General features: G+C 57.8%; 44 protein-coding genes and 1 pseudogene (1 of these 45 running past the window's edge). 14 read left to right on the top strand and 31 right to left on the bottom strand.

Features of this window, described 5'->3' with window-relative positions:
* A protein-coding gene (locus tag GYN08_RS22305) for an alpha-mannosidase (RefSeq protein WP_166279565.1) crosses the window boundary here: on the top strand, positions 1–2,996 show its 3' portion. 370 nt of this gene lie to the left of the window's left edge; the window shows 2,996 of its 3,366 coding nt (coding positions 371–3,366); the start codon falls outside the window, past its left edge; its stop codon occupies positions 2,994–2,996.
* 496 nt (positions 2,997–3,492) lie between these two features.
* Here the strand turns inward: GYN08_RS22305 and GYN08_RS22300 are convergent, their stop codons facing one another.
* A complete protein-coding gene (locus GYN08_RS22300) occupies positions 3,493–4,074 on the bottom strand; it encodes a hypothetical protein (protein WP_166279562.1) in 582 nt (193 codons plus the stop codon).
* The gene (locus GYN08_RS22295) at positions 4,071–4,958 is read right to left on the bottom strand and encodes a hypothetical protein (RefSeq protein ID WP_166279559.1); all 888 of its coding nucleotides are present in this window, start codon (positions 4,956–4,958) and stop codon (positions 4,071–4,073) included. Before GYN08_RS22295 ends, GYN08_RS22300 begins: the two co-directional genes overlap by 4 nt.
* Before the next feature lie 247 nt (positions 4,959–5,205).
* On the opposite strand from GYN08_RS22295, the gene GYN08_RS22290 reads away from it, so the two are divergent.
* On the top strand, positions 5,206–5,355 hold the full coding sequence (locus tag GYN08_RS22290; RefSeq protein WP_166279556.1) for a hypothetical protein: 150 nt from the start codon (positions 5,206–5,208) through the stop codon (positions 5,353–5,355).
* A 111-nt stretch (positions 5,356–5,466) separates the two neighbouring features.
* On the opposite strand, the gene GYN08_RS22285 is transcribed toward GYN08_RS22290, so the two are convergent.
* The 4 genes from GYN08_RS22285 to GYN08_RS22270 all read right to left on the bottom strand — a co-directional run bounded on the left by GYN08_RS22285 (position 5,467) and on the right by GYN08_RS22270 (position 8,257).
* Positions 5,467–5,643, bottom strand: a complete 177-nt coding sequence (locus GYN08_RS22285; RefSeq protein WP_166279553.1) for a hypothetical protein — start codon at positions 5,641–5,643, stop codon at positions 5,467–5,469.
* A 53-nt stretch (positions 5,644–5,696) separates the two neighbouring features.
* Positions 5,697–6,221 (bottom strand): hypothetical protein, encoded by a 525-nt coding sequence (locus GYN08_RS22280; RefSeq protein WP_166279550.1) that lies wholly within the window; start codon positions 6,219–6,221, stop codon positions 5,697–5,699.
* 118 nt (positions 6,222–6,339) lie between these two features.
* A complete protein-coding gene (add, locus tag GYN08_RS22275) occupies positions 6,340–7,425 on the bottom strand; it encodes an adenosine deaminase (RefSeq protein ID WP_166279547.1) in 1,086 nt (361 codons plus the stop codon).
* 268 nt (positions 7,426–7,693) lie between these two features.
* Positions 7,694–8,257 carry a DUF420 domain-containing protein gene (locus tag GYN08_RS22270; protein WP_166279544.1) on the bottom strand — a complete coding sequence of 188 codons (564 nt, stop codon included), beginning with the start codon at positions 8,255–8,257 and terminating at the stop codon, positions 7,694–7,696.
* A 171-nt stretch (positions 8,258–8,428) separates the two neighbouring features.
* Here GYN08_RS22270 and GYN08_RS22265 point away from each other — a divergent pair, with 171 nt between their 5' ends.
* On the top strand, positions 8,429–9,367 hold the full coding sequence (locus tag GYN08_RS22265; protein WP_166279541.1) for a DUF6612 family protein: 939 nt from the start codon (positions 8,429–8,431) through the stop codon (positions 9,365–9,367).
* Positions 9,368–9,421: 54 nt separating this feature from the next.
* On the opposite strand, the gene GYN08_RS22260 is transcribed toward GYN08_RS22265, so the two are convergent.
* From GYN08_RS22260 to GYN08_RS22230, 7 genes are all read right to left on the bottom strand, one after another.
* Positions 9,422–10,036: a C39 family peptidase gene (locus tag GYN08_RS22260; RefSeq protein ID WP_166279538.1), complete on the bottom strand. Its 615-nt coding sequence runs from the start codon at positions 10,034–10,036 to the stop codon at positions 9,422–9,424.
* Positions 10,037–10,163: 127 nt separating this feature from the next.
* A complete protein-coding gene (locus GYN08_RS22255; protein ID WP_166279535.1) occupies positions 10,164–10,586 on the bottom strand; it encodes an organic hydroperoxide resistance protein in 423 nt (140 codons plus the stop codon).
* A 237-nt stretch (positions 10,587–10,823) separates the two neighbouring features.
* Positions 10,824–11,102, bottom strand: coding sequence for a GNAT family N-acetyltransferase (locus GYN08_RS22250; protein WP_166279532.1), 279 nt, complete (start codon positions 11,100–11,102; stop codon positions 10,824–10,826).
* Positions 11,103–11,174: 72 nt separating this feature from the next.
* Positions 11,175–12,506 (bottom strand): S1C family serine protease, encoded by a 1,332-nt coding sequence (locus GYN08_RS22245; RefSeq protein ID WP_166279529.1) that lies wholly within the window; start codon positions 12,504–12,506, stop codon positions 11,175–11,177.
* Positions 12,507–12,517: 11 nt separating this feature from the next.
* Positions 12,518–14,029, bottom strand: coding sequence for an FxLYD domain-containing protein (locus GYN08_RS22240; RefSeq protein ID WP_166279526.1), 1,512 nt, complete (start codon positions 14,027–14,029; stop codon positions 12,518–12,520).
* Between the two features lie 24 nt (positions 14,030–14,053).
* Positions 14,054–14,836, bottom strand: a complete 783-nt coding sequence (locus tag GYN08_RS22235; RefSeq protein ID WP_166279523.1) for an NAD-dependent epimerase/dehydratase family protein — start codon at positions 14,834–14,836, stop codon at positions 14,054–14,056.
* 181 nt (positions 14,837–15,017) lie between these two features.
* Positions 15,018–18,131 (bottom strand): PAS domain S-box protein, encoded by a 3,114-nt coding sequence (locus GYN08_RS22230; RefSeq protein ID WP_166279520.1) that lies wholly within the window; start codon positions 18,129–18,131, stop codon positions 15,018–15,020.
* Positions 18,132–18,402: 271 nt separating this feature from the next.
* On the opposite strand from GYN08_RS22230, the gene GYN08_RS22225 reads away from it, so the two are divergent.
* Entirely contained in the window at positions 18,403–20,799 is a 2,397-nt protein-coding gene (locus GYN08_RS22225; protein ID WP_166279517.1) for a putative bifunctional diguanylate cyclase/phosphodiesterase, read from the top strand.
* A 189-nt stretch (positions 20,800–20,988) separates the two neighbouring features.
* On the opposite strand, the gene GYN08_RS22220 is transcribed toward GYN08_RS22225, so the two are convergent.
* The 5 genes from GYN08_RS22220 to arfA form a co-directional block, all read right to left on the bottom strand.
* On the bottom strand, positions 20,989–21,747 hold the full coding sequence (locus GYN08_RS22220) for a DeoR/GlpR family DNA-binding transcription regulator (protein WP_166279514.1): 759 nt from the start codon (positions 21,745–21,747) through the stop codon (positions 20,989–20,991).
* Positions 21,748–21,978: 231 nt separating this feature from the next.
* Positions 21,979–22,911 (bottom strand): manganese-dependent inorganic pyrophosphatase, encoded by a 933-nt coding sequence (locus GYN08_RS22215; protein ID WP_166279511.1) that lies wholly within the window; start codon positions 22,909–22,911, stop codon positions 21,979–21,981.
* Positions 22,912–23,087: 176 nt separating this feature from the next.
* Positions 23,088–24,791 carry a glycoside hydrolase family 13 protein gene (locus GYN08_RS22210; protein WP_166279508.1) on the bottom strand — a complete coding sequence of 568 codons (1,704 nt, stop codon included), beginning with the start codon at positions 24,789–24,791 and terminating at the stop codon, positions 23,088–23,090.
* Between the two features lie 182 nt (positions 24,792–24,973).
* A complete protein-coding gene (locus GYN08_RS22205; protein ID WP_166279505.1) occupies positions 24,974–26,461 on the bottom strand; it encodes an alpha-N-arabinofuranosidase in 1,488 nt (495 codons plus the stop codon).
* Positions 26,462–26,486: 25 nt separating this feature from the next.
* Positions 26,487–28,010, bottom strand: a complete 1,524-nt coding sequence (gene arfA / locus GYN08_RS22200) for an arabinosylfuranosidase ArfA (protein ID WP_166279502.1) — start codon at positions 28,008–28,010, stop codon at positions 26,487–26,489.
* Between the two features lie 429 nt (positions 28,011–28,439).
* On the opposite strand from arfA, the gene GYN08_RS22195 reads away from it, so the two are divergent.
* Both GYN08_RS22195 and GYN08_RS22190 read left to right on the top strand, forming a co-directional pair.
* Positions 28,440–30,128: a methyl-accepting chemotaxis protein gene (locus GYN08_RS22195; protein WP_166279499.1), complete on the top strand. Its 1,689-nt coding sequence runs from the start codon at positions 28,440–28,442 to the stop codon at positions 30,126–30,128.
* 55 nt (positions 30,129–30,183) lie between these two features.
* Positions 30,184–31,419 carry an extracellular solute-binding protein gene (locus GYN08_RS22190; protein ID WP_166279496.1) on the top strand — a complete coding sequence of 412 codons (1,236 nt, stop codon included), beginning with the start codon at positions 30,184–30,186 and terminating at the stop codon, positions 31,417–31,419.
* An 85-nt stretch (positions 31,420–31,504) separates the two neighbouring features.
* Here the strand turns inward: GYN08_RS22190 and GYN08_RS22185 are convergent, their stop codons facing one another.
* Together GYN08_RS22185 and GYN08_RS22180 are read right to left on the bottom strand one after the other, a co-directional pair.
* Entirely contained in the window at positions 31,505–33,199 is a 1,695-nt protein-coding gene (locus GYN08_RS22185) for a glycoside hydrolase family 13 protein (protein ID WP_166279493.1), read from the bottom strand.
* Positions 33,200–33,295: 96 nt separating this feature from the next.
* On the bottom strand, positions 33,296–34,081 hold the full coding sequence (locus tag GYN08_RS22180) for a glucose-1-dehydrogenase (RefSeq protein ID WP_166279490.1): 786 nt from the start codon (positions 34,079–34,081) through the stop codon (positions 33,296–33,298).
* A 293-nt stretch (positions 34,082–34,374) separates the two neighbouring features.
* Here GYN08_RS22180 and GYN08_RS22175 point away from each other — a divergent pair, with 293 nt between their 5' ends.
* The gene (locus tag GYN08_RS22175; RefSeq protein WP_166279487.1) at positions 34,375–34,878 is read left to right on the top strand and encodes a hypothetical protein; all 504 of its coding nucleotides are present in this window, start codon (positions 34,375–34,377) and stop codon (positions 34,876–34,878) included.
* A gap of 127 nt (positions 34,879–35,005) precedes the next feature.
* On the opposite strand, the gene GYN08_RS22170 is transcribed toward GYN08_RS22175, so the two are convergent.
* Positions 35,006–35,485, bottom strand: coding sequence for an SRPBCC family protein (locus GYN08_RS22170; protein ID WP_166279484.1), 480 nt, complete (start codon positions 35,483–35,485; stop codon positions 35,006–35,008).
* Between the two features lie 522 nt (positions 35,486–36,007).
* Positions 36,008–37,228 carry a GTP-binding protein gene (locus tag GYN08_RS22165; RefSeq protein WP_166279481.1) on the bottom strand — a complete coding sequence of 407 codons (1,221 nt, stop codon included), beginning with the start codon at positions 37,226–37,228 and terminating at the stop codon, positions 36,008–36,010.
* A gap of 193 nt (positions 37,229–37,421) precedes the next feature.
* Between GYN08_RS22165 and GYN08_RS22160 the strand changes: the two genes are divergently transcribed.
* Together GYN08_RS22160 and GYN08_RS22155 are read left to right on the top strand one after the other, a co-directional pair.
* Entirely contained in the window at positions 37,422–37,946 is a 525-nt protein-coding gene (locus GYN08_RS22160; protein WP_166279478.1) for a ClbS/DfsB family four-helix bundle protein, read from the top strand.
* A 146-nt stretch (positions 37,947–38,092) separates the two neighbouring features.
* Positions 38,093–38,608, top strand: a complete 516-nt coding sequence (locus GYN08_RS22155) for a hypothetical protein (protein ID WP_166279475.1) — start codon at positions 38,093–38,095, stop codon at positions 38,606–38,608.
* Positions 38,609–38,650: 42 nt separating this feature from the next.
* Here GYN08_RS22155 and GYN08_RS22150 read toward each other — a convergent pair whose 3' ends face one another.
* Both GYN08_RS22150 and GYN08_RS22145 read right to left on the bottom strand, forming a co-directional pair.
* Positions 38,651–39,355 carry a Crp/Fnr family transcriptional regulator gene (locus GYN08_RS22150; protein WP_166279472.1) on the bottom strand — a complete coding sequence of 235 codons (705 nt, stop codon included), beginning with the start codon at positions 39,353–39,355 and terminating at the stop codon, positions 38,651–38,653.
* 71 nt (positions 39,356–39,426) lie between these two features.
* Positions 39,427–41,328: a heavy metal translocating P-type ATPase gene (locus tag GYN08_RS22145; protein ID WP_166279469.1), complete on the bottom strand. Its 1,902-nt coding sequence runs from the start codon at positions 41,326–41,328 to the stop codon at positions 39,427–39,429.
* Between the two features lie 146 nt (positions 41,329–41,474).
* On the opposite strand from GYN08_RS22145, the gene GYN08_RS22140 reads away from it, so the two are divergent.
* Positions 41,475–41,684, top strand: coding sequence for a heavy-metal-associated domain-containing protein (locus GYN08_RS22140; RefSeq protein WP_166279466.1), 210 nt, complete (start codon positions 41,475–41,477; stop codon positions 41,682–41,684).
* Positions 41,685–41,785: 101 nt separating this feature from the next.
* Here GYN08_RS22140 and nadS read toward each other — a convergent pair whose 3' ends face one another.
* The 5 genes from nadS to GYN08_RS22115 all read right to left on the bottom strand — a co-directional run bounded on the left by nadS (position 41,786) and on the right by GYN08_RS22115 (position 45,905).
* A complete protein-coding gene (gene nadS / locus GYN08_RS22135; protein WP_166279463.1) occupies positions 41,786–42,100 on the bottom strand; it encodes a NadS family protein in 315 nt (104 codons plus the stop codon).
* 1 nt (position 42,101) lies between these two features.
* Entirely contained in the window at positions 42,102–42,470 is a 369-nt protein-coding gene (locus GYN08_RS22130) for an addiction module toxin RelE (protein ID WP_166279460.1), read from the bottom strand.
* Between the two features lie 229 nt (positions 42,471–42,699).
* The gene (locus tag GYN08_RS22125; protein WP_166279457.1) at positions 42,700–44,046 is read right to left on the bottom strand and encodes an ABC transporter substrate-binding protein; all 1,347 of its coding nucleotides are present in this window, start codon (positions 44,044–44,046) and stop codon (positions 42,700–42,702) included.
* Positions 44,047–44,204: 158 nt separating this feature from the next.
* Positions 44,205–45,044: a carbohydrate ABC transporter permease gene (locus GYN08_RS22120; RefSeq protein WP_166279454.1), complete on the bottom strand. Its 840-nt coding sequence runs from the start codon at positions 45,042–45,044 to the stop codon at positions 44,205–44,207.
* Positions 45,045–45,905, bottom strand: a complete 861-nt coding sequence (locus tag GYN08_RS22115) for a carbohydrate ABC transporter permease (RefSeq protein ID WP_166279615.1) — start codon at positions 45,903–45,905, stop codon at positions 45,045–45,047. It abuts the gene before it with no gap.
* Positions 45,906–46,059: 154 nt separating this feature from the next.
* Between GYN08_RS22115 and GYN08_RS22110 the strand changes: the two genes are divergently transcribed.
* Complete coding sequence (locus GYN08_RS22110) at positions 46,060–48,063, top strand: cache domain-containing sensor histidine kinase (RefSeq protein WP_166279451.1); 2,004 nt, start codon at positions 46,060–46,062, stop codon at positions 48,061–48,063.
* A gap of 42 nt (positions 48,064–48,105) precedes the next feature.
* The gene (locus GYN08_RS22105) at positions 48,106–49,368 is read left to right on the top strand and encodes a response regulator (RefSeq protein WP_166279448.1); all 1,263 of its coding nucleotides are present in this window, start codon (positions 48,106–48,108) and stop codon (positions 49,366–49,368) included.
* A gap of 204 nt (positions 49,369–49,572) precedes the next feature.
* On the opposite strand, the gene GYN08_RS22100 is transcribed toward GYN08_RS22105, so the two are convergent.
* A complete protein-coding gene (locus tag GYN08_RS22100) occupies positions 49,573–51,525 on the bottom strand; it encodes an InlB B-repeat-containing protein (RefSeq protein ID WP_166279445.1) in 1,953 nt (650 codons plus the stop codon).
* A 1,290-nt stretch (positions 51,526–52,815) separates the two neighbouring features.
* Here GYN08_RS22100 and GYN08_RS22095 point away from each other — a divergent pair.
* A complete protein-coding gene (locus tag GYN08_RS22095; RefSeq protein WP_166279442.1) occupies positions 52,816–53,334 on the top strand; it encodes an antibiotic biosynthesis monooxygenase family protein in 519 nt (172 codons plus the stop codon).
* 327 nt (positions 53,335–53,661) lie between these two features.
* Positions 53,662–56,049, top strand: coding sequence for a UvrD-helicase domain-containing protein (locus GYN08_RS22090; protein ID WP_328802998.1), 2,388 nt, complete (start codon positions 53,662–53,664; stop codon positions 56,047–56,049).
* Positions 56,050–56,213: 164 nt separating this feature from the next.
* On the opposite strand, the pseudogene GYN08_RS22085 reads toward GYN08_RS22090, so the two are convergent.
* A pseudogene (locus GYN08_RS22085) lies at positions 56,214–57,671 on the bottom strand (DUF5704 domain-containing protein); the annotation flags it as partial.

Genomic DNA, 57,671 nt, shown 5'->3' with positions numbered 1-57,671 from the left:
ACGAAGAAACGGCCGGCACTTCCCTTCCGCTGACGCTCAGGTTGTGGTCGGGCCTCGAAGGCGGCGGGGAGCGGCGGGATCAGACCCACGGCATCCGCCTCGCGGAAGTGTGCTGGCTCGACGAAGCGGCGGACGACTATTACTACACGCTGCTGGCGGTGTCCGAGACGGTCGAAGTGCTCGACGAGAATCTGCCGGAACGCTCGCAGCTGCTCAAAGCGGCGGACCGTTCGCTGCTGCTGATCGACTGGGCCTCGCCGGGCTCGGAACGCTTCTACGAATCGCTGCGCGAAGCGCGCGACTCCCTGTCGGACGCGATCGACGGCATGGAGAAGCATTCGGCGGTGGAGATCACGGCGATCGGACACACCCATATCGACGTCGCATGGCTGTGGCGGCTCAAGCATACCCGGGAAAAGGCGGCCCGCTCGTTCTCGACGGTCATGCGATTGATGGAGCTGTTCCCCGAGTACACGTTTCTGCAGACGCAGCCCCAGCTTTACGATTACGTCAAAACCGACTACCCGGAGCTGTACGAGGACATCAAAGCGCGGGCGGCGGAAGGACGCTGGGAAGCGGGCGGCGCCATGTGGCTCGAAGCCGACTGCAATTTGACGTCCGGCGAGTCGCTGGTGCGGCAGATTTTGGTCGGAACGCGTTTTTACCGGGAAGAATTCGGCGCGGAGTGCGATTATCTGTGGCTCCCCGACGTGTTCGGCTACAGCTGGGCGCTGCCGCAGATTTTGAAAAAATCCGGTATCCATACGTTCATGACGACCAAGATCAGCTGGAACCAATACAACCGGATGCCGCACGACACGTTCATGTGGCGCGGGATGGACGGCACGGAGATTCTGACCCATTTCATCACGACGACGGAACCTTGGTCTCGTCCCGGCTCTTGGTTCTACACTTATAACGGCAATATCATGCCCAAGACGGTCAAAGGCAGCTGGGACGCCTACCGCGACAAGGAAATGAACCGGAAGCTGCTGTTCTCCTACGGTTACGGCGACGGAGGCGGCGGCGTCAACCGGAACATGCTGGAAATGCGGCGCCGGATCGACCGGATGCCGGGACTGCCGAAGATGAAGACCGGTACGGCCGGCGATTATTTCAGGGAGCTGCGCGAGACGGTGGCGAACACCGACAGCTACGTGCATACGTGGGACGGCGAGCTGTATCTGGAGTATCACCGCGGCACGTACACGAGTCAGGCTTACAACAAACGCATGAACCGCAAGCTCGAGCTGCTGTACCGGGAGACCGAATGGCTGAACGCGCTGAACGCGGCGGCAGCCGGCGATTGGGACCGATACGCGAAAAAGGAATTGGACGAAGGCTGGAAGATCATTCTGCGCAATCAGTTCCACGACATCATTCCCGGATCGTCGATCCGCGAAGTATACGAAGACAGCACGATCGAATACGCGGAAGCGGAGCGGCTGGGGCTTGAAGCGCGGAGCGGGGCGGAAAAAAGCCTGCTGGCCACAGCGGCGAACGGGGACGCCGCAAGCGGCGTGCGCCGCTATACGGTCTGGAACGCTTCGCCGTGGGCGGAAAACGGAATCGTGGAAATTCCGGCGGCCGGCGGCCGGACGAGCGGCATCTGGACCAACCATCTCGGCGAGACGCTGAGCGCCCAGTACGCGGACGGCGTCTGGCTGGTCGAAGCGACGGACGTGCCCGCGATGGGATACGGGGGGCTGACGTTCGAACCGGGCAACGAAGCGGCGCAGAGCCCGGAACTGCCGGCGGATACCGGAACGTCCGGTTCGGCGGTGGCGCAGGCCGCGGAAGAAGCCGGAGCCGCAGCGGGAATCGGAGCGCAGGCGTCTCCGTTCACCCTGCGCGAGAACGGCGTCTCGACGCCGTTCTACGAGCTGGAGTGGAACGAACGCGGCCAACTGACGCGGCTGTATGACCGTTCGGCCGACCGCGAGGTGCTGGCGGCCGGGCAGCGCGGCAACGTGCTTCAGCTGTTCGAGGACAAGCCGCTGGCGCACGAAGCATGGGACGTCGATATCTTTTACCGGCAGAAGTCGCGGGAGCTGGACAACCTGACAAGCATATCCGTCGAGGAAAACGGATCCCTGCGCTGCGTCTTCCTCTTCGTCTGGGAAACGGAAGCTTCGCGCGTCGAACAGCGGCTGACCGTTTATGCGCGCGACCGCCGCATCGACTTCAAGACGAAGGCCGATTGGCACGAGCGCCGCGTGCTGCTTAAAGCCGCCTTCCCGGTCCATGTCCGCGCCACGGAAGCGACGTACGACGTCCAGTACGGCAACGTCAAGCGTCCGACCCACTGGAACACCAGCTGGGACATGGCAAGGTTCGAAACCGTCGGCCACCAATGGGCCGACCTGTCGGACAGAGGCTACGGCGTCAGCCTGCTGAACGACTGCAAATACGGTTATGACATCAAGGATAACGTCATGCGGCTGTCGCTGATCAAATGCGCGCAGCATCCCGATACGGAAGCCGATCAGGGGGCGCACGAATTCACGTATGCGCTGCTGCCGCATGAGGGAGATTGGCTGTCAGGCGGCACGGTGCCGAGCGCCTGGGCGCTGAACAATCCGCTCCGCGCCTCGGAAGGATCGCCCGATCGGGCAGCGCTGTCGATGTTCCGCCTGACCGTCGGCGGCGCCCAAGGAGATACGCTCGGCAGCGGCGATGCTTCGGCCGCGGACACCGCGCTCCCCGCTGCCGAGAACGGCGCTTCGCGGCGGCGCGGACCCGGAGGCACGATTCGGCCGACGGCGATGATCTCCGCCGTCAAGCGCTCCGAAGACGGCGGCTTCGTCATCGTGCGCGTGCACGATTTCTCCGGCAGCCGGCAGCGGCTTCTGCTGGAGAGCGACCTGCATATCTCGTCCTGGCAGGAATGCGACTTGATGGAGCGGCCGGAAGGCGAACGCGGAGAGGGTTCCGCGATCTCGTTCACGCTGGAACCGTACGAAATTCGTACGTTCGCGGTCGAGCTGCGCGCTTAGGTTCGCGGTCAGCTGCGCGCTTAGAACCGGCCCTTCCGATTTAAGGGCGTTAAACGGTGCAGGCCGGAAGACCGGGTGATCGGAAGGCCGAGCGGCCTGGAAGGCGAATAACCGGAAGACCGAGCGATCAGAAAGCTCGATGATTGGAAGGCCCGACGTTCTGGAGGGCAAATAACCGGAAGATCAAGCGATTGCTGCTTCGATTCCGAACGCAGGCCCTCCTCGCCGCACGGAAAGCAGGTGGGCCGAAACCTCAATAAACCCGACTTTCCATTTGGAAAGCCGGGTTTATTCGCGTTTTTTCCATATTAACGAAACCTCGGCGCCAACGAATCCTGATCACGCTATTTGCTTCGTAATCAGCTTCTGCGCAAACTAACGAATCCTAATCACCTTATTTGAGTTTTATCGGCTTTAAACGGGCTTTGTCCCGGTATATAGCGACAGGAAGATTCGTTAGAGTTTCAAAAAGGCCCCAAACCGGAAAATAGCGATCTCACGATTCGTTAAGACCCGCCGAGTCGAAGCGAAGATCCCGGCCCGCCCTGCGAAGCCCGACGATGATCGAAATCATCGCGACCAGGGACAGCAGAGCGGCGGCGAGCCACATCAAGGTCAGTCCGAGCTGCTCGCCGAAATTCAGCGCAAAAGGCGTGATCGCCGCTGCCAGCGCGGACGGAACGATATAGAGCTGCCAGCCGATTTTCATTTTGCGCTCCAATTCCTGTTCCCCTTCCTTCTCCGCTTCGCGTCTCGTCCCTTCGCAGACCGCGTAGACCAAGGCAAAGCCGACAAACATACCGAGCAGATCGAACCCCCACGCCCATGCCGGCATTTCGGCAAGTAAAGCTTCCGGGTCGCCTGGGAGAAAAGCATTGATTACCGACAGCAAGATCACGGTCAGGGCCAGGCCTCCGGCCTGTCGAAAGAGCGGGTTGACTCCCTTCATGCGCGACGCTCCCACGTATACCATGAGATAGGCGGCGACATCGATCAGTGTTCCGATCCACAGGCTTCCGACCAGATTGATCAGCGTCAAGATCAGTCCCCAACTGATCAAATTCACGTTTTTTCTCAAGACTTCTCCCTCCCCGATCGAACGAACTGCCGAATTTGGCTCTCGCTGGGCGAAGGGTTATCCTCGATAGAAGCAGGTCTCAGATCCAGCGTGCGTTCTCCGCTTTGCACCGTCATGACCGGAAGAAGCCGATATACGGTGCTCCAATCCCGCGAATCCCGGTCGACGAAGCGATACCCGAGCGAAGTTTTGTGTTTTTTGCCGACTTGCTTGGGCAGCGTCAGGTTGGCCAGCGGATTATCGCCGGCCGGCTGTTCCATGTCGAACGGCTCGTATGCGGTGCCGCTGTCGGCCCAGAACAGCGAGAGCTTGCCCGCCGCTTCCTCCAGATAAGGAGACTGAAGGGAAAGGATCTTCACGGGCGCGCCCGCCTCCAGCGTGGCGTGACCCGTATTGCGATTCGAAGAACCTCCGCCGATCGCATATAAGAGATCCGAAGGGGCGGCGCTCGGCGGGTAGAACCGGACTTCTCCGATGTCCGCCGTTTCCCGACTCCCGTCGTCGTACCGGACGTCCGCCTTTCGAACGACGATAGGCTGTTCATCGGAAACCTTCGCCGCGGGCGATTCCGTATCGGCAATCTCCAGCATGTATCCGTCCAACGTCTGCTGCCGGTATTCGATATGCCGAATCCTTGTCGTGCCGCGGACTTCGATACCGGGCAGCTCAATAGCCTCCACCCGGCGCTCGTCCGTGCGGTTTTGAAGACGGTACAGAATAAAGCTGCTCCCGGCTCCGTTTTCCGCTTCGATTCGATGCTGCAAAAAAACCGGCTTTTCCAATTGTCCCCGGTTGAAATAAACGCCGTTCAGCCCCCACGAAGCCGCCACCGCAAGCAGGATCGCCGTCAAAATCGCATACACCTTTTTGTCTTTTCCCGTCATTCCGTCGGCTTCCTCCTTTTCCTTGCAGGCTTTGGTTGATAAACGTCGTTCAAGTCCTTTCCGTTATGATTTAAAAGCATTATTGTCTGAAATTTGAATAAAGCGGCTCGAAATTGCGGTTCCTGTGTGCTTTTTCGGGTTTGCTCGTTGCATTCTGTTCGAAAATATGGATAATAGGAGTTAGAGAAGCATGATAATGATTATCATTCCTGCATGGTGACTTTACATCAAAGGAGAACAAAATCGTATGCAACCATCGACTTCCAGAGTAAACCTTACCCTCGACGATTATCTGGTTCTGCTGAATGTGGCCGTTCAGGTCGGCGACAAGAAATGGCAGAAGGAAATTAAGCGCAAACTTGAACGCATCTCGCGTTTTGAATCGGCGAAAGCCTGATAAAAAGCCGGTTCCCGCTCGACGGGAAACCCCCGGCACGACCAAAAGACCGGAATCCTCCGTTTGGAGAGTTCCGGTTTTTTGTCGTTTCGCAGAGCCGGGTTTTCCTGTTTATCCATGTGTCCTGAAATAAGCGATTCCGTAAAAAATCAGAAAAAATACGACGGCAAGCACGAGTCCTACGATTACCGTCTCCTTGATCGAGGAACGCCCCGTTTCTTTCCAGGCGTGCTGCGCTTTTTGCCTTGCGGCTTCTTCTTCCGAATTGTTCAGATTGCCGGGAAGCATAAAACCCCCTCCTTTCATCTGAATGATAACATCTATCCGATGCCCGGTCACGCTCACTCCGACAGCGTCAGCTTTCCGTCCGCCGTACTGATTCGTGCCGTTCCCGAGTCGCCGAACTCCGCTTTGAGGCTGCCGTACGCTTTTTTGCCTACCAACTTGATGACGTTCTCGCCTTCCGGCAGATCAAGGGTAAGCGTTCCGCCCGCAGCGGAAGAATCGGCCAGCTTGACTACCTCGCCGTCGGGCCGCACGTGAACAAGCTTGCATTTGCCGTTATCGATGCCCATTTCTAGGTCGAGCGTCACCCGCGATGCTTCTGCCGCATTTACCGTCCATAGCGTCTGTTTGCCCGAGAACTGCCTGAAATCGAGCACGGCTCCTTCCGGATCCGCCGCTCCTTCTCTCGAGCGGTAACTGTAGCTGTCGCCGTCCTGCGCGATCAGTTCGTTGCTGCCGTAAATCTGCAGCTGCGCCATCGTTTCCCGCACCGTCGAACAACCCGACAGCATTATCATCCCGACCAGCCCCAGCAGAATCGTCTTCCGTTTCGCCCGCTTGCGCCATTTCCGTCTGACCATGACAAAGCGCCTCCTTATTGATGTGTAAAGCTTGTTCAAGCCGACTGTCGTCACCTTCAGTCTACACCAATAAGAAAGCGCTTCAATGTGATTTTTCTCCGCTTGTGACTCCTTTTTATCAGCCGGCCGCGGAAGCGGATCGGGAAGCGGGCATGTCGGAAGGCGTCAAGCCCGCCGCGGCAAAACCGCTCATGAATTCCGCGCGCAAACGCGCTTTTTCCTCGGGCCGCAAAAACGCCGCTTCGACGCCGTTCAGAATCAGCGTGCCGATCTCCGGCAGCGTGAAACCGAACTTGTCCGTCAGCACCCTGTATTCGTCGACCAGCGAAGTATCGGATACGGTCAAGTTGTCGGTGTTGATCGTCAGCCGCAGACCCGCATCGAAATATTCGCGAATCGGGTACGTCTCCCAGCTGTCCATCGCTTTCGTCTGATAATTGCTGATCGGGCACATCTCCAGTACGATGTTCCGGGCGCGCACCAGTTCCATCACCTTCGGATCTTCCCGCAGCCGGACGCCGTGTCCGATTCGCGTCGCTCCCAGCCGGGTCACCGCTTCGTGGATATTTTCGGCTCCTCCCGCTTCGCCCGCATGGATCGTCACCGGCATGTCCAGCAGCTGCGCGTATTCGAATACGGCGCGATGCAGGTAAGCCGGGAAAGCCGCTTCGGGACCGGCCAGGTCGACCGCGACCATTCCGCTGTCTTTAAAAGCGGCCGCCGCCGCGATCACTTCCATGTTTTTGTGCGGAGAGTGGTGACGCAGGCACGCGGCGATGCCGCGGGCCATTACGCCGAATTCTTCTTCCCCCCGCCGCAGCCCGCGCAGCACGGCGTCGATCACTTCTTCGCAGGTCAGGCCCTCCGAGCGGTGGAGCTGCGGTCCGAAACGGACTTCGATATACCGGCAGTTCTGCTCGGACGCCTGCTCCACCACTTCGTAGGCGATCCGCTCCAGCACGTCCGTTTTATGAAGGAAACCTGCCACAAAATCGAATTTCCCCAAATATTCCAGCAAACTTCCGCATTCTCCCGTCACCTTCATGAAAGGAACGAGTTCTTCGGCGCGGGCGGCAGGGAGCTTCACACCCTGCTGCGCCGCGATCTCCCACAGCGTCGATGCCCGAATGCTCCCATCCAAGTGCAGATGCAGGTCGACTTTCGGCAGCATGCGGAGCAGTTCCGGCAAACGGTTATCCAGCATAAAACTTCCTCCTCTTCGCGCGGCTTTTTTTTGGCTTTCGAATTTGCGTGTATGGATATTGTCACGTTTTATACCATAACGAACCTGACACCGGCCAATAAAAAATATTTATTCGATCCGCAAAAACGATAACCCCCTGTAAAATACGGCGGCAGCCGTACCGGCAGGATATGTAACGCCCCGCAAAGCCCGCTTCGGTTCCGTCTGCAGCAAAAAGGCGCACCCGCTCTATGCGGATGCGCCTTCTTCTTTTCGGAAACAGCCGAACTCAATAATACGGAGCCATGAACAGATACACGATGACGCCCGTCAAGCTGACGTACAGCCAGATCGGCATCGTCCAGCGGGCGATCTTGCGGTGCTTCGGCACCTGCATCGTCCAGCCGAACACCAGCGTGAACAGCGCCAGCGGAACGATCAGCGCGGCCAGAATGCTGTGCGAGATCAGGATGAAGAAGTAAATCGGACGCAGGATGCCTTCCCCGCCGTACTTCGCCGTCTCCGGCGAGACATAGTGGAACGTCAGGTAGGACACAAGGAACAGCAAGGTGGAAGCAAAAGCAGCCAGAATAAACGCTTTGTGCACCGGTACGTTTTTCCGAATGATGGCGATCAGGGCACAGACGAGAAAAATAAACGTAAAGCTGTTGAAGATGGCATTCAGACGCGGAAAAATAGTCAGATTGAAGTCCACGCTGCCCTGGTAGCCGATCGGCGAGAAGAACAGCAGCAGGATAATGATATTCGCAACGACGGAAACGGTAATGATCAGTCCGGCGAAGCTTCGGTTCGTGGTCGGACGGTAATTCTCGTTTTCCTTGGGTGAGCTCATAAGGGCGTATTCTCCTTAAAATTTGTCGTTAACTATTATATCGCGCCAAAGCTTTGATGTTAAGTGACAACAATTTGAAATATTTTCGAAACCGGAAAGACATCAACTTTTTACTTCACAAGACTAAAATGGTAAGGTAATAAGTATCGCACAAGTCGAAAGGGGATCATCATGTACTCGGCAAAAGGAAACCGCAATCGGCATTACCTGATCAACACGTTAAAAATGAGCGCCCTGTCGCTGCTGCTGCTTTCGGCTGCCTGCACGTCGGACAGCGGGACGCAGGAAACCGGCAAAGACGCCAAGCCTTCGGGCGAAACGACGCAATCGGCCGCTTCGGTCTATGACACGGCACTCGAGCAGGCCAAGGCGCTGGAAAGCTACAACATCGAATCGAAAACGAATTACACCGTCGAACAGCCCGCCGCGGAAGAGGGCGCGAAAGCTCCCGACCCGGTGCAAACGGCGATCGACATCTCCGGCGGCGTCATCGCCAAACCGGAAGTCCAGTACGGCTTGAAGATCGATACGCTCGCGCAGGGCCAACAAGGCTCGATCGAAATTTACGCGGCGGGCGACGAACTGTACACCAAAGACGCTTCCGGCGTCTGGACGACGCAAAGCCTCGCGAACGCCGACGAGAGTCCGGCGATCGAGACGGACATGCTCGATCCGGCTCCGCTGCTTGAAAAGCTGAGCGCCTATAAGGACAGTCTTAAGCTTGCCGAGGACGACAACGGCTACACGCTGACGTTCGAAGCGAGCGGCGAACAGGCCGCGGCTTTGATCGAAGACGCCCTGACCCGCCAGCTCGGCGATTCGGCGCAATCCGCGCAGCTCTCTTCGCTGGTCAAAACCGGTTCCGAAGGCAAGGTGAACTACAGCCTGGTCATCGACAAGAAAACGCACCAGCTGACCTCTTCCAGCATGAAGCTCGACACGACGCTGGACGTAAACGAGCAGCAGATTCATATCACCGGCAGTTCGGACGACGTCTACTCCGAACAGAACGCGGTCAGCGAGATCGCCGTTCCCGCCGAAGCGACAGCCGATGCCTCCGCCAAAAGCGAAGACGCGGCCGAAAGCACCGCCGGCACTTCCGGCAAGTAACATTCGGACATGACGCGAAAGCCCCTCCCGGCTCGGGAGGGGCTTTTCGTCCATCTATTCATAAAGCCTGTCCGCACAGGCGCGAAGGGCCACCAGGGTCAGTACGGCCCGATGCGGCGCGTATTCGATTCGCCGTTCGCGGCTCTCGGTATACGTTCCGTCCTTGAAGCGGGTACCCGCATCGTGGACGATCAGCAGCTGCGTTCCGTCGTCCTCGATCCGGTAGCCGCATCCGACCGTCCAATGATAGTCGAACGCCGGGCGTTCGAGCCAGCGGAGCGAGAACCATTTGTCGAATTTGACCGCGACCGGACGGCCTTCGTCGATCTCGCGTCGATAAGCTTCGAAGCTTTTTAGACGCGGCGTCGATGCCCGTGCCGTCAGCCCGAGCCCGCGCAGCCTCGCGTTCAGCTGCCGGCGCAGCCCCAGCGCGAGCACGGGGGCGCTCATCCCGAGCGGCGTTCCGCCGCAGGCCCTATACATCTCGTTGACCGCTTGGGCCGGGTCGGCCGGCAGAGGAGCGAAAGAAGAGCCTTCCCTTTTCGGCAGACGTTCTTCCCAGTAGCGTACTAGTCCGGCAATGGCCGCAGGACCGCATGCGGAAGCGGGAGACCGGATGCCGGTCTCCCACTGGGTGTATGCTTGATAAGAAAGAATGTTCTGTCTCATGCGTCGCCCTCCCGCGGGGCCGGAACGATAGGGTCCCCCGCTTCCTGTGTCCGGCGGCGGCCGGCTCCGTACAGCTCGGAGCTCCGCCGTTCGGCTTCGGCGCGCGAGCGCCTGGTATGAAATAAGCTTAGACGATATTCAAAGTCACATCAATGTTGCCGCGGGTCGCTTTGGAGTAAGGGCATACTTGGTGAGCCGCTTCCACCAGCTTATGGGCCGTTTCCGCGTCTACCCCTTGGATGCTGACGTTCAGCGTCACTTCAAGCTTGAAGCCGTTGTCGGCCGTATCTTTAAGAATCGACACGTCGCCCGTAACGCTGGTGCCCGTGACTTCTTTCATGCGCTGCATGCGGATTACCATGTTCAGCGCGCTGTCGAAGCAGGCCGAGTAGCCGGCCGCGAAGAGCTGTTCCGGGTTCGTTCCGTCGCCGCCGGGACCGCCAAGACCCTTCGGCGTTTTCAGGCTGATATCGATGATCCCGTCCGAAGAAGTGACCTTGCCGTCGCGTCCCCCTACTGCCGTTGCTGTTGCGGTGTACAATGCGCTCATTTGAATACTCTCCTTTTCGCTTTTGAATGTAGGCGGTTAAAACCGCATTTCAATTGCTTACAATATAATTGTATTCTATTAAAAATACAATGTCAACATTGTTCGCAATTTAAATTGTGAACATTTCGTCACTGCCTGGCGCATGCGCAAAAAAAGTCCCGAAGCACCGCAGGGACGCGGCTTCGGGACTTGCTTCGGCTTTCCTTCGAACGCGGATACCGCCGGATCTCGACCGACTTAATCTTTCTGCCACACATCCGCATACGCTTCCTTGCGTTCGAACAAGGCGGCGGCAAACGGACAGACCGGATCGATTTTCGCTCCCTTTTCCCGCGCCAGCTCCACCACGCGTTCCACCAGCTGCTCGCCGGCTTTGCGCCCGCGCATGGACTCCGCCACAAAGGTATGGTCGATCATCAGGACGCCATCCTCGCTGGGCATGTACGTGACTTTCCCGACCTCCTGTCCGTCTTCGATCATGACGAAGCCGTTTTCTTTCTGCTCGATATTTGCCATGGTTACGCCTCCTCGGTTGTCGCTTTTCTTCGCACCCTTGTTTTTCGCCAAAAAGGCCCGGACGATTCGTTCTTACTCGTACTGCGATTTGCCGCTTAGAATTTTGAGCGTGTCCGAAGCTGCTCCTTCTTCGTACCCGACCTGATACACCAGATCGTACACCTCGGCCGCGGCTCCTTCTTCGCTGCGCTCGTCGGCCGTAATCGACACGTACACGCTGACGGTGCCGTCCGCGTTCTCGACGCCGACGCAGTAATCGAGGTAGACGCCCAGCGTGTCCTTATAACCGCCCGCGAATTTCTCATAGGCCTGCCTGTTCTTCCACTTTTCGCCCAGCAGCCCGTAAGCGCTCCGGTAGTCTTTCAAGGACACCGCATCGTAAAAGGCGTACAGTACGTCCTCTGCCGCATATTCCAGCTCGGTCGCACCGCCGTAGTCGTCGTCGCCGTACGCGTAGTCGTCGCCGTACGCTTCCGCATCGCCGCCTTCCGGATTGCCGAACGCATCATAGCCGTAATCCGGATCCGGCAGCACGTCCATCGGCTTCTTCGACCACTCCCGCGCCGCGTCGACGATGCTGACGACCGGGATGCTGAACCCGATGCCCCCTTCGTCCGTTACGGCCGAGTTGATCCCCAGCACCCGTCCCGTCGCGCGATCGACGAGCGGTCCTCCGCTGTTGCCGGGCGCGATCGGGGCCGAAATCTGGTACAACCCTTCATAATAATAAGGCGCGATGTCGAAAGTCCGATCGACGCCGCTGACGATACCCGTCGTTACCGTATTTTGCAGACCGAGCGGACTGCCCAGCGCCAGCACTTCGTCGCCGATCTCCGCTTCCGCATCGAGTTTCATTTCCAGCGGTTCTACTCCCTCCAGGCCGGCCACCCGGACGACGGCCACGTCGGTCTCTTCGCCGATGCCGATCACCGTGCCCTCCATGTCTTCGGACCCGGACGTCGTGACGGTCACATCCTTGAAGCCGGACACGACGTGGGCGTTGGTCAGAATGTCGCCGCGGTCGTTGTACAAAAAGCCCGAGCCGATCGACCCGTCGGACGTCTCGATCATCACGACCTTCTCGCCGACGGAGGAAATGATGTCTTTTAGCGTCCGCTCTTCGGAGGACGGTTCGCCGCCCGTACTTTCTCCGTTCGGCGCGGCTTTTTCGGGAGAGCTGCCGGAAGCGTCTTTCCCCGTGCCGCCCGCCCCGCTTCCGCCCGATACGGGCAAGCTTCCGGGCTCCCTCGAAGCGGTCTTGGCGCCGCCGGTGGAAACTTCCGCCAGCAGCGGGCCTTCGCCGCCGTGTACGGAATAACTTCGATGGATGGCATAAGAGCCGGCGGAGCCGGCGAGCAGCACGGCGGCGCTGACGATTACGCTGATTAACGTTTGCTTTTTCAACGCGTCCCCCCCTACTCCCTGTACCAACTGACGGAGTCGATAATGACGATTGCTCCTTCTTCCGCGGACGCCACCTTGTCCGTGAACGAAGCTTGGCCGCCCGGCTTCAGATCGGTCGGCTGAAGTTCCGTCCACTCTTCGCCCAGGAAAGAACCGTTCGCGTCGTAAGCCCGAAACTCGATCAGCAGATCGTACATCGGTGCCGAAGACGCGTTTGTAAGACGGCCCGAGAAGACAAGCCCTTCGTCCTCAAGCTGCCGCTCGAAGCCTTCCATACGCAGTTCGCCCGTTCCCGCCGCCAGTTCGGCGCCCGAGAGATAGACCAGGCCGGAAGAATCGGATCCTCCTTCGGAAGCGAGCGACGAGATCCGCTTCTCCAGCTCAATCAACCGCTCCGCCTCCGGCACATAGCTTCGGGCTTCGTCGACGACGGCGGCCGCCTCGTAATAGCTTCCGCTGGCGATGGCTTGTTCCGCCTCGTCGCCGCCCACCTTCACGATGCGGTCGCTGATCAGTTCCACGACCGGTCCCTTGTCCGGGGCGGGGGAAGCGGAAGCGGTCTTCATCAGACCGGCAAGTTCGTCCAGCGTCTGCGCCCCTTCCGCTTCGGTACGAAGACCGGCAAGCTCTAATTGTTCGCGCAGACGGTCCAGACGATCGCGCAGACGATCGTAAGCCCGGCCCTGCAGGCCGGTCAGTTGCCCCTGAACCTCGTCCAGAACGACCGCCGCGCCGGAAGCATCCGCTCCGCTCAACAGCCGCTGCGCCTCGGCAAGCCGGTCTTCAAGGCGGCGAATGGTCCGCACCGCCTGCAGGTCGCTCCGGATGCCGGGATCGCCCGGACGCTTCTCCAGCGCCTCGCCGAGCTTCGCCTCGGCAATTTCGTAGTTGCCGCCGAGCGCCGCGTCGGCCGCCGTGCGCTGGATGCCCGAGGCTTCGGCGCTGATGCCCCGCTCGACATTCACCTGCCAGAGAAGCGCTCCGGCCGTGAAGAGAGCCAGCAGCGGCGGAACGAGCCACACGCTCGCGCCGCGGCCGCCCGAAGACGTCCGGCGGTCGGGGCGCTCTTCCCCGCGCAGGACACGGCGATCGCCGTGCGGCTCCGGCGGCGGGGGAGCAAAACGGGCTTCCCGGCTCCCGGCGGCGACGGGCCGCATCCGAGGCGGCGATTCTTCCTCCGGGCTTTGCCTTTCCCCGCCCGGCGCTTCGGAGGCCGCTTCGCCGCCGGCCTTCGTCAGCCGCACGGCGATCGGTTCGACGACGGGCGGAAGTTCGGATGCCGGCACGCTTCGCGTATCCGGCCGCATGCCGCCGGCGGACGCGTCGCCGGAAGCGCCGTCCGTTCCGGCCGTGAACGGTTCGGCCGCCGGAACCGCCGATCCCGGTTCTCCGGATCGACACGGCGGTTCCGGCGAGTGTTCGGCGGCTTTTTCGGCCGCCGCTTCGGGCTGCCTTACGCCGCAGCTGATGCAAAAACGGCTGCCCTCCGGCAGTTCCGTACCGCATTGTACGCAATGCATCATCCTGCTCTCCCCCTTGTCTCGCCGTTAGCGGCTCGCATATCCGCCGCCCTGAAGCGGCGTATCGTCGTTCTTCAATCCGCCGTACAGCCTCTCCGCCTCTTCGCGGAGTTCGGCCGCGTCGTCCTGCGGCACGTAGCCGATCAATTCTTTCAAATAGCCGATATCGTAATAATTTTCCAAATTGGCGGAAGTGCCGTATAAGCTCAGAAAGTCGATGGAAGGGTCCGCTTCGATGCAGCAGACGAACAGGGAAGCCAGATCCCGCTCCGAGATCCAGATTTTCATCGCTCTCTCGGAAGCGGGCGGTCGGTCGCCCGGGTAGTTGCCGATCCGGACGTTGAACGAGGAGAGACCGTGCTTGTCGGCGTATAACCGACCCAGCAGCTCGATATAGCACTTGCTCAGTCCGTAGAAGCTGTCCGGCCGGTAAGGGTCTTCCGGTCCTACCGATTCTTCGGACGAATAGAAGCCGGTCGCGTGATTGGAGCTCGCGAACACGACCCGGCGCACGCCGGCTTCCCTCGCCGCCTCGTAAATATGATAAGCGCCCGTCACGTTGACGGGCAGCACTTTGCCCAAAAAGTCCTCTTCGTCCTCGGCCCAACCGATATGCAGAACGGTATCGACGCCCCGCGCCGCTCTGCGGACCTGCTCCGCATCCGTCATGTCCAGCGCGGCGATTTCTTTCGCCTCGTCCGCCTCCAGATCGGTCGCGGCAATCTCGTACCGGCCGGTCTCCCGCAGCCTTTTGGTGAGACTCCAGCCGACCTTGCCGGACGCCCCGGTAATCAGCAGCTTTTTCTTCAACGGGCCTTCCTCCTCTTACAGGTTATGGATTAAGCATTATTACCCACAATCAAGGAAGACGGCGACGCCGACGCAAAAGTTTATTCTTGCTTCTTCCCGTAAAAGCGCAAGGGCCGCCCCGATCCTCGAAAGGCTTATCGGAGCGGCCCGGCCGCACGGTGTCTATATGCGTTATCTATACTCAGATGCCGAGCCGGGCGATTCTCCGCTTCCATTTCTCGACCAGCGATTCGACCTCCGACGCAAACAGCGGTTTGCTGATAAAGTCCTGTATTCCCGCCTCCCGGTACTGCTCCCGGTTTTCGCGGTCCGCGAAAGCCGTCACCGCCACGATGACCGGCTCTTCGCCTCCCGGCAGTTCGCGGATGCGCGCGGCGGCCTCCAGTCCGTCCATTTCCGGCATTCGCGCGTCGAGGAAGATCAGATCGTAACGGCGGCTTGCGGCCGCCTCGACCGCTTCCTGCCCGCTTTTCACCACATCGCAGACGCAGCCGAATCTGACCAGCATCTCCGCCAGCAAGCGGCGATTCACCGAATGATCTTCGGCGACTAGCACGCTCAGCGTTCCTTCGGGCGCGACGAACGAGTACCCCTCGCGCGCTTCGCGTACGGAAGCGGCCGGATTCGGAATAAGCTCTCCGCTTCCTCCGAGCACTCCCGGCAGTTCTTCCTCCGGAACGTTCAGCGGGAGCGTGAAGTGAAAGCTCGATCCTTCGCCCTCCCGGCTCTGGACGCCGATGAAGCCGTTCATCAGTTCGACCAGCTTTTTGCAGATGGCCAGACCCAGCCCGGTGCCGCCGTACTTGCGGTTGATCGACGGGTCGATCTGGGAAAAGGACTGGAACAGCAGCCCCAGCTTGTCCGGCGCGATGCCGATTCCCGTATCCCGCACCGACACCTCCAGCGTCAGCGCGTTCGGCTGGTGGAAAAAGCCCGGCTCGATCGTGACCGCCACGCCGCCTTCCTCGGTAAACTTGATCGCGTTGCTGATCAGGTTGACCAGCACTTGTCGGAACTTGGCGGGATCGCCGATCAGCACTTCGGGCACGGACGGCGCGACTTCGACCGTCAGCTCCAGCCCTTTTTCCGCCGCCCGGGACGAAAACAGGTCGACCGCCTGGTCCAACACGCGGCGAACCTGCATCGGCTCTTCGTTCAGCGTCATTTTCCCGGCTTCGATCTTGCTGAAATCCAAAATTTCGTTCAGGATATGCATCAGCCCTTCGCTGCTCTGGGCGATGATGTCCACGTACGAGCGCTGCGACTCGTCCAACTCCGTCTCCGACAGCAGCGTCGTCATCCCGATCACGCCGTTCATCGGCGTACGCAGTTCGTGGCTCATGATCGCCAGGAACTCGGACTTGGCTTGATCGGCGCGCTCCGCCGATTCTTTGGCGCGGATAATTTCCTTTTCTCCGGTTATGTCCGTAAAGACCACAACCGCCCCTTTGCGCTCGCCCTGATCGTACAGCGGCGTCACCCGGTAGGAAACGAGAAAGCTCGAACCGTCTTCGCGCCAGAACACGGACTCGTTGGCCTGATGCGGCTCCCCGGTCCGCAGCGCCCGCATGAGCGGCGAATCGTCGGGGTCGTACTGAAGGCCGTCCGGGCTCGCCTGCTGAATCCCGTACAGGTTGAGCTTGTTCACGGCGTCGTTCGGCCGGCAGCCCAACATTTCCGCGCCCGCCGGATTGATGAAGACGAGCCCGCCTTCGAGATCGGTTCCGAAGATGCCTTCGGACACGGAGTTAAGAATCAGCGTATGTTCGTAACTCAGCTTCTCGATTTGCTTCAGATGCCGCTTCCGCTCCGTGATGTCGCTGGCAATTCCGTAGGCGCCGACGATGCGTCCGTCGACGATGATCGGCGTGTTCGTGACGCTTACGTCGATCAGGCTGCCGTCTTTGCGGACCAGGCAGACCTCGTCCGTCTGCGCTTCGCCGCGCTTGACGCTCTCGAAGCCCGATTGGACGCGGCCCCGATGCTCCGGCGACGCCAATTCGGCGATCGGAATGCCGATCAGTTCCTCTTCCCGGTAGCCCGTCAACATCTCCTGGCTGGCATTGACCGTTACGTAGCGTCCCTCCAGATCGTAAGCGTACACGCCCGACGGGTTATAATCGAACAGCGATTTGTACCGCTGCTCGCTTTCCCGGATGAGACGTTCGATCGTCACCTGTTGGGTAATATCCTGCACCATTCCGACGAGGCGCAGCGGCCTTCCTTCGGGTCCTCGCCACAGCTCGTGCCTTACCTGAATCGTCTTGACGGTCCGGTCGGCCAGGATGACCCGGTAAGTGACGAAAGGCTCGGCTTTTCCCTGAAGAAGGCGCTCCACGTATTCCTCGACGGCACGGCGATCGGCGGGGTGGATAATCCGCAGCAGCGAATGCGGGTAGCTCTCGTCCTGCCGCACTTCATATCCGAAAATCCGTATCGTCTCTTCCGAATAATGGAGCTTCTCTTCGAGCAGGTTCCATTCCCACGAGCCGATATGGGCGATTCGCTGAATTTCGTCGAGCATGTCCTCGTACATCTTGCGGGTAGAGACCTCACGGCCTATTCCCATAATCGTGTCCGCTTCGCCGATCCGTCCGGGAATAATTCGGAACATCGTTTCGAACCAGAAATAACGTCCGTCCTTATGCCGAATCCGGCGCATAAAAATTTGCCCCTGCGCGTCTTTCAGCGATAAATTCGCCATAGCCTCGATATCGTCGGAATGGTAGAATTCTTTCCGGTGGCGGCCTACCATTTCTTCCCGCGAATAGCCGAGCAGCGACTTTACCGAAGGCGACACGTACAGCAGCCGACCGTCCATCGTACTCTGCGTCACCAGCTCCCTGGTGCTCTCCATGAGCGCTTTATAAGCATCGCTGTTCTCCAGCAGCCTCTCGCGATCCTGATGCTCCGTCGTCACGTCGAGCGCGTGCACGATAATGCGCCGGTCTTCTTCCCCTTCCGTCTCCAATCCGGCCATATGAAAAGATACCCAGACATGGCTTCCGTCCTTGCGGCGGCAGCGGCACTCGAATTCGCGCGCCTGCTCCGGATTGCCGATCATTTCGCGAAGCTCCGCGTCGATCGGCTTCTCTCCCGCAGCGGCTCCGTCCCGCAGCAGCTGCATAAAGCCGATCCCGACCAATTCCTCCGCCCGGAAGCCGAGGATGCGTCCGAACTTGGCGTTCGCGTATAGCAGACGTCCGTCATGCGCCGCCAAAGCGGCGATTCCGACCGGAGACTGCTCATAAATTCGTTCGAAGACCGTGCTTTCCCGTTCCGGCTGCTTGTTCATCCCATTTCTCCTCGTTCTGCCGCATATTCCGCTTGGACGCCCGGATTCTTTCTCCGGTCTTCTGCGCGCATCATTTACCAATAGTATACATTTATTTTTTTCGAATCCAAAATTTTTTTGATTGTCGAATTTGGTCGAATATACTTAAACTTTTATGTCTTTCGATCTACTTATTAGCCTGCTTGCCGTCGATATATAGATAAGAAGCCTGTCCTCCGCTTCACGAAACAAAAAACGGTCAATAACTTGTGATAAAGCGAGCTGAATAACGATGACCCACTACTCCAAAGCGATCCTGATAAATGAATACTTTGCCGCAGCCGGACTGCTCTGTTCGGTCATCGCCTGTCTGATGATTCCCCTTCTGACGTCCGGAGGCGTCCGTTCCCTGCGCGAGCTGCTTTCTCCCGCCCGGATTCCGCGCCTTGCGCTCATGGGTCTCTGCTTCGGAGGGACAGTCCTGTTCGGCACGCTGGCCGTTCTTCCCGGGGAGTTCGTTGCTTATGAATTTCTGTATCTGCTGTTCCCCTCAGCCGCGGGTCTCCTGCTCTGCATGCTGGCGCTTCGGCTGACGGGCGATTCGGGAGGGTGGAAAGGCGCGCTGCACTTCACGAGCAGCGCCGCCGTACTGACCGTTCTGATTATCTTGTTCAATTATTCGAACGTGTATCTGCTGTTCGGGCGTGTCGACCTGCGGGCGGAAGTGATATTGACGGCCGCCATCGGACTCTTTTCGGCGCTGTTCTCGCTGGTCCGCCTGGCGCTGCTCGTGACGCGTCGAACCGGACGCATCTTCGAACGCTTCCCGCCCGCCGGGCTGCTCTTTTCGGCCGCGGCCACGACCATCATCCCCGCCGTCATGACCCTGTCCGCCATGCCGGCCGATATCGACAGTCTCGTGCCGGGCATTTCCGACCGTCTGGCTCCCTATATTTTATTGTTTACGGTTGCCGTAGGCCTGATGATCTTGACGGATCGGTACCGGGAAGAAGATGCCGAGAAAAAATACCGGGAGCTTCACGAGAAAGAAATGCATTATATGTCGCTGTTCGACTATAATCCCGACGCCGTATTCGCGCTCGACGACGGCGGCCGCATTTTCGACATGAACGGCCGCGCCCGAGATATGGTATCCCGGATTCCCGAAGGGGCGGGGCTCCATATGATTACCGAGTGGACGTCGACGGACCAACAGGATAAAATTCTTCAACACTACGAAAAGGTCCTGGGCGGCGCTTCCGACGAAATCGAAGTGACGCTTCAAATCGGAAGCCGCGAACCGGTCAATCTGATTCTGACCTCCCTGCCGATCCTGATCGAAGGGCGCTTTACCGGCGCTTACAGTATCGCCAAAAACATTACGGAGAGCAAGAAAAACCAGGAAAAGATTCGGCATCTTGCTTATTACGACGAATTGACCGATCTGACCAACCGCAAATACATGCGCGAATACGTCGACAACCTGGCGAGCGGAAAAAAGGACCTGCCTTTTTATTTGTTCTTCGTCGATTTTGACCGCTTCAAAAAGATTAACGATCTGTTCGGTCACGAGTTCGGCGACCGGGTCATCCGGCATTCGGCCCTCAAGCTGCAAAATGCGCTGCCCGCCGGCACGGTACTGTCCCGCTCGACGGCGGACGAGTTCATTGCCGTGCTGGATTCGGGACTTGATCCCCTTCAAGCGGCGCAAGCAATCGTCCGCGAGTTCTCGCTGCCGTTCCAGGTCGGCCAGCAGATGATCGGCTTGACGGCAAGCATCGGCATCGCCCGCTTTCCCGAAGACGGAATCGACGGCGAGACGCTGTTTAATCATGCCGACCTTGCCCGGTTCGACGCAAAAAGCCGGGGCGGCGGACGTTTCTCGCTCTTCGATCACAGCCGGGCGCAGGAAAATCAGGAGCGTCTGATTCTGGAGCGGGATCTGCAGGCGGCGATCGAGCAGGATCAGCTTGTTCTGTTCTACCAGCCGAAGGTAGATACGCGTACGGGCGAGCTGGTCGGCGTCGAAGCGCTCGTCCGCTGGAAGCATCCGGCTCTCGGCATGGTTCCGCCGCTCAAGTTCATTCCCGTCGCCGAAGAGTCGGGGCTGATCGTGCCGCTGGAGCGCTGGGTGCTGCGCACGGCCTGCCGCCAGATTCAAGCCTGGGCCCGCGAAGGCCGCCCTCAGATTCCGGTCGCCGTCAATATTTCGCAGATCCATTTGATGCAGACCGACATCGTGGAGAGCGTTCTGTCCACGCTTGAAGAACGGATGATCGACCATCGCCTGCTGGAATTGGAAGTGACCGAGAGCGCGATGATGCACAACGAAGAACAGGTCATCGCTATCTTGAGCCGCTTCAAGCAGGCGGGCATCGCGATCAGCCTGGACGATTTCGGCACCGGGTACAGCTCGCTCAGCTATATGCATCTGCTGCCGATCGACTGCCTGAAAATCGACCGTTCGTTCATCAAAGACATTACGACGAACGAGAACAGCCGGGCGATCGTCGAGATGATTCTGACCATGGCCCGTCAGCTCGAGCTGCGCATCGTCGCCGAAGGCATCGAGTACGAAGAACAGGTCGCGCTGCTGCGCGACCTGCGGTGCTTCGTCGCCCAGGGCTTTTACTACGGCAAGCCGGTCCCGGCGGAAGAGATCCATGTCTGCAGCGATCTGAGCTCCTGAACGAAAGGCGGCTGCGGCTCCGCGGGATATACGCGCGAAGCCCCCGCATCTCCCGCTCGTTCCCGCTGCATCAAAAGGCCGCCCGGCGTCTTGCGACGACCCGGCCGGCCTTTTTGCCGCCGCGCGGCGAACGTCCGCTGCCCGTTCGTCGCACCGCTTATGTCCCCTTCAATACATTCCCGAAAACGATCAGCAGATAACTTCGACTCCGCTCTTTTCCAGACGCTCCATCCATTCGTCGGAGGGCCGGCGGTCGGTGACCAGGTAATCGACGGCGCCGAAATCGAACAGCTTCACGAACGCCACTTTGTCGAACTTCGTATGATCGGCCAGCAGTACCGTTTTGCGCGCCTGCTTCAGCATTCGCTTTTTCAGCTCGCTCTCCGGTTCGTTCGAGTCGGTCACGCCGTATTCGGCGGACAGTCCTTTGCAGCTGAACAACGCCGTGTCGACGACATACTTCGATACCGTCTCGTTGGCGACCGCCCCGACCAGGGAATTGGAATGCGGGCGCAGCGTGCCCCCGGTCGAAATGACGGTATGCCCCAGCTTGGCGTATTCCGCGAAAATAATGCTGGAATTCGTAATGACGGTCAGATTCTTCTTCGTCCCGCCCAGCTCCCGCAGAGCCTCGAAGACCGTCGAGCTCGGATCGGCCATGAGCGTATCGCCGTCGGATACGAGCCGGGCCAGCTTGCGGGCGATATCGTTCTTTTCCGGCAGGTTGGTCGTGTGGCGCGTCTGGTAGGACAGATCTTCGTTCGTATGCACGTTAAGCACCGCTCCGCCGTAAGTCCTCGTCACGATGCCTTCCTTCTCCAGCTTCTCCAGGTCGCGGCGGATCGTCTCCTCCGTCACCTCGAACAGCGAGCTCAGAGCGGCGACGAACACTTTCTGGTCCCGTCGCAAAAATTCGATAATTCTCTCTCGGCGTTCAAATCCCAGCACATGCATCCCCTCGATTCGTTCATTCGGCGGCCGCCCCTTCGGGATTCGGCCTCGTCCCTGTGTATGTTCTGTATCAAGTATAGTGGATGAGGCGACGGGGGAAAAGAACAAAAGGCCCGGCGGACGATTCGTCGTGCGCGAATCGGGCCGCGGCACGCAAAAAAACCGGCCCTCCGAACGGAGAGCCGGTTATCTCGGCCGCCCGAGGCAGCGAATGCCTCGGCGACGGTGTTATGCTTCTTCGAAAGCTTTCGTCAGCACCGGAACGATCTGCGATTTGCGGGAAACGACGCCCTTCAGCAGCGCTTTGTTGCCTTCGAGCGTCACGCCGTAAGCGCGTTCGACCGCGTCGGCCTTGCTGCCGAGCACGATCGCGACGGAATCGTTGTTGAGGATGTCCGTGATCGCCAGAACGAACAGATCGAGGCCCTTATCGACGATCTTGTCTTTCAACGCCGCTTCCAGGTCGGCCTGCTGCTCCAGCACTTCGTTCACGTCGACCGCGTTGATCTGCGCGATTTCGACTTTGTTTCCGCCCATCGTGAACTCTTTCGCGTCGATGGAGATCAAATCCTGCGCCGTTTTGCCGCTCAGGTCCGCGCCGGCTTTGAGCATGTCGAGACCGTACTTGTCGAGATCCACGCCCGCGATTTCCGCCAGTTCCTTGGCAGCCGCCACATCCTGCTCCGTGCAGGTCGGCGACTTGAACAGCAGGGAGTCCGACACGATCGCGGAGACCATCAGGCCGGCTATTTCTTTGCGGATCTCCACGCCGTTTTCCTTGTACAGTTTGTTCAGGATGGTCGCCGTGCAGCCGACCGGCTCCGCGCGGTAATACAGCGGGTGAGCCGTCTCGAAGTTGGCGATGCGGTGATGGTCGATGACTTCCAGCACATGCGCCTGCTCGATATCCGACGCGCTCTGCTGACGTTCGTTATGGTCGACCAGAATAACGCCTTCCGACTGGTCCGCCACCGTCTCCACCAGACGCGGAGCTTCGACGCCGAAGTGCTTCAGCGCGTACGCCGTTTCGCCGTTCACTTCGCCCAGACGGACCGCTTCCGCGTCGACGCCGAGCTGCTTTTTCAATTCCGCGTACGCGATCGCCGAAGTGATCGTGTCCGTATCCGGATTCTTATGACCGAAAACCAATACCTTTGCCATGGTTGAACGCCTCCTCAGAGCTTATCTCCTGAATTCCGATGCTAATTATATCATTAATTCGGGCGCGGCAACATCTTTACCGGCGGGTTTTCCAAAAAAACGGCCGGCGTTCGGAACCCCGGGCCCCGGACGCTCCCGACCGAGCGACCGACCCGGCAGCCCGCTATCCGGATCGCTTACTTTTCCGGCATGGGCTTCAGCCCGCCGAAGACGATCGCTTCGTACGGCCGCAGCTTCGCCGGAATCCCGTGTCCGTCGGCCGGGTAGTTGCCGAGCAGCCGCCGCGCCGTGTCCAGGCAGCCGCAGATTTCCCCGGTAAGCTCGAACTCCGCCTCCCGGTCCGAGAGGTTCAGCAGGACCAGCCCCTGGCTGGCGGAGCATCGGCGCACATAGGCCAGCACCTGCTCATGCTCCTCCAGCACGGGCGCGTACTCGCCGTGCACGACGACGTTCGCATGCTCCCGGCGGATCTCGATCAGCTTCCGGTAGTAGTTGAGCACCGAGTCCGGATTTTTCTCTTCCGCTTCGACGTTGATCTCTCGGTAATTCGGATTGACCGGCATCCAGGGCTTGCCCTCGCTGAATCCGGCGTTGGGCCCGGCGCTCCACTGCATCGGGGTGCGCGCATGGTCGCGGGTTCCCGCCAGCACGCGCCGCTCGACTTCTGCGGGATCTTCGCCTTTTTCCGTCTGCGACCGATAATAGTGAACAGCTTCCTGGTCTTCGAGCCGGTCGACCGACTCGAACGGATAATTGGTCATGCCGATCTCTTCCCCCTGGTAGATGAACGGCGTGCCCCACAGCGTATGCACCAGCGTCGCCAGCAGCTTCGCGGATTCCACGCGGTAGCGGCCGTCGTCGCCGAACTGCGACACCAGGCGCGGCCGGTCGTGGTTGCTGCCGAACAGGCCGAACCAGCCTTGATCTTTCAGCTCCTTCTCCCAGCGCGTTATGATCTCCTTCAGCTCGCTCAGCTTCCAATCGCGGGACTTGAACGAATCGTCCGGATCGCTGCCGATATCGGGAGATTCCATCATGAAGATCATGCTCAGCTCCCGCCGTTCGGGAGCGGTGTAGCGCTTGACGTCATCCATCGAGACCATCGACGTTTCGCCGACCGTAATCGTGCCCTCCTTGTGCGAAAAGCCTTTTTCGTTCAGCTCCCTCAAGTATTCATGCACTTTCGGTCCGTTTTTGAAATGTTTGTATCCGCTGCCCTGGACCTTTTTCTCCATGCTGTCGGGCAGTTCGCTTTCTTTGGAGACGACGTTGATCGCGTCCAATCGGAACCCGTCGACGCCTTTGTCCAACCAGTAGCGGATCAGGCCTTGGATTTCTTCGCGCACCTTGGGATTGTCCCAATTCAGGTCGGGCTGCGTCTCGCTGTACAGATGCAGATAATATTCGCCCGTAGCCTCGTCGTACGTCCATGCGCTGCCGCCGAGATAGGACGTCCAGTTGTTCGGCGGAGATCCGTCCTCCTTGCCTTGGCGCCAGATATAATAATCGCGAAACGGATCGTCTTTCGAGGAACGGGAGCGCTTGAACCAACGATGCTCGGCCGAGGTGTGGTTCAGCACCAGGTCCATCCACAGTTCCATGCCGCGCTTATGCGTCTCCTCGAGCAGTTCTTCCCAATCCTGCATCGTGCCGAATATCTCGCCGATTTCGCGCTGGTCGCTGACGTCGTAGCCCTGATCCTCGAGCGGGGAACGGTAGACGGGGCAGATCCAGATCGTATCCGCTCCGATCGACCGGATATAGTCCAGCCGGGACACGATCCCCCGCAGATCGCCGTTCCCGTCCCCGTTCGAATCCTGAAAGCTGCAGGGGAAAATTTGATAGACGACTTTTTCTTTCCACAAATCGCGCCGTGTCATAAAAGAACCCCTTTCTCCGCCGTCCGTGTCGGACGCTTCGTTATGCGCATCCGTTTATAAAAAGGCACCTGCCTAAATGTTTACCCGGAAGGAGACAGGAATTACCGCTTGCTTGTCGGCGCTTCGTCCGCCTACGCAAAAAGGACGGCCGGAGCATTCCGGCCGTCCTTGAGATTCCGTTCTTAACCCTTGATCGTCAGCACCGTTACCGACATCGGCGGCAGCGTTACGGACAAAGCGCCGTTCTCGCCGCGTTCGAAACCGTCGAACGCCTGCGGAGCGATCGTGTCCGGCTGTTCGAACGTGTTATGCGCCTGCATGTCGCCGGAAGTCAGCACGCGTCCGCTGACGCCGCCTTCCGCTCCGATGCCGCGCAGATCAAGCTTCACGTCCGCGCCTTCCGTCGTGCTGATGTTGCACAAGCTGATATGCACGGCGCCGTCTTTTCTGGATGCCGATACGCTCACCTGCGGCAGCGTTTCGCCGTTCAGCTCGTAATCCGGCGTTTCCACGGCCATCTGCAGCACGTCGGCGTCCTGGTGCACCTTGAACATCTCGAACACGTGATACGTCGGCGTCAGCAGCATCTTGTCGCCTTCGGTCAGAATCATCGCCTGCAGCACGTTGACCATCTGCGCGATGTTCGTCATTTTCACCCGTTCGTGATGCTTGTGGAAAATATGCAGATGCAGGCCCGCGACCAGCGCGTCGCGCAGCGAGTTCTGCTGGTACAGGAAGCCCGGGTTGGTGCCCGGCTCACTCAAGAACCAGGTGCCCCATTCGTCGACGATCAGCGCCACTCTTTTCTCCGGATCGTATTTGTCCATGATCGTCGTGTGGCGGGTGATCAGCTCGTCCATATGCAGCGATTTCTTCATCACTTCGAACCATCCGGCTTCGTCGAAGCCGAGCGCCGGTTTCTTCTCTTCCCAGCTGCCTTCCATCGTGTAATAGTGCAGGCTGAGCCCGTCCATATGCCGGCCGGCTTCGCGCATCAGTACTTCGGTCCAATGGTAGTCGTCGACGTTCGGTCCGCCCGCGATCTTGAACAGCTTGTTATCGCCGTAATTGCGCGAATACGTCTGATAGCGGCGGTATTCGTCGGCATAATACTCCGCGCGCATATTGCCGCCGCAGCCCCAGTTCTCGTTGCCGACGCCGAAATATTTCAGTTTCCACGGTTTCTCCTGTCCGTTCTCCTGCCGCCATTTCGCCATCGGGGATTCGCCGTCGAACGTCATGTATTCGATCCATTCGCTCATCTCCTGCACGCTGCCGCTGCCCACGTTGCCGCAGATATAAGGCTCCGTCTCCAGCAGCTCGCACAGCCGGAAGAACTCGTGCGTGCCGAAATGATTGTTCTCCACGACGCCGCCCCAGTGCGTGTTGACCATCCGTTTGCGGCCTTCGCGCGGGCCTACGCCGTCTTTCCAATGATACTCGTCGGCAAAACAGCCTCCCGGCCAGCGCAGCACCGGAATGCTGAGATTTTTCAGCGCTTCCAGCACGTCCTTGCGGATGCCGTCCACGTTAGGCATTTCCGAGTCTTCGCCGACCCACATGCCTTCGTAAATGCAGCGTCCCAGATGCTCGGCGAACTGTCCGTAAATGTTGCGGTCGATCTTGCCCAGCGCCACGTCGGCGTTGACGATTACCGATGCTTTGGTCATTGAATATTCTCCTCTGCCGAAAAAATTATCCCTGCTTGCGCAGACGGATCACGTTCCACGAAGCTTTTGCCAGACGTCCGCTCACGATGCCGTCCTTCAGTTCGGAAGCGCCGCGGTTATGCGGAGCGACCTTCTCGCTGTCGGCCGTGTTGACGGCTTTGAGGTCGTCGTTCTCAAGCACGATATGTTCTTCGATCGCATAACCTTCGAAGCTGCGCACGTCGCACGTCAGATCGAGCGCTTCGGTCAGGTGACGGTTGAGCGCGAAGATCGTGAGCGTGTCTTCTTCTTCGTTATGCACAACGGCGGTGTCCAGATACGGTACATCCGTGTAATCCTGCGCATCGTATTTCGGCGAATCCACGACCGGCTTGAGCGAGACGCCGCGGCCGTAGACGGAAGCATGCAGGTACGGATAATAGATGGTTTGTTTCCACGAACGTCCGCCGTTCTCCGTCATGATCGGCGCGATAACGTTGACGAGCTGGGCCATGCAGGCCGACTTCACGCGGTCCGCGCGGCGCAGGAACGTCATCAGCATGCTGCCGACGAGCAGCGCGTCTTCGAAGTTGTAGACGTCTTCGAGCTGCGGCGGCGCCACGCTCCACGGGCTTCGGTCGATCTGAGCGTCCGCTTCGTTGGAGTGGTACCACACGTTCCATTCGTCGAAGCTGAGCTTCATCGTCTTTTTGCTGCGCTTCTTGGCCTTGATATAATCCGTCGTCGCGATAACCGTATGGATAAAGTGGTCCATGTCCATGCCGCGCGCCAGGTAGTTCGCCGTATCGTTATCCCGGTTGCCGTAGTATTGGTGCAGCGAGACGAAATCGGCCACTTCGTATGTGTGATCGAGCGTTTCCGCTTCCCACGACGGGAACGTCGCCATGCCGGTGCTGGAGCTGCCGCAGGATACAAGTTCGATCGTCGGGTCGATCAGGCGCATCGCTTTGCCCGTTTCCAGCGCGAGGCGTCCGTATTCTTCCGCCGTCTTGTGTCCGATCTGCCACGGTCCGTCCATCTCGTTGCCGAGGCACCACATCTTGATCTTATGCGGCTCTGCGAACCCGTGCTGCTTGCGCAGGTCGCTGTAGCGGCTGCCGCCCGGATGGTTGCAGTATTCCACGAGGTTGCGGGCGGCGTCGATGCCGCGCGTGCCGAGGTTGACCGCCATCATGACGTCCGTTCCGGCGTCTTTGGCCCAACGCATGAACTCGTTCGTGCCTACGTAGTTCGGCTCCAGCGTTCTCCACGCCAACTCCAGACGTTTCGGACGGTCTTCGACCGGGCCTACGCCGTCTTCCCAATCGTAGCCCGATACGAAGTTGCCGCCCGGGTAGCGTACGATCGGCACTCTCAGGTCGCGGATCAGCTGCTTCACGTCGCCGCGGAATCCGTATTCGTCGGCCGTCGGGTGACCCGGATCGTAGATGCCTCCGTATACGGCGCGTCCGAGGTGCTCGATAAACGATCCGTAGATCCGTTCGTCGATCTCGGAGATGCGGAACGACTTGTCGACGATCATTCTGGCTTTCAGGTTAGATGCTGTCATGCGGTTCATTCATCCTTTCCTTCTGCAAAAATATGATGAAGGCCCATCCCGATAGAACGCTTACATTTAAGGTTTTGTCAACTCTTCATCAAAGGATTGCGTGCTCTCAAGCGTACACGCTTCAGGTCCGTTCGAGGGCACGCAATCTTACTTATCACGTTGACAAAACCTAGTTGTCGAACCGCAAATCCGGACGGGCCTTTTCCTGCGCCGCTACCCGGTTGTACGGGCGGAAGAACCTTTACGCACCCAATGTATCACGCATGTCCGTACAAGTCAATTCTTATGTGAATCATTAATATTTATATTAAGTATATGTGCAAACGTTTTCCCTATACAAAATAGCAGAAAAGTATCCGATAACTATAGAAGGGCTTTGGCCTAATCGGCAAATACTGATCTATATACAGGTAATGGGGGGGTTCGATTTTGAAGTTATCGCTTCGCAACAGACTGCTTCTTAGTTTTTCTTCAATCATCATTCTTTTCGTGGCCACGGTCGGCATTACGAGCTTGATGAACCAGCGCATTACCCGGTTGAACGACGAGATCCAAGCGACCAATAAACGGATGGAGACCGTGCAGCGGCTGAATTTGTTCGCGCGAACCGCCAACGACGAAGGCGCGCATTACCTGCTGGCGCCGGACCATTTGAAAAGCGGCTTCAAGTCGCGTTTCGACGAGACGGTTTCTTTTCTGGACACCGAATTGAAACGGCTGAAAGAAGCGACCGTCGATCCGGCCGGCATCGAGCAAATCGAAAAGTTCAATACGCTGTGGTCGGCTACCGTCGCGGATAAACAGGCTTTGATGGCGCTGGCGGACAGCGGGCAAAAAGCCGAAGCCCAGCAAAAATACACGCAGCAGTCGTTCGATCCCGTGGCGTTTTCCCTGTTGTCTTTCGTCGAAGAGCAGCAGGCGAAAATCGAAAGTTACGAACAGGAAATTCAGGAAGCCCGTCTGCAAATACGGATCGCAAGCTACGTACTGGTCGGCTTGGCGGTACTCTTGTCCGTGCTGATCGCTTACCTGCTGTCGAATTACTTGATCTCCCGTATTCGCCCGCTGATCCGGGTTGCCGATTCGGCGACGAAAGGCGATCTGCGCGAAACGTCTTTGGCGGTTCGGGGCAACGACGAATTGGCCGATCTGACCCGGGCTTTCTCCGCGATGACCGACTCGCTGCGTTCCGTCTTGAGCAGTGCCGATCAGGTCTCGCATATGGTAGCGGCGTCTTCCGTGCAGCTTCAGGCCGGCGCGGAACAGACCAGTTCGGCGACCAAGCAGATCGCGGACGTGATGCAGAACATTACGGAAGGCACCGAGCGTCAAGCCAATCAGGTCGAACATAACCTGTCCGTCATTACGGGGATCTCGAATCAAGTGCAGAACATCGCGAGAAACAGCGAAGCCGTGATGGAAACGGTCGAGACCACTTTTTCGTCCGCCGAGCAGGGAAAAAGCGATCTCACCAACGCGATCCGTCAGGTGCGAGTCATCGAAAACAGCAACCAACGCCTGGGCGAAGTGGTCGACGGGCTGAGACGGCAGGTCGCGCAGATCGGCGAAGCCACGCAGCTGATTACGGAGATCTCCAGCCAGACCAACCTGCTGGCGCTCAATGCCGCGATCGAGGCCGCCCGCGCCGGCGAACAGGGCCGCGGATTCTCTATCGTGGCGAACGAAGTCCGCAAGCTCGCCGAACAGTCGCGTCTGTCCGCCGACCAGATTCACGGTCTGGTACTGGGCATTCAGCAGGCGACCGGATCGGCTGCCACGGAGATGGAATACGGAACGCAGGAGGTTCGCAAAGGCATCGATCTGATCGAAGTCGCCGGCGACTCGTTCGAAGACATTATCGGCATGATCGAAAAAGTCAAAACGGATGTACGGGAAGTGACCGACTCTACCGTGAGCATGCTGACGGACGCGGAACAAGCCGTGTCGGGCACCTCGCTGATCGCGGACATCTCGCGGGAAACGACCGCGGGCACGCAGAGCGTGGCCGCTTCGACCGAGCAGCAGCGCGCTTCGATGGAAGAGATCGCCGATTCCGCCACCTCGTTGGCTGATCTGTCGGACGAGCTGAAGTCGCTGATCGGCCAGTTCAGTTTGTGATGGGCGAACTTTCGTCCGCAAAGCCGCCTATTTCAACATTCCGAGGAGACTTCATATGAGAAAATTATCGTTTCTGCTGGCAGCTCTGCTGCTGCTCAGCGCTTGTTCCAATCTGTCCGCAGGCTCCGGCAGCGCTCCGGTGGAACTCACCTTCTACAGTTCTTACGACGGCAAGGAAGCGGAACTCGTGCAATCCAGAATCAAGATGTTCGAGTCGGAGAATCCGAATATCAAAGTCAACGTGAAAGCCGTATCGTTTTCTTCCGACAGCTTCAAGACCGCTTTGCTGGGCGACCAGCCGGTGGACCTTTTCCGTTCGGACAATTCTTGGGTACCCGAACTGGCAAGCCTCGGGCTGCTGTATCCGATCGAAAATATGATTTCCGCGGACGACCGGAAAGATTTCGTGCCTTCGGCGCTTCGTTCCGACGAATTCGAAAGCCATCTGTACGGCCTGCCGACGGTCATGGAATCTCTGGCTCTCCTGTACAATAAGAAGCTTCTGCAGGAAAACGGGTTTGCCCAACCGCCTAAGACGATGGAAGAATTAAAAACGATGTCGAAAGCGCTAAAAACGGCGAATCGCTACGGCATTTACGTATCCGATAACTCTTTCTATGCCCTGCCTTATATCTGGGCGTTCGGCGGAGGAACCATGACGGACGATCGGCAGGTCGAAATCGCTCAGCCGGCCTCGGTCGAAGCGCTGAAATTCATGCGGAATCTGATCGTAGACGGGGCCGCGCAGCCTTATCCGGATTTCTCGGACAGTTACAACGTCATGATGTCCGACTTCAAGGAAGGTCGTTCGGCCTTTATGATCAACGGTCCTTGGGCAGTCTCCGACCTGCTGGCGGGAGCCCAGTTCAAAGACGCTTCGAATCTGGGCATCGCGGTCATTCCGACAGGGCCGAAAGGCGATACCGGCTCGCCGGCGGGAGGCCACAGTCTGGTCATCTCCAAGTACAGCAAGCACCCAAAAGAAAGCTATGCGTTGATTCGGTATCTCACGAGCACGGAATCGCAGCTTCTGCATACGAAAGAACTCAAATCGCTGCCTTCGCGCAACAGCGCTTATCAAGACGAGCAGCTCATGTCCGACCCGATCGTGCAGGGCTTCAAAGTTCAGCTCGATGCTGCCAAACCGCGACCGCTGATTCCGGAAGGCGCGCAGATGTTCACAGACTTCACGCCTAACCTCGTGCAGATCCTGACCGGTCAGCAGTCGGCCGAAGCCGGCGCGAAGAAGATCGAAGCCGCTTGGCGTACCCTGCTGGGCTTGGACAAGTAAAAAGATTCGAAACGCGCACGTCAAGGGCTGCCCCAGCTATTCGGGGCAGCCCTGTTTGTCATTCCTATCGATCTCTGGCATGCTTCTATCCCAACCGATAAATCGCCGCCTCGTAAGGCCGCAGTTCGAAGTCGCTTCCCTGCGTCACGCCCGGCTCGTAATTGCCGAAGATGAATTCGCGCGGACGTTCGCACAGGCGTTCCGGACATTTGAACGTCGGCGTGCCGGAGAAGAAATTCAGCACAACCATCAGCGTCTCGTCTTCGAATGTGCGCGTGAACGCATAGATGTCCGTATCGAGCGGCAGCAGCAGGCGGTATTCGCCGTACAGCAGCGCCTGGCTGACTTTGCGAAGCTCGATCAGCTTCTTATAATAATGGAACACCGAATCCGGATCGGCGACCGCGCGCTCGGCGTTCACTTCTTCGTGACCCGGCGACATGCCGATCCACGGCTGCCCGGTCGTGAAACCTCCGTTGGCCGAAGCGTTCCACGGCATCGGGTTCCGGCCCGCGTCGCGCGTGTTGCGCCTCGCGATCTTGAGCGCTTCTTCTTCGTCCATCCCGCTCTTCTTGGCGTGATGCAGGAAGTTCAGCGTCTCTTCGTCGCGGAAATCTGCGGCGGTATGGAAGACGCCTCCGCCGACCAGCCCCAGCTCTTCTCCCTGATAGATAGAAGGCGTGCCTTGCAGCGTCATGAGCAAGGTCGCCAGCATCTTGGCCGACAGCTCGCGATACTCGCCGGTATGCCCGAAGCGGCAGACCGCCCGCGGCTGGTCATGGTCGGCGAGATACGTCGCGTTCCAGCCTTGTTCGTGCAGCACGGTCTGCCAATGGCTGATCGCCTGCTTCAGATTGAGCAGCGTCCAAGACTTGGTCGTCCAGCGCCCGATGCCCTGCGACGAATGGGTCAGCAGCATATGGTCGGAATTCAGCACCAGATTGGCTTTGCCCGGATCGTCGCCGATAAAGTCGAGCGTCTGCGCGGGATCGAGCCCGGCCGCTTCGCCGACCACCATCAGATCGTAGTCGGTGCCGTCTTCTTTGTGCAGCCTTTTGACGATCGCGTTGACCTTGTCCAGACTGGAGAACATCTGATACGCCCGCTCGACCGGTAGATGCTGCGTATTGCCGCTCTCTTCGTCATGGTTATGGCCTTCGGTCTTGACGATATGGGCGATCGAGTTGAAATGGAACCCGTCTACGCCTTTATCCGCCCACCATTTGACGATCTCGTACGCTTCTTCGCGCACTTTCTCGTTCTCCCAATTCAGATTGGGCTGGCGGCTGCTGTACAGATGCATATAATACTCTTCCGTCTCTTGGTCGAATTCCCAGACAGAGCCGCCGAAATACGAGCCCCAGTTGTTCGGGAAACCCGATCCCCGGCCTTCGCGCCAGATATAATAATTGCGTTTATCGTTTTTCTTGGAAGACCGCGATTCTTCGAACCACGGGTGTTCGTTCGACGTATGGTTCAGCGGCATCTCCAGCATAATCTTCATCCCGCGTTCATGCGCGTCTTCGAGCAGCCGGTCGAAATCGTCCATCGTTCCGAATTTGTCCATAATGCTTCGGTAGTCCCGAATATCGTAACCGCCTTCATGGTCGGGCGAATCGTAGACGGGGGTGAGCCACAGTACGTTGACGCCGAGTTCCTGCAGATAATCCAGCTTCGAGAGGACGCCCGCTAGATCGCCCACTCCATCTCCGTTGGAGTCTTTGAAGCTCTTGATATAAATCTCGTAGATGACGCTTTCTTTCCACCATTTCGGATTCACTGTAGGCTCCTCCTTCCGGTTTGACGAACCAAAAGAAGCGGAAGGGCTGCCCTTTTCAAGACGCCTTCCGCTTCCCCTCATTACCATAGAGCGACCTTACCCTTTCCCTCCCTGGAAAGAAGGGTATTTTGTCATGCCTCCGTCGGCAAACAGCGTGATACCCGTCACATAGCTGGATTCCGACGACGCGAGCCAGGCCGCCACCGCGGCAATCTCCTCGGGTTCACCTACGTAACCCATCGGAATCATGCTTTCGACCTGTTTTTTCTGCTCGGGATCTTCGAATTTCTTTTTGTTGATCGGCGTGTTGATCGCACCCGGCCCGATCGAATTGACTCGTATACCATGCGGCGCATACTCCAGCGCAAGGGTCTCGGTCATCATCTTGACGCCGCCCTTGCTCGCCGCGTAATGCACGAAGTGAGGCCATGGAATGATCTCATGGACGCTGGACATGTTGATGACCGTGCCTTTGACGCCATGTTCAAGCATATAGGCGATCGCCTCGCGGCTGCCGAGAAAATACCCCGTCAGATTGAGTTCGATGACTTTGTTCCAGTCTTCGAGCGAGAGCTTGTGCGATTCGACTTCGTTTTCCTTGCCGGCATTGTTGATCATGATATCGAGGCTGCCGAACGTATCGTGAGCGGCTTGGATCAGCTTCTTCACGCCTTCCTCTTCCGAGGTGCTGGCCTGAACGGTAATTGCCCGTCCGCCCGCTTGTTCGATGTCCTTGACCATGTCTTCGATGCCTTCGCTGTTGCTGTGGTAATTGATGACGACATTGGCTTTCTCGCGGCCGAGCCGCATAGCGATTGCCTTACCGAGTCCCGATGCGGCACCGGTCACAATCACGGTCTTTCCTTCCAGGTCCGGATACATAACCATCCCTCCTTCTCTTTATTAGTACACCCGTTCCCGGGAGCAGAAACTTTATTTTTTGCTATCGCCCTTTTAAAAAAATCCCCCGAGTTAAGCTTGGGTTAAGATTCAGTGTGTATAGTAAAGGCAGAACAGAAGTTCACGCAGACCCCCGACACCGACACCGGACGGACGGTCTCTCTCAGAAAAGGCAGCCCGGCGCGAGCCGGAACGGCGAACGAAACACGAAAAACCGGCGAGAACACATAAGCGAACATTCACACGGACTTAACCGAAGAAAGCGGGGAACAAGCATGAAAACCATGAAAAACGCGGGAGCAAAAGCCGCAAAAGCGCGCGGCGCAAAGACGATCGTCCAAAGCGGCGACCTTCCCGGAACAAATCGCATCAATCTGAAAAGAATCTGGATCATCGGCACGCTGGCGCTCGGCATTACGCTGGGCAGCAGTCTCGGCGGCGGGCGCGTCGAAGCGGGTGCGGTCTACCGCGAGACGCCGCCGGCTTCGAGCGACGAAACGGCGAGCGGCAAGGACGCGTTCCTGTACGCGCTGGGCGCGCAGAGCGAGCAGCAGGTGTACGATTTGATGTACGATAAAGGATTGTCGCTGCGCGAAATCGCGGCATTGAACGGCGGAAGCCAGGACGAACTGCTGGCGCTGCAAGTCCGCGAATTGGAGCAGCAGCTGGAGCAGAGGCTCGAGGGCGGACAGATCACCAAGGAAGCCTACATAGCGCACAAGGCCGAGCTGCCGGAGATCGTGGCGGCGAGCCTGTCGTCGAATATGGCCGCACACTGACCTTTATGCAGCGAATAGCGCATCCGTCTGCGCGACTTCACTTGACGGATCCCAAATAAGCCGCAGCAAAAAGGCGAACTCTCGTCCTCCGAGGGTTCGCCTTTCTTCAAGTTGTCCCGGTCTCGGATTATTCCGCCAATCCCGGCTGCACCAAACGAATCCCCAGCCGGTTCGTCAGTCCTTCGATACAATCGGCCATGACACGATTGTGGTTCCACACGAACGCCGGTCGAAAAAAAGGCGCCCAGAAGTTCATCCATCTTTTTTTCGTTCGCACTTCCCACGTATAACGTATCCGCGTGCAGGTCCCGACCTGCTCGAACTCCAGTCGGCCGACTCCTTCCAGGTGCCCGTCCGCGCGCAGCTCGATCAGCCGGGGCTTCCGCTTATTCACGATCCGCGCCGTAAAAGACAGCTTGTACAGCATCCGCGTGCGGATCACGGTCAGATACTCGTCGCCGATTCCGTCGCCGCCGGGGCCCGATTTGGTCTTGCAGATCGAGCAGCCCCGCCACCAGTCCGCTCTCTCCGGTTCCTCGATCAGCTTCCATAATTTCTCCGCGCTCGTCTCCAGCATCCAGTCGCTGACGAATCGGTATCCGTTCATGCCTCTTCGCCTCCCTGCCGATTAGGTTCCTTCTGTTCATTAACACCGGGCAAGGAAATTGAACAGCGGGTTATCACGAAAAGCCGGAAAATCCGACAACATTTTCCGTATGCTCAGGGGTCGTGTTTGGCGTATTCCAGAATATCGCACCCGACTCACTCTAACGGAACGAGGCGACGCTTAGAGACTGTTTTTTGGCTTTTGAAAATTCTAACGGAACCAGGCGACGCTTAGAGCGAAATTGTGTTTGTTTTTGGCGAAAAAAGCGGCGAATCAGACGGCTGACGGACATACGATCCGTTAAAATCGCGGGAGGGGCTGATTGTCGCTTCTAAGGGACATACGATCCGTTAGCGAAGCCCTTTACGTTTGCGGCCGTTCCTTTAGCGCAGCCAATCCAACACCGCAATAAAACCCACACAAACAGACGCCGCTAGAGTACCGACGCCCGCTCGTTTCTTCGTATATTTTTCATTATCCATTATTTTTTCGTCATCTATAAAGTTGTCTATCGAGAGACGACTATACCGTCACCGGCTTGAACGGATTCGGGAACCGGCTCCAATCTTCCTCTATCTCCGTTTCCGTCAGCAGCGCCGCGTCCAGCGATCGTTCGATCTCTTCCCCGTCCATCCCGATGCCGATAAACACCAGCTTCGTGACCCGGTCGCCCCAGCGTTCGTCCCAATCCGGCGAGTTCTCCAGCGATTCGCCTTCGCCGAAATAGAAGTCGCGTTCTTCCTGCGTCAGCGCGGATACCCACAGTCCGGCGCTCGCAAATTCTTTCGAGCTGCCCGCCTGGCTGAACGAATACGCTTTGCGGTTGTCGAACGCCATCCAGACGATGCCTTTGGAGCGGACGACGGACTCCGGCCAGCGGCCGATCCAGCGGCCGAAGCGTTCCGGATGGAACGGCACTTTGCGCTTATAGACGAAGGAGTTGATCCCGTACTCTTCCGTCTCCGGCGTATGCTCCTCTTTCGACAGCTCCAGCATCCAGCCTGCCGACGCGCTTGCCCGTTCGAAGTCGAAACGTCCCGTGTTCAGAATCTCGGCCGGATCGACCCGTCCCTTCACGCAGCGGATAAACTTCGCCGTCGGCTGCAGGCTGCGCAGCACTTCTTCCAGACGGTCCAGCTCTTCCGGTTCCACCAGATCGCATTTGTTCAGGATCAGCACGTCGCAAAATTCCACCTGCTCGATCAGCAGATCGACGATGGTGCGTTCGTCCTCGTCGGCGACTTCCTGTCCGCGGTCTCTCAATTTCTCGCGCGATTGGTAGTCTTTCCAGAATTCCGCCGCGTTCACGACCGTCACCATCGTATCCAGACGCGTCAGCTGCGTCAGGTCGATGCCGTTCTCCTCGTCCACGTAGCTGAACGTCTGCGCGACGGGGACCGGTTCGCCGATCCCCGTCGACTCGATCAGGATATAGTCGAACCGGCCTTCTTCCGCCAGGCGCTCCACCTCCACCAGCAGATCTTCGCGCAGCGTGCAGCAGATGCAGCCGTTGGACATCTCCACCAGCTTCTCGTCGATCCGCGACAGCCCTCCGCCTTCGCGCACCAGGTCCGCGTCGATATTGACCTCGCTCATATCGTTGACGATGACCGCTACCTTAAGGCCGGTGCGGTTATTCAAGACATGGTTGAGCAGCGTCGTCTTGCCCGAGCCCAGATAGCCGCTGAGGACGGTGACGGGGATTCGGCGATCCGCGCCTTCCCGTTTCGACAATGTATTCATGTTCGATCACGCTCGCTTTCGAAATAAACTTGAAATCGGAATTAATCGTAATAATTACTATTAACGATTTTCATCTTAATCCTCTTTCCTGCCGATTGTCAACGCGTCCCGATAAAAAACGATTCGCAAAACGGACACCGAGCTGTCCGCGTTTACGCTTTATAATGGAACGGGAAGCAAAAGGAGGACGATTATGCCAAGTTATCAGTATGCGTCGAAGCAGGAGCTGAAGGACGCGATTCATGCCGCCTATCTCAAGCTGGACGCCGAGTTCGACGGGATCGCGGAGGCGGATCGGGACCTGCGCCTGCCGGACGCCGATCGCACGCCCGCCGAGATTCTGGCTTATCAGCTGGGTTGGCTGGCTTTGGTACAAGGTTGGGACGCGGAAGAAGCCGCAGGCGGCACGCCGGAGATGCCCGCCCCCGGCTATAAGTGGAACCGGCTCGGCGAGATGTACGAAGACTTCTACCGGCAGCATGAAGCTTATTCGCTGACGGAGCTGCGGGCGATGCTGGCGGCGGCGGAAGCGAAATGGCTGGATTGGATCGAAGGCTTGAGCGAAGAGGAATTGTTCGTGCAGGGCGCGCGCCGCTGGACGGGCGACAAGCCGAACTGGCCGATGGCGAGATGGATTCATATCAACTCGGCCGCGCCGTTCGGGACGTTTCGCGGGAAGATCCGGAAGTGGAAAAAAGCGCGGAAAGCGGCGGAGTGACCGCGGATAAGGTGGATAACTACAGAGATCCAATCGGAAAGACTTCTACGTCTAACCGATGATTTCGCCCAATACGGATTTCGCTGCACCTTTTTGCCCGGCCCGAACGTCTATAAGGCAAATACTCGAAGGAAGGAGCCGCCTGCATGAAACTCCGCCTTTTCCCGCTGCTCGCCCTGCTGTCCCTGCTGCTGTCCGCCTGTTCCTCCGACGATATACCCGACTCCGTCACCGAAGACGAAGGCCAAGTCACCGCCATTAAACGTATCCCGGACAGCGATTTCGAGCTTCGTCTGGTCGTGGACCGTCTCGAAGAAGGCGACAAGGCGTTCACGGCGGAAGCCGGCCTGCGCTATGTGGGCGATCAGCCGGAGGTCACGATCGTGCACGGCGATCCGCTGTTCATCGGCAGCCTGATGATAGACGACAAGCGAGTCGGAGGCCCCGCCGGCATCAACACCGTCGCCATCTCCACCCCGATGAAAGCGGACGAATGGCTGACCGAGAAGATCGACCTGCCGGCTTCCAAGACGCAGATCAAGCAGTTTTACGAAAAAGACGGAAACATCACGCTCTATGCCGGCTTCAGTGCAGACGACTACGAAGACGGCCGGGGGACCGATGCCACCTTGACGCTGAAAGCCGAAGAGATTCCGCGTTGAAAAAGCAGTCGGTTCGCTGTTTGCGGACACACTCTAGACGAGCTAGACCAGCCGCAAAGCATCCAGATCCAAAATACGGATACGGCGCTGATCCGACTGCTCGATCCACCCCGCGTCTTCGAACTTGGCCAATTTCCGACTGATCGTCTCCGGCGTCGTCCCGAGAAAAGAAGCCAGGTCTTTTCTCGACATCGGCAGACGGTATTCCATGGATCGGTGTTCTTCCGCCTGCTGAGCCAGATAAAGCCCGATCCGGGTCTCCGCGTCTTCTGTTGCCAAGCGGGTGACCTGGCTTTCCGCCTGGTCAAGCCGGTCGGAAAATTCACGGAGAATTTTCCACGAAATATTAGGATACCGCTGCAGCAGCTCATGAAGATCGCCGCGCCGAATGCTGCAGATTTCGGTCTTTTCCAGCGCTTCCGCGTAACCGTCATGAATCGATTCCTTAAACAGGGCGAGTTCCCCCGTGAAATCGCCCGGCTGCAGAATCCGGATCAGCTGCTCCCTGCCGTTTTCCGACAGCCGGTACACTTTCACTTTGCCTTGATGAACGATATACAGCGAATCCGATGTATCGCCGGCTCTGTGCAGCAGCTCCCCTTTTTTCAAAGAGACCGCATGCGTCGCTTTGGCGACCTCCTCCATTTCGTCGTCCTGCAGATGATTGAAGATCGGAACGATGGACACGCAGCGTTTAGGCGCTCCCTCGTTTCCTTCCGTATGCCGGCATGCTTCATGATTCTTCATACTTCCCCTCCTCACCCGTATTTACCCTGCCGCTTTTCTCTTATTGTACCGCTCCTAGTCTCATTCTTCCTCTATTCCTGAACGCAAACGAGCTTCCCTTCTTTTTCCCGCCGCATTCGTTTCCGATCGAAGCCTATCAGTCTCATGGCGTTCAAGATGACGAGCAGGACGCTGGCTTCATGGATAAACATGCCGGACGCCAGATGGACGGACCCCATCAGTACCCCGAGCAGCAGCGCAGCGACAGTACCGACCGCGAAAAACGTATTTTGTTTGATATTGCGGATAGTCGCTTTGGACAGGGAGTAGGCATGGGAAAACTGCATCAGCTTATCGTTCATCAGGACGACATCCGCCGTTTCCATGGAAATGTCCGTACCGCCTTCCCCCATCGCGACCCCGATATCGGCCGCGGCGATCGCCGGAGCGTCATTGACGCCGTCTCCCGCCATCGCTACGACGTGACCCTGCTGTTTTAGCCGCTTTACGAACGCCGCTTTGTCTTCCGGCAGAAGTTCGGCATGGAAGGCGTCCAATCCCAATCGGGTCGCGACTCGTTCCGCCGTATATCGGTTATCGCCCGTGAGCATGATGATGCTATTAATGCCGTTCCTTCTCATCTGAGCCAGCGCGGCCGCCGCCTCTTCGCGAATCGGATCGGCGATGGAGAAAAAGCCGGCCAATTTTCCGTCCACCGCTGCAAAAATCACGGTGTTTCCGGCTTTTTCACGTTCTGCCGCATAAGTTTCGGCTTCAGGCGGTATGGCGATCTTGTTCGCGTGCATCAGCTTTCGGTTCCCGATCGTCAACCTTCGTCCTTCCACCGCAGCCGTCAAGCCGCTCCCTTTGATAACGTCGATGTCTTTCGGCCCTTGTTTCGGTGCCAGGCCGCGGCTCTTCGCTTCCTGGACGATCGCTCGGCCGAGATGGTGTTCCGACGCCGTTTCCGCCTGTGCCGCAAGCCGCAGCAAATCCTCTTTTTGATACGAACGAAAAACTTTAATATCCGTCACTTCCGGTTTCCCTTTCGTCAACGTACCGGTTTTGTCAAAAACGAGGGTGTCGACTTCCGCGAATCGTTCCATCGCTTCTCCGCCTTTGACCAGCACGCCGTTTTTCGCGCCGTTGCCGATGCCTGCCACACTCGACACCGGCGCCCCGATGATCAAAGCTCCCGGGCACGCAATGACCAGGAAAGTGATCGCCAGGTGAAAATCTCGGGTCAGGGCGTATACCAGAACCGACAGCCCGGCGATCCCCGGCGTATAGATGCCGGCGAACTTGTTCAGAAATTTTTCCGTTTTCGTTTTCGATTCCTGGGCTTCTTCCACCAATTCGATAATTTTCGCGAACGTCGTATCGTCTCCGACTTTTTCCGCGATGATTTCGATATAGCCGGTATCGATGACGGTACCGCCGAATACGCGATCTCCCGCTTTTTTGGACGCGGGAATCGACTCCCCGGTAATGGCCGCTTCGTTCAATAGAGCCTGCCCCGTGACAATCCTGCCGTCCACCGGCACTTTTCCGCCTGTGCGGATCATGACGCGGTCTCCCGCAGCCACTTCTTCCACCGGTACGGTCACTCTGCTGCCGCCGCGGAGGATCGTCGCTTCCTGCGGAGCCATATCTGCCAGGCTTTTCAGAGAAGAGCGCGTCTTTTCCAACGTGCGGACTTCCAAGTAATCTCCGAACAAGAACAGGAAAGCAACGACTGCCGATTCCGTATATTCCCCGATCAAAAGGGCACCCAGGACGGCGATCGTCACCAGCGTCTCGATACCGAACACTTTCATTCTCAGCGTCTGGAACGCTTTGATCGCAATCGGAAGCCCGGCAATAAACGTCGCGGCGATCAAGATGAACGGCCGTAGACCGGAATAGCCCATAATAGCCACAGCCGGCGCCATAATCAGCAGAAAACCGGCAAAGAAGGTGATGCTTTTTTGGTTTTGATGAATGAACCCGATCATTTCGTTCCTCTCCTCTTTCGCGGGACGGTTATTTTCCTCTTCCCTGATCTTAAGAGATTTCGAGGCGAAATAACTTGATCTCCGTCAAGGAACGCCGCAGAGGAGCGCTCTATACTTAAGGCAGAAAAAACAAAGGAGAGATTGACATGACCGCGGTAAAATTTCAATTGGAACCTCTCACCTGCCCGTCCTGCATCAAAAAAATCGAAGGCGCATTGAAGAAAACAGACGGCGTCGAAGAAGCGAAAGTGCTGTTCAACTCCGGTAAAGTGAAAGCCGTCTACGACGCGGACCGGGTAGCTCCGGAAGAGTTGAAAACGATCATCGAAAGATTGGGTTACACGGTCGTCGCTTAACATATTTCTTTTCTCTTCCTATCGAATTTCAAAAAAAGCCGCTTCCACAAACATTTCTGCCTGTGAAAGCGGCTCCTCCCGTATTTCTTATCTTAGCAATTTCAAGATAAGATAAATTCTTTGGCGAATTCCGGTTTTTCCTTAAGCACCTGGAGAAATCTTTGGGAAGAACCTGTTGGGTTGGAAGTTCCTGTTTCCCAAGCTTCGACCGTCTTTACGGAAACTCCGAGCACATTTGCAAAGGCGGCTGCGGAAAGATGCGTATTAGTACGGATTTCTTTGACTTCAGCTTTAGAAAACTTCGGAAGTGGTTTGAATTTGAGTTCGCGAACCGTTCCTTTTTTTGGATCCCCTTTTGCGAATTCGACCGCCTCATTCAAACTTGCTTCCAGCGCATTATAATAAGAACTGCTCATGCTAATCCCCTCCGTAATAAGTTTTTAATCGTTCTACTATTTTTTTTAAGTTATTTCTTTCGGCTTGGCTTAGGTTATCGCTTTCACTTTTATTAAAGACAACAAGAAGTATAATTAAAAATTCCTGATCGATATCCAAATAAGTTACCCGATAAGATCCACTCTTACCTTTGTTCGTGTGAGAAGGTGCAAAGCGAATCTTTCGAAGTCCTCCGGTCCCTCTTATTACGGGTGCTGCCTTCGGTGATTTCATAAGTATGGTTTCCAGTTCCAGCAGATCATCTTCTGTAAGCCCTAACTGCCGCCATGCTGATGTAAAGCTTGAAAGTTCAACAAATTTTCGCGATTGTTCAATTTCCCCTTCTGACATAAGTTCAACCTCTAACTTTTAGGATACTCTTTTTATACCCTATATTATAGGGTGTGTAAAGAAAAATATGATATTGGAGAGATTAGCTTCTAACCTCAAGTCCTTGTATTAAAGACCTTTATAAAAAAGCCGCTTTCGCAGGTATCATCCCTGCGAAAGCGGCTTTCTTAAGGCTGCCGGGCTGTGATTCTCTCAGAGCCGGTTCGCCCATTCACTTCATTCCCAATCCTTATTTCTTCGCCAATTTCAGCACCGTCGCATCCATCTGCTTGAACAGCTCTTCCTTGGTGATCTTCTTCGCCACGTAAGCCTGCATCAGGGCGCCGAATTCCTGGCTTGTGCCGTCCGGCAGCTTCGGCCACTGCCAGCCGAGCGTCTTGTCGGCCTGCACGTATTCCTGGATGCCCGCGGCGATGTCGCCGAGCTGTTCCGGTTCGTACGTGATCGTTTTGAGGGCCGGAATGAATTTGAACTCTTCGACCGTGTAGCGTTTGCCCGTTTCGGACGTGACCATCCAGTTGAGGAATTTCTTCGCTTCTTCTTTATTGGCCGAGTTTTTGTTCACGACCCAGTTGTTCGGCACGCCGACGAAAATGTTGTCGTTCAGCGCTTCGTCGTCGTTGATCGGCATCGGCAGGATGCCGATTTCGATCTCCGGATCGATGCCGTCGATCTGCACCTGCGTCCAGTTGCCCTGCTGCGTCATCGCCGCCATGCCGGAAGCGAACTCCGTCATCTGCGTGTTGTAGTCGGTCGTCAGCGGACGGTCGTTGCTGAATTCCATCGTCAGGTCGACCAGGTTGATCCAGTCGTTGAAGATTTCGTTGTCGACGACGGACGTCTTGCCCGCTCTCCACTCTTCGATGAACTTGTCCGGGTCTTCCTGTTTGGCGTAAGCGTCGTTGACCAAATGCTGGCCGATGACCCACCATTCCTGGTAGCCGTTCTCGAACGGCGTAATGCCCGCGTCTTTCAGCTTCTGCGCCGCTTCGCGCAGTTCCGTAAGCGTCGTCGGAATTTCCGTGATGCCGGCCTGCTCGAACAGCGCTTTGTTGTACAGGAAGCCGTAACCTTCGATGTTCATCGGCAGGCCGTACAGCTTGCCGTCCATGGTCATCGGATCTTTCACGTTATCGGTCAGGTCGGCCACCCAAGGCTGATCGGACAGGTCTTCCATACGGTCTTTCCACAGCTGAGCTTCGTTATAGCCGCCGTTGTTGAAAATGTCCGGCTCGTCGCCCGAAGCGAATTTCGCTTTCAGCGCCGCGCCGTAGTCCGCGCCGCCGCCGACCGTTTCGATCGTGATATTGACGCCGGTTTCTTTTTTATACTCGGCCAGCAGCTTCTCCATCGCGTCCGCGATTTCGACTTTGAACTGGAACATCTTAAGCGTAACGTCGGAAGTCGGCGTATCGCCGTCCGTTCCGGTTCCCGCATCCGTACCGCCCGTACCGGCTGTCGTGCCCGTTCCGTTCGTTCCGGCTTCCGGATTCGGCATGGCGCCTCCGCCTCCGCAGGCGGCGAGCAGCGAAATCATCAGCAGCAGCGCCATGGTGAGAAAGCTCGTTTTCTTCATGTGTACAGCCTCCCTTTTGTGTGTGTCGAAGCGGCCTTCCAAATGTGCTGAAACGGTATTCCCTCGAACTTTCCGACTCTTTCCAATCGTTCGGCAAGCGTTTACAATAGAATTGCTTTTATGTGATCATGCAACTTGCCCGTTTGTCGGTCCTGCAATCAGCCTTTTACGGCGCCGGCCGCGATGCCGGCGATAATATGCTTTTGAAGCGCAAGGAAGAAAATGATGATCGGCGTGATACCCATCAGCAGCCCCGCGAGCGCCAGGTCCCACTGCTTCGTGTACTGCGAGAAGAACGCGTTGGTCGCCAGCGGAATCGTTCGAAGCTCCGCATTGCCTCCGATAATCAGCAGCGGGAGCAGGAAGTCGTTCCAGATCCACAGCGTGTTCAGGATGAACACCGTCACGATCATCGGCTTAAGCAGCGGCATGACGATCCGGAAGAAGACGCCGAACGGCGAGCAGCCGTCCACGATGCCCGCTTCCTCGACCTCGATCGGCACCGACTTCACGAAACCGTGGAAGAGGAAGATGGTCAACGAGGCTCCGAAGCCCAGATAACAGATAATCAGACCCGGCAGATTGCCCGTCAAATTCAGGTTGGCCGCGACCCGCACCAGCGGAATCATGATCGACTGGAACGGAATGACCATCGCCGCGACGAACGCCATAAACACGATATTGTTGAATCGGCTCGGGAAGCGAACCAGACGGTACGCGGCCATCGAGCAGAACAGCGCCAGCAGCACGTTTGCCAAAATCGTAATGACGAGCGAGTTGGTGAACGCTTTCGGAAAATCGAGAATGTCCCAGGCCCGCGTAAAGTTGTCGAACGTGACGGCTTTCGGAAGCGAGGCCGAATTTTTCAGGATATCGGCGAACTTCTTCAGCGAATTCACGATGACGAAGTAGAAGGGAACGAGGAACAGCAGCGCCAGCAGGACGGCGATGACCTCGAGCAGCAGCGTGCGCCAGGAATACTTGCGGCTCGTCTCCATTTAGGACTGTACCTCCCTTCTCTTCGTAAACCAGACTTGAAGCGACGAGACGAGCGCCACGATCACGAAGAACAGAAGCGCTTTTGCCGTGCCGAGTCCGTAGTTGCTGTTCGTGAACGCCTCGGTGTAGATATTGAGCGCGAGCGACTCGGTCGAGCCGAACGGTCCGCCCCGCGTCAGCGCGAGGTTGAGGTCGAACATTTTGAACGCGTTGGACATCGACAGGAACAGGCAGACCGTAACGGCCGGCATGACCAGCGGGAATGTCACGAAACGAAGTTTCTGGCCGTAACCGGCCCCGTCGATCTCGGCGGCTTCGATCAGCGAACGATCGACGTTCATCAGCCCGGCGATATAGATGATCATCATGTAGCCGGCGGCCTGCCAGACGAACACGATGACGATGCCCCAGAAGCCGGTCGCTTCCGTGCCGAGCCATTCGAGATTGAAGAATCCGATGCCGGTCGCCTTGCCTACGGCCGCGAAACCGCGGATGAAGATGAACTGCCAGATGAAGCCGAGCAGCAGCCCGCCGATGACGTTCGGGATGAAGAAGAGCGTCCGCAGCAGATTGCGCATTCTAAGCGGCTGAACGAGCAGCAGCGCGAGCAGGAACGCGATCACGTTCGTCAGGATGACGACGGCAAGGGTGAATCGAATGGTGAACCAGAAGGAAGCCCAAAATTTCGCGTCCGCAAACATGGCGGTGAAGTTGCGTGCCCCCACCCAATTGACGGTAATCGCGACCCCGTTCCAGTCCGTGAACGAATAGTACATGCCCAGGAAAAACGGGATGACGACGACTATAATGAAGAAAAGCAGCGACGGACCCAGAAATACGCTTTGCATCAACAGGTTCATCCAGCGCTTGCGTCCTGCCAAAATGGTACACCCCCCGTTTTGTTCTTTTTTCGTCTACGCGTTTATTATATGCTCTAAAAGTAAGCGCTAACATGGAAACAAATGACGAATTAAGTGGACTATATTGACCTCTGTCCGAAGAAAGGAGAGCCGAATGATCCGTCAGTCTATCCGCAGCAAGCTGATCGTGTTTCTGGTGTTCGCTACCGCCCTGCCCATTCTGCTCTCTACACTGATCGCTTACAACCTGACCAAGGAAAACGTCAAGCGCAGCGCGATCGAAGACAACGCCAGCCTGCTCTTCCAAGGACAGACGAATATCGTCAACTATCTCGATACGGTCAACAAGCTGTCGCTGCAAATTTACGACGAATCCGTCTACGGCGACACCTTGATCGACATTATCCTGTCCGGCTCGGACGAATTGGAATCGGGGCTCGACCGCAACGACGTCATGGGCGCGCTGAGGCGCACCTATTACGCGATGGACGGGATTTACCAGGTCTTTTTGCATATCGACGAGAGCAGCAATTCCTATCTCTATTACGCGGGCAAGCCTTACGGCCCCACCCGTCAGGATCAGCTCCCCGAATACCGAAAATGGGACATGCAGGCGTTCGCGGGGGTGACCCACCGGGCCGGCAGCTACCGGCTTCGTCCGGAAAACGAGGAGCGGTCGACCGACGTGTTCACCTTCAACCGGATCGTTTACGACATTCCGCGCAACGAGAAAGCCGGGCTCCTGGCGATCGACGTTCGAATCGAGTTCCTTCGTTCGCTGACCGAACGCCTGGCGGCCGAAGGCGAGGAAGTCTATATCGTGGACAGCGAAGGACGGCTGATTGTCGGACCGGAGGACCGGCTGGGCGAAAAGCCGGAACTGAACGGGCTGGACGACGTGCTGGCGGCGGAACGCGAATCGGGCTATACCGTGCAAAAAGACGGCAGCGACTCCTTCCTTTTTTACGAAAAGATTCGCAGCCCTCTCGCCGACTGGACGCTCGTCAAAAGCGTGGGCGCCGACACGCTGTACCGCCGCGAACGCCAGATTCTGCTGCTGAACGCCGGCGTCGGCGCGCTGTCGCTGATCGTGGTCGTCGTGGCGACGGCATTCATCTCGCTGAAATTCACCCAGCCGATCCGCAAGCTGATCCGCGGCATGCAGCAGGTGGAATCCGGCGGGGTCCCGCTGGAGCTGGAGACAAACCGGACCGACGAATTCGGCGTGCTGTCGCGGCGGTTCGAAGGCATGGTCCGGCGGCTGAACGACTCGATCCTGAAGCAGTACCGGCTGGAGATCATGAACAAGACCAATCAGCTGCGCGCGCTCGAAGCGCAGGTCAATCCGCATTTTCTGAACAATGCCCTCCAGTCGATCGCGACGCTGGCTTTGAAAAAAGGCGATAAAGAGGTCTACGGCCTAATCTCCTCGCTGGGCCGGATGATGCATTATAATATGCATGTCGGCGACGCCTTCGTCCCGCTCAGCCGCGAAATCGATTATGTCCAGGATTATTTGGGACTGCAGCGGCATCGCTTCCGCGGAAACTTCCGCTTCTCTCTCGAAGTGGAGCCGGAAGCGAAAAACGTGCAGGTCCCTCGGATGATCCTGCAGCCGCTGGCGGAAAACTATTTCAAGCATGCGGGAGAAGCGCTGGAACAGGAAGGCGTGCTGCGGATCCGGGCTTTCGTAAGACGGGACGCCGAGGGCATGCCCGCGTGGAGGGAAGCGGCAGGCGTCCAGCCGGACGGCGACGGATCGGAGAAGACCCCTGCGGCGCGAAGCGGCTTTACGGATGCGGCATATGAGATCGCGCCTGCGGAATCGGAACGCGGGATGCGAACGGTGCGCGGGGTGAGCGAGCGCGAATATCCGGCGGGCGACATTCTCCCGCGGCGCGAATTGATCGTCATCGTCGCCGACAACGGCCCGGGCATCGAACCGGAGCAGCGGCGGCAGCTGCAGGACATGTTGGACCGGCCGCTGGTGTTCGGCCAGAATACCGAATCCTCGCAGATCGGCCTGCGCAGCGTCGGCGATCGGCTCCGGCTGTACTTCGGCGAATCTTCCGCCGTCTTCCTGAGCCGGGCGCTCGAAGGCGGACTCCAGGTCACGCTGCGGATTCCGCTGTTCGGCGAAGAAGAAATTCGGAGATAAAGAAATGGACAGGGAATGCGGACAGATATGGGGAGGCCCGAGATGAGAGTGCTGATTGTGGACGACGAAGCCCATGTTCGGGAGGCGATCCGCCTCCTGATCGATTGGGAGCGGTACGAACCGGCCGAAGTGTGGGAAGCTTCCAGCGGCCGCGAGGCGGTAGCGATGATCGAGCGGCACGCGCCGCAGATCGTCCTGACGGACATGATCATGCCGGCGGGCGGAGGAATCGACCTGCTGGAATGGATCAGCCGGAGCACGCCGGAGACGAAGACGTTGGTCATCAGCGGGCACGGCGACTTCGACTTCGCCCGCCAGACGCTCCGCTACGGCGGAATGGACTATCTGCTGAAGCCGATCGACGGCGATCAGCTCAACGAAGCTTTCGGGAGAGCGGTAGAGAGCTGGCGCAGCGGCGAAGAGAGCCGCCGCAGGCTGCTCGAACAGACCATGGAAGTCAATCGATTCAAGCCGATGTACCGCGATAAGCTGTGCTCCGACCTGCTGGGAGGCCCGGCCGCGAGAGAGACGGCCGAACGGGAACTTATCGGCGAATTCGGCCTGGCCGGAATTTCGGGCACGGTGCGCAGCGCCGTCATCCGCCCGGGCGACGATTCGCCGCTCTGGCACAAATACGCCGGCCGAACGGAGCTGTTGTTCTTTACACTCGCCAACGTGGCCAACGAGCTGCTGGGCCGAGGCCGGGAAGGCTATGCGTTCCGCAACCTGGGCCAGGAACGCGAATTGGTGGTCTTTTTTTGGAGCGGCGCCGCGCATGTCGGGGACAGGCTGGCCCGCATGAATGAAGGATTCGCCGGCGTGCTCGGCGAACCGCTGCATTTCGGACTCGGCGGATGCGCCGACGGGTTCGGGGAAGGGCTCCGGGCCTCGTATCTGCAGGCGCAGGAAGCGCTGAATCCGTTCAGGGCGATGCCGGACGGCTCAAGCGGATATATCCATGCGTTCGAAGACGGATCGGCCGGCGGCCCCGGTGTCATGGAAGAGATTGCGGCTTATATTCGCGAGCACTACCGGGAGGAATTGACGCTCCAGGACCTGACGGACCGCTTCTTTTTGAGCCGAGAATACATTTCCCGGCGATTCAAGCGGCAGTTCGGTCAGAACGTGTTCGACTATCTGGCCGGTGTGCGGCTGGAGCGCGCCAAGCAGCTGCTGCTGGACTCCGACATGCTCGTCGTGCGCATTGCCGAACTGGTCGGATACCAGGACGAGAAGTATTTCAGCCGCGTCTTCAAGAAGGCGACCGGGCGCACGCCGAACGAGTTTCGGCGGGGCGATGGGTGAAGGCTTGCGGAAAAGGCGCAAGGCAAACGAAGAAGAACGCAGAGCCGCGCGACATAAGTTCTGCTCACTTTCTGTTCCTGGTTTCTTTTAACAAAAAAAGACCGTCGAATAAAATCGACGGTCCTAAACAGAAACTTTTCATTGCAAGAGTATCAGAAACTCCTTTTCTATGTTTGAATCAGTCGAAAATAGATATTTAAAGTTTTATTCAAGATTGTTCAAGATCACCCAAATTTGCGGATCCAAATTTAACGTATTGCTTAAAATGACAACCGCTTCGGCTCGGGAACTCTGTCCTTTCGGATCGAATACTTCTCCCGGCTTACCGCTGACGATGCCGGCCTGGGCCGCTTGTCTTACCGCATCCGCCGCATAAGGGCTGATCTGCGACTGATCGACAAAACTTCCTCTCGAAGTATCCTTATTGACTTCATTCAGATTAACGATCCGAGACAATACGGCGGCCATTTCTTCCCGGCTGATTGTCCGGTTCGGTCTGAATGTGCCGTCTCCGTATCCTTTCAGAACGCCTACGCTTACCAGCCTTCGGATTGACTCGTTCGCCCAATGATTGTTGACGTCGTTCAGGACCGGCGCAGCCGCGCTCGCTTGTTCGACAGGGAAAACGCGGGACAGAATCGCCGCGAACTCTCCGCGCGTGATCTTATCATTCGGACGGAAGCTCCCGTCCGGATCGCCGGTTACGAAGCCGAGTCTGGCAAAAGTTCCGATTGCCTGCCGTGCCCAGTGCGCGCCCGTATCCGTCAATGTCGCTGCGCCGGAAGGCGCACTGTTCGCGGCGGCGGAGATTCTGCTTACCAGAGCCTCGCCGTCAACGACGCCGTTCTGGAAGACCGGAGCCGTCGTCGGAGCCGGTGCCGGCGGTACCGGAGCCGGAGCAGGTGTCGGAACCGGAGTTGGCGTAGGTGTCGGTGCCGATGGTGCAGGAGCAGGTGCAGGCGTTGTCGGAGTCGGATCCGGTACCGGGGTCGTCGGAGTCGGCGATACCGGCGCGGCAGCCCGATCGATAGTCAGGCTGTACGTCGTAAAGGTATCGTCTTCTGCCGTGACCTTAATCTGCACCGGGTTAGGGCCTACCGTCAGATCGGCTACGCGATACACATAAACATCGTCTGTCACGGAAACTTCGGTCGCTCCCGTTACGTCGAGACTTGCCCTACGGTCGGCCTTGGTTATGCTCAAATTCAAGGCCGTTACCGAATTTGGCACGTTTCTGACGTTATAGGTGAACGTCGAAGCCATAAAGACAGGGTCCAACGTCCCTTGGTCAACGGAGAAGCCGGATAATCTTGCGTCGGCGGACGTCCATTTCGCATACAGCGTCGTATTCTCGGTAATTGGCGCATTAAAGTTGAACGGAATCGTCAGATCGCTGTCGCTGTACCAGCCGCCGAACGTGTAACCGGTTCGCGTCGGAGCCGACGGTTCGGTAACCGTTGTATTATAGTCGACAGTCTGATCGGTTATCGCGCTTCCGCCGTTCGTTTCATAACTTACCGTGTAGCTGTTGATCGACCACTTCGCGTAGAGCGTCGTGTCCGCCGTAATCGGTGTGCTGAAGTTGAACGGTGTTTCCAGATCGCTGTCGCTGTACCAGCCGTCGAACGTGTAGCCGGTTCGCGTCGGAGCCGACGGCGCAGCCGCCGTTTCGTTATAGTTCACGGTCTGGCTTTCAACCTCGGTGCCTTCGTTCGAGTCGAAATTCACCGTATAACCGTTCGCCGTCCACTTTGCGTACAGCGTCGTATTGGCCGTGATCGGCGCCGAGAAGTCATACGGCGTCGTCAGTGCACTGTCGCTGTACCAGCCGTCGAACGTGTAGCCAGTCCGCGTCGGAGGGGAAGGCTGCGTTACCGGCGAATTGGCGTTTACGACCACGCTTTGTACGGGGCTTCCGCCTGTGGTTTCGAAATTCACCGTGTAGCTTCTGATGACTGCCGCATACTTATCGACTCTAAGTCCGTCGGGATGCCAATAGAGCGCATACAAGGAACGGTTCAAGTCCGTCGCGAACGACAATTCGAAGACATGCTGCGAAGCCGCACTTTGACCGATTAAGCGCCATTCCGTTCCGTCATACTTCACAATATTAGCCTGGTAGATCTCTTCGTCTTCGATATATATTAGATAACCCAAGTAAACGTCGTTGCTGACCGGGTCGGTCGCAAGCTCGGCACCATTTATGTCGGTACCGGGAAGGGTGGAGGGAGACACTGCTTCCCAACCGTTCGTACCGTACCTCATTACCGAAGCGGAATAAAAATCAGTCCCGTCTTGGTAGGCTACGTAAGGAATTCCTGTCGAATCGAATGCAAATGAAAGGTAAGTTGCCTGCCCTGATGAGAGAGCGCTTGAGCCTACCATGCTCCAAGTTCCTTCGTCATATTTCATCATGAAAGCCTTTTGATCTTCTTCATTACTTGTAAAGGCCACATAAGGATCTCCGTTAACCGGGTTTACTGCCAAACCGAAATAAAAACCACTGCCCGGCGAAAATCCGGGTTGCCCTACCGTTTCCCACGAAGCAAACAGACGATCATACCGTTTTACCGTCATTTTCCCCTGCCTCGAGTAATCGAAATAAGCGATATACAACGTTCCGGATCGATCAACCGCTAATTGAGTTTTGCCAACGGAAGAATCCGAAACTACCTGCATTCCTAAAGGTGCCCATCCGCCTTCGCCATAAGCAAGAACGACGGCTTTACTTTCAAGCGCATCATCTCGGTAAGATAAGTAAAGCGTTCCAGCGTTATCGACGACGATATCTACATAATCTCCGCTGCCTGTCGAAACACCTCTTTGACCGACGTAAGTCCATTCCGTTCCGTCGTATTGCATGACCGAAATTTTTCCGCCCGCTCCCTGATCGCGATAAGCCGCGTAAACTTTCCCGCTTTGTTTGTCAACCGCAAGCGAAGGTCTAGCAACGTTACTTTCCGTAAAAAAATCTTGTCCTAAAGTCTGCCAAGAAAAAGCATCTTCGGCATGCGCCGCTTTCTGACTTACCGGAAGCAGCTGCGCCATTAAAAACAGAACCAAGGCCCAAACAAATACCAACTTTCCCGCTTTTTCTTGCTGTCTGTTTTTTTGTACCATAGTTCCTCCTGAACGGAATAAATTTCTGTTTCTTTGGGATCTTTCACTTCTCGCCCTCTGGATGTTATTAGCGACAACAGCATGAGAGGTTTATGGAATTTAATTTCCATAAAATAATTTTAACTCCAATAAAGTAAACCTAAACCCGAACGTGACTTTAAAATTTTCGCCAGCATACAGACATTGCGCAGACTGTTCTTTCATCTGTCGCTTCCTTAAGCTGCGAGGAGGGTATAATGAAGGTAGAACCGCGCCGCTTACGAACGCTTTCCCGTTTCTAGGCGCAGTCAGAAATCCCCATTTTGACGCAAAGGCAGGTTGATTCGTATGTTTCTGTATTTATTCCACGGTACGCTGCCGGAAGATCCGCAGCTCGACAATGTGTATACGCTAAGCGGCGAAGACGAAACGCTGTATCTTTTTGAAGCCGTTACGCCGCCGGATACGTCCATCGACTCCCGTTCCGCTTACCAGGCGATCGACAGTTCGGGCTCGCTGGCCGGCAGCTATGCGGTCATGAACAACATTCCGGTCGTCGAAGGCGGACGGACCGCTTTCGAAGAGAGATTCCTCGGACGTGCACGCCGCGTCGAAGAGATGCCGGGCTTCTCGGGCATCCGGGTGCTGCGTCCGCTGCAGGGCGACACCTACGTGATTCTCACCGTCTGGAAGGACGAGGAGAGCTTCAAAGCCTGGCAGAGTTCGGAAGCGTACAATCATGCGCACAAGAAACGCGACACGTCCGAAGGCATCACCCAGCAGCGCCCGGAGATTTTTGCCCGTCCGGCGTTCCTGACTACCTATCGCATCACGCCGCCGGAACTCGGCAAGACGAGCAAATGTTAATCTGCCGGTTATGTTGAAGCCGCACAAAAAGCCGTGCGTGTCCCGATCGGGGCACGCACGGCTTTTTGCCGCGTCTTCGCCTATCCGGTCTCCCGCGCCTTCCCCTCCCTTCTCTGTCCCTATCGACGTGCGGGTCAGGAGAAAATAAAGGAAAAGACGGCTGTTTCCTTTGACGCTCGTAAAGCGCTCGTGATACATTTATAAAATCGGAATTTTGACGGAATCAGCGCGGCGCAAGCCGGACTTCGCCGAAAAATGAGCCATTTGGGCCGCTTCGCCGGGCACAGGCCGCGGCGGCAGCGAGTGAACGAATCGAGGGGACAATCAGTGGAGAGATCAACATCCAAATTTGAAAACAAACCTTTCGGCGCATCCTCGGCCAGGGTGCCCCGGGCCGAACTCGCGGCGGGAGCCGCCGCGCGGCAGACCGCATCGGTCGGCGGACAGCTCGGCGAGCTGGACGCCGCTTATTTTCGCGGACTGGAGCAGGCGGGCATTCGTCTGAATCCCGCCCAGATCGCCGCCGTACGCTGCACGGAAGGACCGCTGCTGACGCTTGCCGGCGCGGGCTCCGGCAAGACCAGCACGCTCGTCTGCCGCACGGGGTATCTGCTCGACGTGCGCGGCATCGAACCGTCGGGCATTCTGCTGCTGACCTTCTCCAGCAAGGCCGCGGCCGAGATGCGCGAACGGATCGCCGGACTGCCGGGAATCGGCGAATACGAAGCCGGCCGCATTCAGGCCCGGACCTTCCATTCGTTCTGCCTGTGGCTGCTGTTCAGCCAGGGAGGCCAGAAAGAAATCTTCGGCGACACGCGGCGGCAGCATATCCAACTGCAGCAAATCATGCGCGAACTGAGCCTTCAGGACGCCTATCCGCCGGAGAACCTGCTGGCGCTGCTGTCCTCCTACAAGGTGAACCTGATGACGGCGCAGCAGCTGCCGGAGAAGAGCGAAGCCGATCGGCAGATGAAGCGTATTCTGCTGCGCTACGAAGCCTGGAAGGAAGAGAACGGCAAGATCGACTTCGACGACGTGCTGACCGGCGCGCACGCCATGCTGAAGCAGCGTCCCGAGCTGCTCGAACGCCTGCGCCGCCGCTTCACCCATCTGATGGTCGACGAATTCCAGGACACGAACCTGCTTCAATACGAAATCGTCAAAATGATCGCCGCGCCGCGCAACAACCTGATGGTGGTCGGCGACGACGACCAGACCATCTATTCGTTCAACGGCGCCCGCAGCGAATTCATTCTCGAATTCGAGAAGCTGTATCCGAAAGCGCGCGTCATCACGCTGGACATCAACTACCGCTCCGTGCCGGCCATCGTCGGCCTCGGCAACGAAGTCATCCGCCACAACAAAATGCGGAGAAACAAGACGCTGCGCGCCGCAAACGGCGGATCGCTGCTTCCGGCGTACATGCGTCCGGATTCCGCCGACGACGAAGCGAACGAAGTCGTGGAATTCATCCGCCGCGAAGTGGCGGCGGGCCGGCGGGAATACGGCGATTTCGCGATTCTGTATCGTTCTTCGAGCAGCAACCGCGCCGTGCTGGAGCAGCTCGTGATCCGCGATATCCCGCATATCGATTACGGAGACGGGCGGCTGCTCTACGAGCATTGGCTCGTCAAACCGGTGCTCGATCACATGCGGCTGTCGATCAACCGACGCGATTTCGACGCGATGCCGAGCGTGCTGCCGACTCTGTATATCGCTCGGGACAAAGGCATGGCCCATATTCGCGAAACGGACGCCGGACGTCCCAAAAAGGGGCCTCTCGTTCATCTGCTGACGCTGCCCGGCCTGAAAGATTTCCAGCTGGACAAGATCCGTCAGCGGCTCGAAATGATCCGTTCGCTCAAGGGCCTGGTACCGGCCGCCGCGATCACTCAGATTCGTCAAAGCTTCTATGACGCCTATATCCAGGCGGGCGAACACAGCGAACAGACTTCGCACCGGGAAATGCTCAAGGAAATGCTCGACGAACTGGAGACGTCCGCCGGACGCTTCGACTCCATCGTCTCGTTTCTCGCCTTCGTCGACGACATGCTGCTGCGAAATCAGCAGACCGCGGCCGTGAAGTCGCAGGCTCAGGGCAACCGCGTGGCGTTGATGACGATCCACAAGTCGAAGGGCCTGGAGTTCCCCGTCGTCTTCCTGATCGGAGCTTCCGAAGGCACGCTGCCGCACTCTTCGGCGCTCGGGGCCGACTCTCTGCGCGATACCCGCGTAGGACTGGAAGGCGACGCCAGCTATGCCGAAGCGCTCGAAGAAGAGCGTCGTCTGGCCTATGTCGCCGTGACGCGGGCGAAAGAGCAGCTGTTCGTCAGTTCGCCCGCCATGCAGCGCGGCAAAAAAGCGGCCGTATCGCGCTTCCTTCTGTCCGCGTTCGGCCAGGACACCTCCGCTTCCGATGCCGCTTCGCGCGCCGAATTCGGCGGCCGCCGGGTCGGCGCTCCCGATCCCGGGCGGTTCGGCAAAGTCCGAACGGGCCGAATGGGCCGGGCGGATGCTCAACCGGGAAGCTCCGGCCAAAGCCGCGGCGCTGCGGCTCCGGCGAGAACACAGAGCGTACCGGTCTGGCTGTGCACGTCCGACTCCTGCGTCGCCTGGACGCGCATCATGCACAGCAAGGATATGAACGCGGCCCACAAGCCGTGTCCGCTCTGCGGCTCTCCGATGAAGAAAGGGCGCAAAGACGTGCCGGTGTGATAGACGATACCCGGCCGTCTCCCGTCAACCGTCGACGATGCCTCCTCCCCTCTCCGTGCCGCTTCCGTAGGCTGAGGGAGATGACAGACAGGCCTGATATTAGCGATCCCATGGCTTCGGCCGGGGATCGCTTTTTCATGTCCGGCTTCCTCCGGGACATACCGTCAATGCGGCACCTGCACCTGAAAATCGTCCTTGTACGACTTATCCGCGTTGAAGAACACGATGTCTCCGTCCTGCAGCGCGAACCTATTGCCCCACGAATCCCGGACGCCGCGCCGAAATCCTTCCTTCTGCCACTGGTTCATCAGCGGCGCATGAATGTACTGCAGATGGGGACTCGCCAGGTTGCCTTCCCGGATGCTCTCGATGTTGAAGTTCAAGATGATGTAACCGTCCCGCAGAAAGATAGGATCGCGCTTGGTCAGTCCGCGATGCGTCCGCCCGTATTCCGCCAGGTCGGTGCCTTTGGCGACGACGTACGGATCGCCGGGCAGGCTGTATTCGCCGTACCACCGCTGCACCGCCGCGTTGGCCCGCTCGTAATCGACGGACGGCGGCAGGCTGCTTTTCGGCCCGATCAACGTTCGGATCTGTTCCGGCAGCAGCAGCAGATCGTAGCCGCCGACCGGCGTCTTGAGCTTGGTGAACCGGCGGATGTAGTCGCTCACGAACATCTCCCGGCTGACGCTGCCGACTTCGGCGAATCCGTAATCGTGATTGTATTTGTTCCGGGCCGTGTCGCTCAGTTCCTCCTCCGGCACGCTGCGCAGCCGATCGTTCAAGATCACGTAGCGCTTCTCCGTATCGCGCGGCGAACCGACCTGGATGAACGTCCGGTGGTCGTCGTTGTAATACAGATCGACCGGCGTTTTCGTTTGGCCGTCCCGGCTGACGAACGTAAAGCTCGGCGTAATGCGGATGCCGTCCTGCCGGCCGAACATGTTGCCTTTCGTTTTCAAATCGAATTTCACGTGGTAGCCGGTCTTGACCGTCACGTTCTTCATCCCTTCCAGCGGATTGCTCCCCGGCAGAATCGGAAGGGTGAACGGCGAAGCGTTGCCCCGGGCCGCTCCGTCGATGCCCAGCAGTCCGGTCCAGTAGGTAAGTCCGGTATGGACGGCGCTGCCGATCTGCGTGCGGAAGACGCGTTCCCAGTTGTAATCGGCGATGTCCGTAATATGGAAGTCGTACAGACGGCCGATAACTTCGACGTCTACGGTGTCCGATGCGACATGGTTGGCAAGATCGAAGTTCGCGTCCTGCTGCGTCGGGGAGTCGCCCGGCGCATTTTCCGCGATGTTGCGGAACTGGACGGTATAGTCGCCCTCGTCGACCCACACAGGCAGGAAGAATTCGGTGACGATTTGATTGACCGGAATGTTGATCCAGGTGTTCTTCGGGTAGAAGGTCGACTTATCGGCCGAATAGGTATCGAACGGGAAGCTGACTTCTTTACTCCGGAAATACTTGGCGTAGTCCCGGTTGCCGTAACCCGGATAGTTCTGATGCTGTCCGCTGGTCGGCATGGTGATCGTAAACGGCCGATCCAAGATAAACGCCTGCCGGCTGTAATAGAGTGCACCCCTTAAAATGGACATTAGAAAACCCCTTGGGTAAAC

This window comes from Saccharibacillus alkalitolerans (assembly GCF_011090185.1).
GTDB lineage: Bacteria > Bacillota > Bacilli > Paenibacillales > Paenibacillaceae > Saccharibacillus > Saccharibacillus alkalitolerans.
This window is presented reverse-complemented; position numbering and strand designations above follow the sequence as displayed.

What these genes read in the sequence shown, in the direction of transcription:
- GYN08_RS22295 (WP_166279559.1), bottom strand. Translation starts at nt 4,958, where the DNA reads ATGACGGGAAAAGACAAAAAGGTGTATGCGATTTTGACGGCGATCCTG.
- GYN08_RS22290 (WP_166279556.1), top strand. Translation starts at nt 5,206, where the DNA reads ATGCAACCATCGACTTCCAGAGTAAACCTTACCCTCGACGATTATCTG.
- GYN08_RS22285 (WP_166279553.1), bottom strand. Translation starts at nt 5,643, where the DNA reads ATGCTTCCCGGCAATCTGAACAATTCGGAAGAAGAAGCCGCAAGGCAA.
- GYN08_RS22280 (WP_166279550.1), bottom strand. Translation starts at nt 6,221, where the DNA reads ATGGTCAGACGGAAATGGCGCAAGCGGGCGAAACGGAAGACGATTCTG.
- add (WP_166279547.1), bottom strand. Translation starts at nt 7,425, where the DNA reads ATGCTGGATAACCGTTTGCCGGAACTGCTCCGCATGCTGCCGAAAGTC.
- GYN08_RS22270 (WP_166279544.1), bottom strand. Translation starts at nt 8,257, where the DNA reads ATGAGCTCACCCAAGGAAAACGAGAATTACCGTCCGACCACGAACCGA.
- GYN08_RS22265 (WP_166279541.1), top strand. Translation starts at nt 8,429, where the DNA reads ATGTACTCGGCAAAAGGAAACCGCAATCGGCATTACCTGATCAACACG.
- GYN08_RS22260 (WP_166279538.1), bottom strand. Translation starts at nt 10,036, where the DNA reads ATGAGACAGAACATTCTTTCTTATCAAGCATACACCCAGTGGGAGACC.
- GYN08_RS22255 (WP_166279535.1), bottom strand. Translation starts at nt 10,586, where the DNA reads ATGAGCGCATTGTACACCGCAACAGCAACGGCAGTAGGGGGACGCGAC.
- GYN08_RS22250 (WP_166279532.1), bottom strand. Translation starts at nt 11,102, where the DNA reads ATGGCAAATATCGAGCAGAAAGAAAACGGCTTCGTCATGATCGAAGAC.
- GYN08_RS22240 (WP_166279526.1), bottom strand. Translation starts at nt 14,029, where the DNA reads ATGATGCATTGCGTACAATGCGGTACGGAACTGCCGGAGGGCAGCCGT.
- GYN08_RS22230 (WP_166279520.1), bottom strand. Translation starts at nt 18,131, where the DNA reads ATGAACAAGCAGCCGGAACGGGAAAGCACGGTCTTCGAACGAATTTAT.
- GYN08_RS22225 (WP_166279517.1), top strand. Translation starts at nt 18,403, where the DNA reads ATGACCCACTACTCCAAAGCGATCCTGATAAATGAATACTTTGCCGCA.
- GYN08_RS22215 (WP_166279511.1), bottom strand. Translation starts at nt 22,911, where the DNA reads ATGGCAAAGGTATTGGTTTTCGGTCATAAGAATCCGGATACGGACACG.
- GYN08_RS22210 (WP_166279508.1), bottom strand. Translation starts at nt 24,791, where the DNA reads ATGACACGGCGCGATTTGTGGAAAGAAAAAGTCGTCTATCAAATTTTC.
- GYN08_RS22205 (WP_166279505.1), bottom strand. Translation starts at nt 26,461, where the DNA reads ATGACCAAAGCATCGGTAATCGTCAACGCCGACGTGGCGCTGGGCAAG.
- arfA (WP_166279502.1), bottom strand. Translation starts at nt 28,010, where the DNA reads ATGACAGCATCTAACCTGAAAGCCAGAATGATCGTCGACAAGTCGTTC.
- GYN08_RS22190 (WP_166279496.1), top strand. Translation starts at nt 30,184, where the DNA reads ATGAGAAAATTATCGTTTCTGCTGGCAGCTCTGCTGCTGCTCAGCGCT.
- GYN08_RS22180 (WP_166279490.1), bottom strand. Translation starts at nt 34,081, where the DNA reads ATGTATCCGGACCTGGAAGGAAAGACCGTGATTGTGACCGGTGCCGCA.
- GYN08_RS22175 (WP_166279487.1), top strand. Translation starts at nt 34,375, where the DNA reads ATGAAAACCATGAAAAACGCGGGAGCAAAAGCCGCAAAAGCGCGCGGC.
- GYN08_RS22170 (WP_166279484.1), bottom strand. Translation starts at nt 35,485, where the DNA reads ATGAACGGATACCGATTCGTCAGCGACTGGATGCTGGAGACGAGCGCG.
- GYN08_RS22165 (WP_166279481.1), bottom strand. Translation starts at nt 37,228, where the DNA reads ATGAATACATTGTCGAAACGGGAAGGCGCGGATCGCCGAATCCCCGTC.
- GYN08_RS22160 (WP_166279478.1), top strand. Translation starts at nt 37,422, where the DNA reads ATGCCAAGTTATCAGTATGCGTCGAAGCAGGAGCTGAAGGACGCGATT.
- GYN08_RS22155 (WP_166279475.1), top strand. Translation starts at nt 38,093, where the DNA reads ATGAAACTCCGCCTTTTCCCGCTGCTCGCCCTGCTGTCCCTGCTGCTG.
- GYN08_RS22150 (WP_166279472.1), bottom strand. Translation starts at nt 39,355, where the DNA reads ATGAAGAATCATGAAGCATGCCGGCATACGGAAGGAAACGAGGGAGCG.
- GYN08_RS22145 (WP_166279469.1), bottom strand. Translation starts at nt 41,328, where the DNA reads ATGATCGGGTTCATTCATCAAAACCAAAAAAGCATCACCTTCTTTGCC.
- GYN08_RS22140 (WP_166279466.1), top strand. Translation starts at nt 41,475, where the DNA reads ATGACCGCGGTAAAATTTCAATTGGAACCTCTCACCTGCCCGTCCTGC.
- nadS (WP_166279463.1), bottom strand. Translation starts at nt 42,100, where the DNA reads ATGAGCAGTTCTTATTATAATGCGCTGGAAGCAAGTTTGAATGAGGCG.
- GYN08_RS22130 (WP_166279460.1), bottom strand. Translation starts at nt 42,470, where the DNA reads ATGTCAGAAGGGGAAATTGAACAATCGCGAAAATTTGTTGAACTTTCA.
- GYN08_RS22125 (WP_166279457.1), bottom strand. Translation starts at nt 44,046, where the DNA reads ATGAAGAAAACGAGCTTTCTCACCATGGCGCTGCTGCTGATGATTTCG.
- GYN08_RS22120 (WP_166279454.1), bottom strand. Translation starts at nt 45,044, where the DNA reads ATGGAGACGAGCCGCAAGTATTCCTGGCGCACGCTGCTGCTCGAGGTC.
- GYN08_RS22115 (WP_166279615.1), bottom strand. Translation starts at nt 45,905, where the DNA reads ATGAACCTGTTGATGCAAAGCGTATTTCTGGGTCCGTCGCTGCTTTTC.
- GYN08_RS22110 (WP_166279451.1), top strand. Translation starts at nt 46,060, where the DNA reads ATGATCCGTCAGTCTATCCGCAGCAAGCTGATCGTGTTTCTGGTGTTC.
- GYN08_RS22105 (WP_166279448.1), top strand. Translation starts at nt 48,106, where the DNA reads ATGAGAGTGCTGATTGTGGACGACGAAGCCCATGTTCGGGAGGCGATC.
- GYN08_RS22095 (WP_166279442.1), top strand. Translation starts at nt 52,816, where the DNA reads ATGTTTCTGTATTTATTCCACGGTACGCTGCCGGAAGATCCGCAGCTC.